The organism is Mesorhizobium kowhaii (assembly GCF_003253745.1).
In the GTDB taxonomy this organism is placed as follows: Bacteria; Pseudomonadota; Alphaproteobacteria; order Rhizobiales; family Rhizobiaceae; genus Mesorhizobium; species Mesorhizobium kowhaii.
On the sequence record NZ_MZXV01000038.1, the window covers coordinates 1 to 55,808 of the forward strand.

Here is a 55,808-nt window from a genome sequence, read left to right on the forward strand (position 1 = left end):
AATTGAGCCTGGAAGCCAGCGCTTCGGCGAGGTCGAGCTCGCGGTCGGTTTGGCGCTCGTTGCAAATCAGGCCGCCGAGCCGCACGCCGCCCGAATGGGCATATTTCAGGATGCCCTTGGCGATGTTATTGGCGGCATAGAGCGCCATCATCTCGCCAGACATGACAATGTAGATTTCCTGGGCCTTGCCCTCGCGGATCGGCATCGCGAAGCCGCCGCACACCACGTCCCCGAGCACGTCGTAGGAGACATAGTCGACATCGTCATAGGCGCCGTTCTCCTCAAGGAAATTGATTGAGGTGATGACGCCGCGGCCGGCACAGCCGACACCCGGCTCGGGGCCGCCGGACTCCACGCACTTGATGCCTTTATAGCCGACCTTGAGCACATCCTGGAGCTCAAGGTCTTCGACCGAACCTTCCTGTGCGGCGAGGTGCAGGACCGTATCCTGCGCTTTCGAGTTCAGGATCAGGCGGGTGGAGTCGGCTTTCGGATCGCAGCCGACGATGAGGATCCTCTGCCCGAGGTCGACAAGGGCGGCGAGCGTATTTTGGGAGGTGGTGGACTTGCCGATGCCGCCCTTGCCGTAAAAGGCAATCTGACGCAAACCTGACATTATAGATTTCCTTCCTTCGTTCCATCCATCGCGGCTGCCCGCGACATAAATGCCGATGGGCAGCTCTTGCCGCCTCGCAACGAAGGGTCTCAAGATTCGTGCCAACTGGCTGATCGGACCAGAGAAAAACTTAGTGTTTGCTTTTCAACGGCTTAGGCCGAGGCCAGACATGCGATTGCCTGAACAAGCCTGTGTAGCGGACCCGACAAAGGCGACAGAAAGTGTCGGTTGGCGATCCTTGAGACCCTACGGCTGGGTCGGAGAGCTGGGGGCCTGTTGGAGCAGAGGCGATTTGACGACCCTTCGCGACAAGACTTCGCGGTTATTCTTGGACGCGCCGGCTCATCCGATAATGCTCAGCCATCAGGAATGTCACGTAGCTGCGGATCAGGTTACAATAGAGGCGCCCTTCATCGACATTGATCGTGATGCCGCTCTTAAGGTCAACGCCATGCCTGACCCCACCGCCTGTCGGTGACGAAAGATAGCCGTGTAGTGTAGTGAGCCAGGCAAGAACCTGCTCGATCGTTTGTCCCTTCTTCTTGGTCCGGAGTTCCTGCGCGATCTTGTTGAAGTACTTTTCTTCGATCGTGGTACTGCCGGTGCTAAGGCCTTTGAAAGCCGTTACAACCGATTCCATCAGCCACAGAATTTCCTGGACGGCCTGCCGGGGATGCCCTTCGGCGAGCAGCCTCTCGGATTGCTGGAGCGATTGTTGCACAATGTCCTGCGCCTGTTCATCGAGCGACTGATAGCGCTCGGGTACAGCGATTGGTTGATGAAGGCCGACGGCGATCAGTTCTGGCGGTCTGATCTCGTATCCGATGCCGTGCTCACTTAGAATGCGGTTCATGCGGCCGACATCAGGGACCGCAATGTCGTCGCTGCGCAGCGCCTCACACCCCTCGTAAAAGGCTTCGATGAATAGCGGCGCATTCTCTGCTGTCTGCCACATGAAAGTGTTCAGGTCGGATTCTGCCCAGCTCTCAGAAGAGCTGCTGCCCGATGCCCCGAAATATCCCCTTGAAATGTTCGAGCATATGCCAGCGGTTTCCTTGGACCACGACTTTGCCGATGAGAGTGTCGAACTCACGCACCGCTTCCGGCGGCATAGGACCGGGTGTGTCGAAGCGCCAGGAAGCCTTCATTTTCATTTGTTCGTTTCTCCTTCAGCTGAATAGCTTTTCGAGCTCTTCCCTGTGAGCCTTATGCTTCTCAGGATTCTCAGCGCTGAGTTTGTTCAGGTTCAGCAGCTTCCAGCGTACCGCCGGGAGGGATGCTGCCTGCGGTAGACCGATCGCCTCGAAATCCGGCTCCCCCTCATGCAGGCTGGTCAGAAACCTGCGCGTATCGGCATCCATCCGCTTCCGTAAGTCTGCGAACAGCCGGTCTCTTGTCTCAGCGAGCTCTTCGAGAGTGACCGGTACCGTCGTCATGCCGACGAACTCACGAGCAAACGGTTCATCCAGTTTGCTCAGGCCCGGTGAAAGCAGCTCGTGCGCTGGTCGTGGGGAGCTGGCTACATAGACCAGAAACGTCCGGAACAGCGCGTCGGTGAAACCCTCGTTCTCGTAAAGTAGTTTTACGTCAAACAGATCGCGCGGATGCTGGCGATCGACGGCAGCATGAAGCTTGCCGCCGAACAGGTCCTCAAACGATACGACCTGGATGGATGCATATCCGAATTCATCTTCTACGGCCGCTGACACTTCGCGGCGTTCTGGATCATGCACAACCCCGCGCGTGACAGGCGAGGTCTCGATCTTGACTTCGGCGCCGTCGAGCCGTGCCTTGATACGGGTGGCGCCGCCGCCGCCGCCCTCTATCCGGCGGGCATCGAGTCGCGGGATGCCGCGGCTGGCGGCGGCGACAATCCGGTCGAGGGTTTCGTCAATGTCCGCCAGACTTTCCGCGCGATCCCGCACCGGCAGGTATGTCAGATCGATATCGACCGAGAGGCGCGGCATGTCGCGGTAGAAGAGATTGATAGCGGTCCCGCCCTTCAGCGCAAAGACTTCCTCATCTGCGATGAAGGGAAGCAGGCGCACCAGCAGAGCAACTTGCGCGGCATAGGCGTCACGGGCCATCGGCAGCTCCTTTTGGCGTTTCGGCAAACTCCGGTGGGACCATGATGCGATAGCGGGGATGTATCCTTCCCCCTTTCACAAGGGCGCGGTCCCCTGTTCCCAAATTGAAATCGTCAGTATTGAGACGCTCGCGCCAGGCATGTTTGTGGCGGTCGGCGAACACGAAGAACAGGCGTTTCACCTTGATGCTGCTGCAGCTCTGCAGCAAGGCGGCGAGGCGGCGGGGACTCAGCGTGGAAAGTCCCTCAAACACGATATCGAGATTGTGGAAGCTTTCGTTGGCAGGTAGTTCTTCGAGCGCTTCCAGGATCGCGCGTTCGGGCGAGGACAGGCGGAGCGCCCAGCCCCAGGGCAGCGTTACGGTGCTGGCGGATTTGTTGTCGGCAAGGCCGAGGGCCGATTCGCTGAACAGTGAGAGATTGCGTGTTGTGAGCGGCGCGTCCAGTTGAAGGCGCTGCAGCCAGGTGGGTATGTCGTTGCCGTAGAGCCAGACCGGGGCGGGGCTGCCGAGCGGAAGATAATGGCGGTAGCCCTGTAGGCCGAGGGCCGTGGTGCCGCCAGCGTGCACCTTGTAGTTCATGATGTGCTGGAGTGAGAGCAGACAGGTCGGCCAGTCGAGCGGAACCGGCTGCGGTGCCGGGCGGCGGAAAACACCGCGCGCGAGGCGCTGCAGCCAACCGCTTTCTATATATTTGCGCGTCAGGAAACGGCTGACGCCTTGGGCCTCCAGCCAGTGCGCATCCACGATAAAGCCAGCCGGGACGGCCTTCAGAACATTCTTTAGCTTATCTTCACGCGGTGCACTCATGGTACACATTATAGCCAATAGTTAAAGCGCCTGCCAAGCCCCCTTTAGAGGAACCTGATTATGGGTACCGATAGGACACCAAATTGATGGATATCAAAGAGACGCCCTCGCTATTCCAAACCGAAAGATGCCTAGTAATGCCTGTCGTTAGATCGCAGCAGAACGATGGCGCCCTCGTGTGAGAAGTATATGATTTAGATTTCCCATAGTAATTTGCGGACGCCTTTCATTGATTTTGAAATCGACGTCGCTCATCGAAATCCACTATGCTGAACCATGATTCTGAATTTCAGCGAATAGAGGTCCAAAGTCGCCGGGAGGCAATCTTTGTCAGGGGTGGTTCATGCGCGTAATGGAGCATTGAAAATACATGCCGCAACAGCCTTTGGCGCTGGGGCACGCAGTCACACATCACCGCCATGGGATGCTGCACCGCAGCTTGGCCATGGCGGTCCTGGAAAAGGTCGGCATCTGTCGCCAACGGAAACGCCATCTCACCAGGCGACCGGAGACCGTTCTTGCCAGTCTCCTTGACCGACTGTCAATCGGCCCGGAATGGGGACCCCGGATCGGCGCGCAAAGGGGCCCCCTTCATTGATCCGGGACGGTGAGCGCTCGCCGGGCGAAGCTGGTCAGGGTTGCGCAGCCCGAGCGAGCGCGGTTGGGCTTGGTGACGGCCCGATCATCAGCGCAGTTCTTGAAGCGCCAGCGCAAGTGAAGAAGATCAGGAGTGGAAAATGAGCAAGGCAGGATCGAGGATTTTGCAGGGCGCTCGGAAGCTCTTGCATACGCCAACGCTGACGCCGCCAAACTAAAGAACGCAACGGTCGATGTGCGTGCCATCCGCCGGAAATTGGGATGACGCAGAAGGAATTCGCAGCCCGCTACGGTTTTTCCTTCGGTCGTGTTCGTGATTGCGAACAGGGCCGCTCGAACCGACGCGCCGTCTCGCATCCTTCTCACTGTCCGAAGGCGTGGAACGCGCATTGTCGGCGGCCTAAAAAGAGCCATTCGAGAAACGCTGCTTGGCTGCGCGGCTTGGAGGGCTGTCCTCGACGATTCCTTTTCGGAGCATCATTCCTGGCTAAGTCCTTTTACCCGGCGATGCGCGCAGATGAGCCACTTACGGCCCGGACGAAATGCGCCAAGCTGGCCGCCGCTCGTCACAATGCGCACCGCCTTATATGGACGATGCTGATATTTTTTCTTCAACGATTGGTCTCAATGCGAAAGGGCCAGGCCGATCATTGCCTGGCCGAGCGCCAGGCCACCGTCGTTTGCGGGAACGCTTGCGTGCGCCAGCCCCTCCAATCCTGCAACTGTGAGCTCGGCGAGTACGCCTTTGAGCAGCAGCTGATTCTGGAAAGCGCCACCGGACAGTGCGACCGTGCCGACGCCGTTTTCCTTAGTGAGTCCGATGGCCTTCCGCGAGATGATCTCTATCAGCGTCCTGTGGAAGCGCGCGGCAATCAGCCCGGTTTTGACGCCCGAAGCCTGATCGCGAAGAAGCCCTTCCCAAAGACCTTTCCAAGAGATAGCCGGCCCCTTCGGCGAGGTTTCTGGCCAAGCCTCGGCCGCATCCATGAACGGGCTGGCGAGTGCCTCCATCTCCATGCCGGCTTGCCCCTCGTAGCTCTGGCGTTCGAAACAGATGCCGAGGAATGCCGCGCAGGCATCGAAAAGGCGCCCCGCCGAGGAGGCAAGCGGAGCATTGACGCCCCTCTCGATCATCCGGTCCAGTACGCCAAGCGGCTTTTCGGCCAGGGCGCGGACGAAGGGCCGATCGGCAGGAAGCTTGGCCAGGAAATCCGGACCGAAAGCCGCCCGCAGATGCGCATAGGCATTGCGCCACGGCTCGACGCTGGCCTTGTCGCCGCCGGGCATGGCGACCGGCTCGAAATATGCCAGCCTCCGGAACCCTCGATAGCCGCCGAGCAGGAACTCGCCGCCCCAGATCGTGCCGTCATCGCCGTATCCGAGACCGTCGAGGATAATGCCGAGCACCGGCGGTGCGTCGATTGCGCGGCCGTGCTGGGCAAGGCACGAGGCGAGATGCGCGTGATGGTGCTGGACCTGCACAAACCTCGCCGCGGTCTCACGGGCAAGCTCCATGGCAAGCTGGGTCGAACGGTAGCCCGGATGCCGGTCGGCCACAATGAGGTCCGGCTTCGTGTCGAACAGGCTTCGATACAGCCCCAACGCCTGCCCCCACGCGTCCTGGTTCTTCAGCTCCTCGAGGTCGCCGAGATGCTGCGACAGCAGCGCCTTGCCATCGCCCGCCAGGCAGAACGCGGCCTTTAGGTCGCCGCCCGCAGCCAGCGCCCTGATTGGGCCATCGAAGCCCGCCGGCAGCGCCAGCGGCTCCGGCGCGAAACCGCGCGCGCGCCGCAACACCGAAATGCCGTGGCCGTCGCTGCGCACAACGCTGTCGTCGAGCCGGTTGATGATCTCGCGGTCGTGCATCAGCCAGAAGTCGGCGATCCCGGCAAGCTCCTGCCGCGCCTCGTGGTTGTCCGTGCATTGCGGCTCGCCCGAGCGATTGCCGGAGGTCATCACCACCGGACCGTCCAGCGCCCGCAGCAAGAGATGATGCAGCGGCGTGTAGGGCAGCATGAAACCGAGCCGCTCGTTCTCCGGCGCCACGCCCCCCGCAACGCCGCAGCTGTGACAGCGCTTCACCAGCACGATCGGCGCCGCTCGCGCGGCAAGTGCGGCGCGCTCCTCGCCCGACAGCTCCGCGAATTCGGCAAGCTGCTCCAAGTCGCGCGCCATCAGCGCGAACGGCTTGCCGTCGCGTTTCTTGCGGGCGCGCAGCTGCGCCACCGCCGCTTCGTCCGTCGCGTCGCAGGCGAGATGGAACCCGCCGATGCCCTTGATCGCGACGATCCGCCCTTCCCCGATCAGCGCCGCCGTTTTCCGGATCACCGCCTGCGGGCCGGCGCCGACCACGACGCGGTCCGGACCTTCCAACCAGACGCGCGGGCCGCAGGCCGGGCAGGCGATCGGCTGGGCGTGAAAGCGGCGGTCGGCCGGATTTTCGTACTCGGCCCGGCATTCCTCGCATATCGAAAATCGTGCCATAGCGGTCGAGCGGCGGTCATAGGGGATAGCCTTGACGATCGACAGCCGCGGACCGCAATGCGTGCAATTGGCGAACGGGTAGAAATAGCGCCGGTCCTTGGGGTCGAGCACTTCCGCAAGACATTGCGGGCAGCAGGCGGCGTCGGGCACGATGCCGGTCTTCACCGGCCCGCCCGCACTCGCCGCAATAGCGAAGCCGCCCGCCGGCCGCGGCCCCTCAAGCGTCGCCGCCTCGATCCCGTCGATCCACGCCAGCGGCGGGCATTGCGCCTTTAGTCTGTCCGCGAAGGTCTCGAACTCGGCATCACTGCACCACAGCGCGATCTCCACGCCTGCAGCATCGTTGCGGACATGGCCCGACAGCCCCATAGCGGTCGCGATGCGCCACACTGTCGGCCGGAAGCCGACGCCTTGCACCAGCCCCGTCACCCGGACCAGGCGTCCCTCCACTGCGGGCTCGGCGAGCAGCGCGCCCATCAGTGCACCGTGCACACCATGCACGGCACGTCGAAATCCTCGCTGAGGATGCGCCACAGCGCCTCCAGCAAGCGGATTTCGTCGTCGACGATCAAGATGCCCGGCCGGTCGCTCACGATGCCTTCCTCCTCCCGTCCCGGCCGGCCTGCCAGGCGACGTCGCGGTGGCGGGCGATCGTCATTGGGGTGCGCGACTTCGGCACTTTGTGCACGAAATTATGCCGCGCGACGTGGTAGCTCGTGTCGAAGCCGTAGAAATTGCGGCGCATCCGCGAAAGCTCCTCCTTGCGATAGGCTGAAAGCGGCTTGGCCGCCTCGTCGGCTGCGCGCTGGGCTTGTTTTTCGGCGAGCAACCGCGGAAACTCTGCGCTCCCGGCCAGCGCGGCAGCCGACGCCCTCGCTTGCGCCATAAACAGCTCGCTTGCCCCCGCGAACACCCGGTTGGCCAGATTGAGATTCAGCGCCTCCTTCGCGCCCATCGGCAGACGCGCCGCCGCGATCCGGCGGGCATTCTCAGTCCCGCAGCAGCTCGGCAGGACGTAGGTCCAGAACTCCGAGCCGTAGAGATTGCCCATGTCCTTGTAATGCGGGTTGAGGATGACGCTCGAGCGCATCCAGACCTGGTCGGTGCCGCGGGCGAGAAACACGCCACCCGCTCCCGCATTTCCGGCAAGCGCTGCTACGGTGATGTGGCTTGTCGTGCGGATGATCGCCTCGGCGAGGTCGTCGATGGCATTGATGTTGACCCAGGACTCGTCGGCCGCGCTGTCGGCCGCCTCGATCCGGTTGAGGTCGAGCCCGTTGGACCAGAACTGCGGTCCTCCGCACAGCACGATCACCCTGGTCGGACGCTCCGTCGCTTTTGTATAAACGTCCAAAAGTCTTCGACAGGCGTCCTTTCCCATTGCACCGTTATAGAAGGGGAAGTGCAGATAGCCGACGGCACCGTTTTCTTCGTAGATGATGTCCTGATACCCCCCCGGTGAATTGAGCGGGATCTCCGGCAGGCCTGCAACTTCCTTCGCGAAGGCCATGGTCGCCGGCAGCTTGAACGGGTGTGGCGAATTGGGGTGCCGGACGTGGCCGATCCACAACACGCCGTCGACGGTGGCGAGGGCGATCGCCGGCCCGCTTCTGGCAACGACCGCTCCCGGCTCCAGGAGCGATATCTTGCCCCGCTCACCCCGCGCGAGAGGCACGTCGCCGCCTGGTTCACGTGCCTCTCGCGCGTCGAAAAGGAAGACCGTTTCGCCGAAAAGATTGTCCCGCACGCCCGGCGCGCCGTCCGCTGCTGCGATATTCTTCAGCACCGTTTCGGTCGTGTCGGCAGCCCAATCGATCCGCCGGTCCGCCTGTTTGATCGCGTCCCGCCACCGGCCCAGGGGCGCAACAGATTGTTCCTCCGGGGCAACTGGCTTTTCGCCTTGCTCGAACCGCGCGATCGCTTCGAGCACCGCCGTCACCGCCGCGTCGGTCACCTCGTTACGATAGAGGCTCGATTTCGTCGCCTTTCGCACCGCGAAGGAGGCACTGGCCCAGACCGGCCCGGCATCCATTTCGGCCGCCGCTTCCAGCACCGTGACACCCCACTGCGTCGCCCCGTCCATCATCGCCCAGTCCAGCGCGGAGGGGCCGCGGTCGCCGACAATGCCTGGGTGAACGATCATGCAGCATTGGTTTTCATAGACTTTTTTCGGGATTGCGCGCTTCAGGAAGGGGGCGATGACGAGGTCCGGCCGAAACAGATCTACAGCCTCGATGGTCCGCTCGTCGTTGACGTCCATCTCGACCGAGACCTCGTGTGCGTGCTCGCCAAGCTCCACGAAAATCCTCTGACTCAAGGCGTTGAAGGCGGTGACGAGAAGCAGAATGCGCATCTTCAGCAGATCCTCGGAAGCTGTTCCCCGGCGATCCAGTCGACCACGCGCATACCGCCAAGTCTCGTTTTCATCCGCACCAGCGCATGCTGGTCTGCGACGACTTCGCCAATGATTGCGGCATCCTGGCCCTTGGGATGAGCGCGTATCGCGGTGAGCAAAGTCTCCGCATCTTGCGCCGCGCAGATGACGATCAGCTTGCCTTCGTTGGCAACGTTCAGCGGGTCGAGGCCGAGCAGTTCGCACGCCGCCGCGACCTCCGGCTTCACCGGAACCGCCGCTTCCCGGATTACTATTCCGACCTTGGACTGCTGCGCGATTTCGTTCAGCGTCGCCGACAATCCGCCGCGCGTGGGGTCACGCAGCACCCGGATACCGGGAATGGCAGCAAGCATCGCCTCCACCAGATCGTGCAGCGGTTGGCTGTCGGAGATGATTTCCGTTTCAAAATCAAGGTGTACTCGCTTCGACAGGATAGCCACTCCGTGGTCGCCCATGGTGCCGGAGACAAGGATTGCATCGCCCGGCCGGGCATTGCTTCCGGAGACGTCAGTGCCGTCCGCCAGCACGCCAACACCGGTCGTGGAGATGAAAACGCCGTCGCCTTTGCCCTTCTCCACCACCTTGGTGTCGCCCGCAACCACGGGCACGCCCGCTTCCCGTGCGGCAAAAGCCATTGAAACAACTATTCTTTCCAGTTCGGCCAACGGAAAACCTTCCTCCAGGATGAAGGACGCGGACAGCCAGAGCGGCCGCGCGCCCATCATGGCGACGTCGTTGATCGTGCCGTGGATCGCCAGCGCGCCGATATCCCCACCCGGAAAGAACACGGGCGAGATGACATGCGCGTCCGTTGCCATCACCAGGCGTCCGCAGACGGTGCCGAGCAGGGCCGCGTCGTTGCCCTGGGCCAGGAACTCGTTGGCCAGATGTCTTTGAAAAATATCCCGAATCAGCTCGGCCATCGCGCGGCCGCCCGCGCCATGCGTCATGTCCACCACGCCGCGGACCGACGAGGTGGTTACGGCTAGCCTGGGATCGTTCGCGCTCACTATTTCGCCGCCTCCAACGGCTTAGGCTCGCGGAAACGGCCATAGGTCCAGTAGGCCGCGCAGGCGCCCTCGGAGGAGACCATGCATGAGCCAATCGGGTTCTGCGGCGTGCACACGGTGCCGAACAGCTTGCAGTCGGTCGGCTTCTTCACCCCGCGCAGGATCGACGGGCATTCGCAGGACGTCACCTCGCGCGAAGCCTTGACCGACAGCTCGAAGCGCTTCTCGGCGTCGAAATCGGCATAAGCGTCGCGGATGCGCAGGGCGCTGTAGGGCACGGTGCCGAGGCCGCGCCAGTCAAAGGTCTTGCGCAGTTCGAAGACCGCGCTCACCAGTGCCTGCGCCTTGAGGTTGCCCTCCTCGGTCACGACGCGGGTATATTCGTTCTCGACCTCGTGCCGGTCTTCATTGACCTGCCGGATCAGCATCAGAACGGACTGCATGACGTCAAGCGGCTCGAAGCCGGCGATGACAACTGGCTTCTGGAATTCCTCAGCAAAGAATTCAAATGGCTGCGAGCCGATCACGGAGGAGACGTGCGAAGGTCCCAGGAACCCGTCGATCTTGACGATGCCCAGCTCCCGCACTTCCGGCGATTCAAGAATGTGAGAGATCGCGGCCGGCGTGAGCACATGGTTGCAGAACACGCTGAAATTCTTGAACCCCTCGGCTTCCGCCCTCTTGATCGCGACGGCCGTCGGCGGCGTCGTGGTTTCGAAGCCGATGGCGAAGAAGACGACTTGCCGCTCGGGGTTTTCACGCGCGATCTTCAAGGCATCGAGCGTTGAATAGACCATGCGGACATCCGCTCCGTCAGCCTTGGCGCGCATCAGGCTGCGATGCTTGGTGCCCGGCACGCGCATCATGTCGCCATAGGTGCAAAGGATGACCCCGTGCCGCTCGGCGAGTTCCACCGCATCGTCAAGGCGACAGATGGGAAGCACGCAAACGGGGCATCCGGGTCCGTGTACGAAATGCACGTTCTGCGGCATCAGGTCCTGCACGCCGTAGCGAAACATCGCATGCGTGTGCCCACCGCAGAACTCCATGAAATGATAGCTCTTTTCCGAATCAGCCTCGGTCGCGATGGCGCCGGCGATGGTCTTCGCAAGCTCCTGGTCGCGATATTCGTCGACATATTTCACGCCGAAATCTCCTCCAGCTCCTCCAGCACGCCCGCTTCGGCCATCATCTGCAGCGTGCGCTCGGCCTCCTCGGAGCTCACCTTGTGGAGCGCATAACCGACATGGACGAGCACGAAATCGTCAAGCGAGACGTCTGCCACCAAGGCCAATGAGATGCGCTTCCTGACCGTGCCGAACGCAACCACGGCCATGTCGTCGTCGAGCAATTCAACGACGCGGGCGGGAATGGCCAGGCACATCAGGCTGCTCCCTTGAGCTCGGCCGCCAGCGGATGGCCAGCTAGCGCCATGGCGCGGGCCGCCCCGATCCAGGCCGTCCAGTCCGACATCCCCTCGCCCGTGCGCGCGGAAACCCTCAGCACCTTGATCCGCGGGTTCACCTTTCGGGCGTTGGCGATGCAGGCCTCCACGTCGAAGTCGAGATGGGGCAACAGGTCGGTCTTGTTGAGGATCATGAGATCGGCGGCGGCGAACATGTCGGGATATTTCAATGGCTTGTCCTCGCCCTCGGTGACTGAGAGCACCACCACCTTGTGCGCCTCGCCGAGATCGAAGCCCGCCGGACAGACGAGGTTTCCCACGTTTTCGACGAGGAGCAGGCCTCCTTCGGCAAGGTCGAGGTGATCTGCGGCATGGCCGACCATATGCGCGTCGAGGTGGCAGCCCTTGCCGGTGTTGACCTGGATCGCCGGCGCGCCGGTGGCGCGGATGCGGTCGGCATCGTTGGAAGTCTGCTGGTCGCCCTCAATCACGGCGATCGGCAACTTGCCCCTCAGTGCGTCGATCGTGCGGCAAAGCAGCGTCGTTTTGCCAGAGCCGGGGCTGGAGACGAGATTGAGCGCAAGCACGCCGCGCTCGGCGAACATTTTTCTGTTCGCATCGGCATACTCGTTGTTCTTGGAAAGGATATCCTTTTCCAGCTTGACCATCCGCGCCTGGCTCATGCCCGGCGCATGGGTGCCAGCGGGGCCACAATCGTGTATATGATCGTGATGATGATGATGGGGGCCGTGATCGTGGCCTTCGTGGCCGTGATGATGGTGATGGCCATGCGCCTTGCCCTCGATCCGGACCTCGCCCTCGCCACATCCGCAAACAGTGCACATCAGCTCACCTCCAATTCCCTGATCTTCATTTCCTCGCCGACGGTCACCTGCAGCTGATGGCTTCCGCAGTCGGGGCATGGATCGAAGCGTGCCGCGATCGGCACGCTCTGGCCGCAAGGCATGCACCAGGCCCTGCCTTCCGTCTCGACGATTTCCAGTCTTGCGTCTTGTGCCAGAGAGCCACGCATGACGACATCGAAGCCGAACTTCAGCGCCTCGACCTGGACATCGGATAACCGCCCGATTTCCAGGCAGACGCGGCCCACCTTCCGAAAATCCTGTCTGGCGGCCTCTTCCTCGAGGATGCCACGGATGCTCTCGCATATGGCCATCTCGTGCATCAGCGGAACCTCACATCGTAGCCGACGCAGGGGTCGATGGCCCGGACCAGGAGATCGGCCTGGACCGCGAGATCTTCACGCCTGGATGCAGCGAGCGCCGAAAGCGAGCGGGCGGCAATGCCGCTCTTCGCGAAATGAATGCTGGTCGGAGCCGTGATGTCGTAGTCGGCGATACGGCCGTCGTTCAAGACAATCCGATGTTCCAGCCGGCCGCGTGCTGCCTCGGCGAAGGCAGTGGCAAAGCGGCCCCCGTTCTCTTCGCGAAAGACTTCGCACATAGGCACTTCGGACCCGTCCGCGACATCCCGCAGGGCCGCGAGCCCTCCGGCGATCTCCCCCGGCAGCTTCGATGCCTCGACCAAGCGGGCAGCCAGCCGTGCGGCCAGACCGGCTCCACCGTTTTCGGAAAGGAAAGCGCGAACGAGCGGCGCACCAGCCTGCCTGGCGAGGCAACTCGTGTCGGCGGACGCTTCCTTCGGCAAATGCCCGTTTCCCCCATCTGTCGTTTCGGGGTGGCCTACCATGGCCCAGCCCCTTGCCAAGACCGGCGCGATGAGGCGGGCCGCAACCGTGCTGCGCTCCAAAGCCCACTGCGCGAAGGCATCGCGATCCATCTCGCCAAGCGGCTTTTCGCCTTCGTAGACCACGGACTGCGTTAGATAGCTCGCCTCGGCTGCCGTTTCGGCGGCTTCCGCGCCCGGCATCCCCACGCACACGCCCGGAACGAATGCATCCCCGCCTGGAAAAAGTGCCTGCTTGAGGCGCTGCGGCAGGCCCATAGCCCGGCGCAGGATTTTACCGTCCGCAGGCTCGCCCGCGAGACTGGCAGTATCCAAGCCAATGCGCAGCAGGTGCTCGCGCAGCGTCTCGGCAAGCACAAGAAGCCGCCGCGCTTGTTTCGTGCGCCGGTCGGTCCCGATCTCCAGGGCCGCTTCGGCTGCCTCGACGCTCGCCGCCGACTGCGCAATACCACAAACACTGAACAGTGAGCCGATCACCGAGACGACCTCCCTCGCCGGCCGGCCTCGCACGACCGGACCAAGCGCAATCGGGCGCGGCGGCATAACGATGGCTTCCACAACGCGACCGCCATCGCAGACGAGATCGATGGAGACGCGGCCATCAACGCTCATGCGACGGTCTCCTCCTTGTCGCCCAAACCGAACAGCCAGCGGCGGGTCAGTCCCGGCGGCTGAGAGCTCGCAGGTATTCCCACTGGCTCAAACTTGTCCAAGGTGCTTGCCTCTTCCTCATGTAGCCGGCCTTCCCAGACACGGACCATGTCGCCGTCTTCGTCTTCTTCCGCCTCAGGATTGAACAGTTCCGCAAGCACCTGCCGCCCAGCCTCTTGCGCACTCTCCTGGTCGGCGAATTCGAACATCGGCGAGAACAGCGAGCACATGCGGTAGCAGCCGAGCTCCTCTTCATAGGCCTGGATGAACTCGAACCGTGCCCGTAGGCACGCGCGGGTCCGCTTGCCCGTCGCCAGAAGGCAGAAGCACGAGGTTCATAAACCAGGGCGTGACGAGAACCGCGAGCCATTCGCCCTGCCACTGCCGCACGCCCACCGCGCTGACGCAAAGCGCTGGGTTGAGGATCGGAATTCCTCCCATGGCCGTCCGTTCGATCCGCTGAAACACGAATTCTAGACGGGCAGCGACGGCTTGCGAATGATCCATGTCAGTCGTTCACGACCATGAAGCCCTGCTTGGAGCCGTCGCAGGTAGGGCAGCTCCAGTGCGCCGGCAGTTCGGCGAAGGGCGTGCCGGGCAAGATCTGCCAGTAGTCGTCGCCCTCGGCCGGGTCGTAGACATGCCAGCAAATCCTGCATTCGAGCCGCGACATCGGGTCGATCTTGGCATTGTCGCCGCCATAGGAACCGGCAAAGAATGAGTCGTTCATCGGTAGACCTCCAGGATTTCGAGGAGTCGCTGGCGGCTGTCGGCAATATCCTCGGGCGCGGCGCGGACCACCTCCGGCAAGGCCGTGACTTCGATCGTGTTGAGGATGAGATCGTCGCTCGAATTGAAAAAGCGCACCCACCAGACGCCGCGCGTCGCCGTCGTGGTCACGCGGCAATTGCCGTAGCCACGCGACAGCACGACCACCGGCCCGTGGCCAAGCAGGCCGTCGAGGAAGGTCAGGTCCTGTTCAGTGTGCGGCAGCAGCGACAGGTTTATGACGTGTGGCCCGATGCCGGGCCCGACGAGCGGGATGCGGTCATTGAGCTCTGAAATCAGCGGCGGCGCGTTCAAGACGCCCATCGGATAGGTCGCCGGCCCAACGAGCGTATTGCGGCAGCCGGCGAAGGCCCTCTCCAGCACGGCCGCGGGAAAGGCGCCGACATCGACGAAATCGCGCACAAGCCTGCCATCCGGTCCGGTCTGGCGCACGCGCCAGACACCGGCGAGCACCGACTCCTGAGCCTGCAGGTCTTCGCCGCAGATGATCGAGACCTCGCCTTCGCCCAGCGCCTGATCGATCAGCGCGCGATTGGCGCGGTCGAGGGGAGAAAGATCATGCACCGCGTTTTCGCAATCCAGCGAGCACCGGCCGAGGCTTTCGGCCAGCGCGGACAGCACCGCCAAAGCAGCTTCGAGCCCGGCGACATTTTCCTTCTCCGGCAACACGGGTGCCGCAGAGGTCGCCATGACCTTCGGCATTTCCATATACTGCAAGTCGCCGCCGTCCTCTTCGCCCGGCTGTGAACCCGGCCCGATGCCGCGGAATAGTGATGCTGCCATGGCGCGCCCTCCCCGGCGCTTTCGCTCAGTGGAAATGATCGTGGTCGCGACGGTCATGCGTCGCGCAGGCTTCGGGAAACTCGAAAGGCGGCGGCGCGCTCGGCTCGCGCGTCAGTATGCCGGCGATCTCGGTGAGGTAGTCTTCCCAGTCGAGCACGCGCTTTATAGTGCCGAGATATTCGCCGTTCCTCAGGAAGACGAGCGCCGGGAAGGCGTTGAAGCGATAGCGGCTTTGCAGCTTGCGCTCGCTCTCGCGCGATACCACGATCGGCTTGAATACGCCCTGGAAGGCCTGCACCAGCTCCGGCAGGATCACCGCCACATCGTTGCTCTCGGCGAGCCGCAGCCAGTCACCGGGGAAAAACAGCGCGGTGAAGTCGAATGCGTCGATGTTCGCCTCGTCAACCACCGGGATGCGGTGGCGCTCCATCATCATGGTGAGAACGGGTGAAAACATGGACTCAGGCATCCTCCGTGCCTTGCGGTGCAAGGGCTTGCGTCGGCCGCAGATGCTCCGGCAGTTGCGGCTGGCGGCCGACCAGGTCGGCGAAGAGGTGGTCGAGGTCGGCGTCGCCAGCGAGCGCACGCTCCGTCGCTTCGATGGCGTCGGCGATCAGGCGCGCCATCTCGGCTGTGACAGTCTCGCGCGCGGTGTCGAGGAAGGCGAGTATCCACGTACCCGCCGGCTGGTCGCCCACCAGCGTCATGTCGACGCGCCGCGTGCCGCTGCGACCGGTGCACAGGGCAATGCCGCCGCTGCATTCAACCACCTGGAAGGGAACGCCGACACACATCAGCCCTGCCCTCCGGACGATTGCAAAAGCGCGTCGACCTCGCGCTCGAAATTCGCCGGGCCAGCGAAGGCACTATTCGCGAGAAGCCGCGCGTCGCCATGACGACAGGCCTCTTCCGGCCGGGGTCGACCGCTCTCGTAGATGCCGATGCGCATTTCGCGCGAGGCGAGCGTCTCTTCTTCGGCCAGCGGTTCGGGGCGCTTGGCGATTGTCGCGCCGTGCCGGGCGAGCCACTCAATGGCGATCTTGATTGCAGGCTCGATCTGAGCCTTCACCGCGGGCCGGAGACTGCCGCCGTAGTCGTCCAGCTCGACCGGTTGCACGCCGACGAGAAGGAGATGGGCGGGATAGTCACCCATCATCTCGGCCATGGCGAGAACTTCCTGAAAGCCAGTCTGGTGGAGCGAAATCTTCTTCACTCCGAGGAAGGCCGGCACCTCGCCGCCTTCGACGAGCTTCAGCGTGCCGGGCGCCAGGCCGTAGTCGACCGCATCGAACACGACGAGGATGTCGGCCTCGCGGATATGTTGGACGAGGTAGATGCCCTGCGTGCCGCCATCCATGGCCCGGACGTTGTCCGCCGTTTCGCAGAGCCGGTGGAACTCCTCCACCACGCGGACGCCGAAGCCCTCATCGGCCCATAGCAGATTTCCTATGCCGAGCACGAGCACCCGTGGCGCGCCGTTCATTGGGAAAGCCTCCTGCCACCCTTTTCTTTCCAGCAGCAAGAGGCGGGCCAATTGGCCGGGGGCCGGCAATGGTCGCGAAATAAGGATTGATCTCTGGATAGCGAACGACGCGTATGGAAAGCGCGATTGCGATTTTATCGCACAGACGGAAAGTATCCTTCCATTGACGGGTGCGGCATCGGCCGGACTGAGAACCGACATCCAGGCCGATGAAAAGTTTGCGTTCACTCGCCCACCCCACTGCGCCTCGCTCCGCACCTTTGCCCCTGAAAGGGATAGAGGAAGGGCGTTGGGCGTTGCGGTTGGCACTTCCACTCCCCCGTCGAACGGTGTCGAGGCGAAGCCGAGACGAAGTGTGGGTCGACTTGAAGGCAACCTCTCTTGAAGAAAAAAGCCGGCGCGGGCAAACGCCCGCGCCGGCAGGTGAGGTCACGAAAATCCTAGTGAGAATCACGCGGGGCACTGTTGCCCCGAAAAGTCCGCCAGCCCGAGAACATCGAGGAAATGATCGTCTGTCTCGACATGATGTCCTCGCGCACCGCGACATAGATGTGGATGATGACGAAGCAGATGATCACCCACATGCCGAGATGGTGCCAGGTGTGGACGTCCTGGCTCTGGCCGAACAGCGGGATCACCCGGCTCGAGAACAGCGTGTGCTGCCAGGAACCCATCCCGGTCCCTTCGCCGTAGAGTGTGAGACCGGTCACGATCATGAAGATGGTGAACCAGACGAACAGGATGTGCATGCCGATCGTGGCGAGCGGGTTGTGCCCCGAATACTTAATCGGCTCCCTGACCAGCAGGGCATACCAGAGCGCCTCATGCCAGACTTCCCGCCAGAAGCCGCCGCGCCAGACAGGCGGCAGGAATATCTGCCGGGCAAGCTCGTTGCCGGCGAAGGCCCAATAGATGCGGAAGGCGAAGCCAGCAATCAGGACATAGCCGGCGGCGAAATGCAGGTATCGTATCCAGCCGAAGACGAAGCTGGCGCTGGCTTCGCCGCCGACCGATGGCGGCGGCGAACCGATGAGGTAGCCGGTTCCGGCCAGCGCAAGGATCGCGAAGGCGTTGACCCAGTGGCAGAGGCGCAGCGGCGCCTCGTAGACATAGACCGCCACTTCGCTGTGAGATGTATGGCTCACGGTCATGCCCGCCTCCTATCCGCCGAAGACGAGCGCGGCACCCGAGCCGGCGACCAGCATGCCGAGGCTGGTTCGCAGCCAGGGCGATGACGCGATTTTGAGGCCGACGCTGACGCCGAAGAGGTGGAGTGCTGCGGTCGACAGCGTGAAACCGCCAACATAGGCAAATGTTGCTCCTGCGGCCTCGCTGGCGTGCGCATGGCCGTGGAACAGCGCGAACAACCCGGCAAGGCCTATGCCGGCGATGCCCGGCAAACCTGCACCGAAAACGATCATCAGCCCGAGCGCCAGTACCGACAGCGCGATCATGCCTTCGATCTCTGGCAGGGCGACGCCGACAAAGGCGAGCGCGGCGCCGCCGCTCATGGCCATAAGGAAGGCGGCCGGTGCGGTCCAGACCCGCAACGGCATGGCGACCGACGACCAGACCCCGACCGCCGCCATAGCGAGCAGGTGGTCGAGACCGAGCAGCGGATGCGCGAGGCCCGCGGCAACGCCGCCCGCATAGCCTGCGCCGACATGGGCACAGGCCGGGCCGACAAGGGCGGCGAGCGATGCTGCTACGCCGAGTTTCACGACAGTGCGTCTCATCGAAAATCCCTCCCTACCGCACTTTGACATTGGCCAGCTCGCGGCCGTCCGGCCCTATCACGTGGGTCGAGCAGGCAAGGCACGGATCGAAGCTGTGTATGGTCCGCAGGATTTCGACCGGCTCCTCGGCGCGCTCGACCTTGGTGTCCATCAACGAGGCCTCGAAGGCGCCGATATTGCCGGCATTGTCGCGGGGAGAGCCGTTCCAGGTGGTCGGCACGACGCACTGGTAGTTCTCGATGCGGCCGTTCTTGATCCGGATCCAGTGACCCAGTGCGCCACGCGGCGCCTCGGTGAAGCCGACGCCCTTGATCTCGGCCGGCCAAGTCTTCGGGTCCCACTTCTCGGTGTTGGCCGTGGAGGAGTCGCCGGCCTTGATGTTGGCGATCAGCTTGTCCAGGAAGTAGGCCTGCTTGCGGGCCGCCCACTGCGCTTCTAGAGCGCGCGCAGCGGTGCGGCCGAGCGTGGAAAAGAGCGCGTTGAGCGGCGCGCCGAGCACGCGTAGCGTGGAATCGACTTGTTCCTTGATTTCCTCGTGGCCCTGGGCATAGCCGACGACATAGCGGGCGAGCGGGCCGACCTCCATGGCGTGGCCGCGCCATCGAGGTGCCTTGATCCAGGAATATTTTGCCGACTCGTCCAGCTCGATGATGTTGGTGCGTGTGCCCTTGGCATTGGGCCCCAGTTCGTAATGCGGCTCGGTGATGCCGTCCCAGGGGTGCAGGCCCTTGGCCTCGTCCGGATACTTGTACCAGGAGTGCGGCACGAATTCCTGGATCTGCTCGGGATCGCGCACGTCGACCGGCAGCACCTCTTTTAGATTGCCGTTGACGATGGCACCCTGCGGCATCATCAGGTTAGCGGCGGAATAGTCGTTGGCCTTGTCGGGGATATCGCCATAGGCGAGCACGCTCTTGCCCGACAGCCCGCCACCGTAGAGCCAGGCCTTGTAGAGATTGCCGATCGCGATAATGTCGGGGATGTAGACGTTGTCGACGAAGGCGATGGTACGCTCGATGACGCTGCGGACGTAGTTCAGCCGCTCCATGTTGATCGGCGCGCCGGCCGCCATCTCACCGTCGATGTTGATGGCACAGGGCACGCCCCCCACCAGCCAGTTGGGATGGACGTCCTTGCCGCCGAAGATCGTGCGCGTGGTCATGATCTCCTTCTGGAAGTCAAGCGCTTCCAGATAGTGCGTCACCGCCATCAGGTCGGCTTCCGGCGGCAGCAGATAGGCCGGGTTGGTCCAGTAGCCGTTCTTGAACGGCCCGAGTTGGCCGCTCTCCACGAACTTCTTCAGCCGGTTCTGGATGTCACGGAAATAGCCCGGCGAGGACATCGGGTGGCTCGGCGAAACCGCTTGCTGCAGCTCCGACGTCGCCTTCGGGTCGGCTCTCAATGCGTTGACCGGGTTGACCCAGTCGAGCGCGTGCAGGTGGTAGAAGTGGACCAGATGGTCGTGCACCTGCAGCGAGAGCTGCATGATGTTGCGGATCGAATTGGCGTTCTCCGGGATTGTGATGCCCAGCGCGTCCTCGACCGCACGCACCGAGGTGAGCGCGTGCGTGCCGGTGCACACCCCGCAGATGCGCTGGGTGAAGGCCCAGGCGTCGCGCGGGTCGCGGCCTTTGAGGATGACCTCGAGCCCGCGCCACATGGTGCCGGTCGAGACCGCGTTGCGGATGATGTTGTTCTCGTCGATGTTCACCTCGCAGCGCATGTGGCCTTCGATCCGCGTGACCGGATCGACGACGACGCGCTGGCCGGAGGTATCGAGATTGAAGCCGTTCGGCGTCCGGATGCCCATCAGTTGTTCCCGCCCTTTTCGCGCATCCGCTTGACCACACTCGCCGCCGCATGCGCGGCCGCGGCGGCGCCGACCACGGTCGCGGCTGTCGTGCCGATCCTGTCGGCATCGGCCTCAATGCCGAAGCCGTGGACGCGGGTCAGGCGGCTGTAGAAATCGCCCTTGTCCCAGAAGCCGTCCTCGGAGCAGCCGATGCAGGGATGGCCGGCCTGGATCGGGAAGGAGAGGCCGCCGTTCCAGCCCACCGTCGAGCAGGCGTTGTAGGTGGTCGGTCCCTTGCAGCCGACCTTGTAGAGGCAATAGCCCTTGCGCGCGCCCTCGTCATCGAAGGACTCGACGAACTGGCCGGCGTCGAAATGCGGGCGCCGATAGCATTTGTCGTGGATGCGCTGGCTGTAGAACATCTTCGGCCGGCCTTGCCGGTCGAGTTCGGGGAATTTCTCGAAGGTCAGGATATAAGTGATGACGGCCGTCATCACTTCCGCGATCGGCGGGCAACCGGGCACCTTGATGATCGGCTTGTCCGGCAGGCCGGGAACCTTATGGACGGGCGTAGCCCGCGTCGGGTTCGGCCGCGCGGCCTGTACGCAGCCCCAGGAGGCGCAGGAGCCCCAGGAGATGATCGCCTTGGCGTTGGAGGCGGCATGCTTGAGATGGTCGACGAAGGGCTTGCCGCCGATGATGCAGAACATGCCGTCCTCGTTGAGCGGCGGATTGCCTTCGACCGCGAGAATGTAGTTGCCCTTGTACTGTTCGACGACCTCGTCGACGATCGCCTCGGCCTGATGGCCGGCGGCCGCCATGAGCGTGTCGTCATAATCGAGTGAAAGCATCGACAGCACGACGTCCTTGGCGAGCGGGTGCGCCGAGCGGATGAAGCTTTCGGAGCAGCAGGTGCATTCGAGCCCATGCAGCCACAGCACCGGAATGCGCGGCTTGGATTCCATCGCGTAAGCTATTTTCGGCGCGAAGGCCGGTCCAAGGCCGAGGGAAGCCGCTGTCAGGCTACAGAATTTCAGGAAACTTCGGCGAGTGATCCCCTGCCGGCGCATGACCTCGTAGAATGTTTCTTGCATCAGGCCTTCCTCCACAGGCGGCGGCATCTCCTGGTGCCGCGGATATGCGAAGGCGAAGCAAGTCGGGTGCCAGAGTTAAAAAGCCGAATAAATTCAATACCCAGATGCTTTTCGAGGCATTGCCTTGTTTCGGTCGCCGGCAATGGACTGGAAACCGGGCTGGCAGATTGCGAAGAAAGCTTCCGCGATGCGGCCACACGCGCGAGGAGCCCTGGCGACGGGTGCCGACGAGATTCGGCGGGCCTCGACCGACCGCGCCCAGGCCACGCGGCTTGTCAGGACGGCCGAACAGATCGCGCTCGCCCTTCGCGGCTTGTGGGGCAGGCAGCGTCGCGCGTTCGTGCACGGGCGGCAAGTACATTCAGCCGCATTAACGTGACATCGACGGATCGCAACCTCTTCATTGTGCTGGACTTGCACAATCTGCTCGTTGCCGCTCTCCGACATACGCCTGCGTTGCCCCCGTTGTCGGGTTTGTCGCGTTCGCGACGGACTGGCGCCTTTTAGGAAAGAGAGGCGGGGGTAGCTGCCGTTCGTCGTAGTCGATATGGCTCTCGCCGACGATACCGAACTCCGAGAGATGCGCCCGGGCGACTTTCAGCGCCCAAGCACCAGTTGCGGACATTCGGATTAGTCTGCTCAGCATGTCGTGCTTACTGAGGCGGCTTGGCTGCTCCGGCGGGTAGAATCTGGGCGGTTACTGCTCCATACGAACCCACGCAAATGAATTTAAAAGCGTTCTTCGCAATGTCCATCTCGCTTCCAGATGACGACAATACGAAAACTGCATTTGACGGAACGCCGCCGGGCCGCCAATCAGTCTGACTGACAGGTTCACTCTCGACTGAGGACTTACAATCCTCAGTCGGGAACAATGATGTCCGTGACCGACCTTTTGCGCTAATTATCCCGATTCCGCGAGGGCGATAATAGTTCTATAGGCGCGGGCTGGGGAGGCGACACGTATGCGCGTGCTGTTGGCGTTATCCGGGCCAGTTGGCGTCGGGAAGTCAAGATTTTGCGACATTCTCACAGAGCGTTTCGGGGCCGATTGTCTCTCGACACGCAATCTTCTCATCGCCTCAGGAGCTAAGAGCGAGCGGGAAGACCTCCAGGCGGCCGGCGAGCGCCTGGATCTAGAAACCGACGGCAAATGGGTGGCCGACGCGCTCGCGGCTTATCTTCCGGACGAGGGCCCCAGCGTCGTCATCATCGACGCGATTCGCGTCAAGAAACAGATCGACCACATCAGGCGGACCTTCGGTGATCGGTTCCGTGTCTGGCACGTCTTTCTCGACGCAACTGACGAGATTCTTGAGGAACGCTATGCCAAGCGCGAAAAAAAGATTGCGGAATTTGCCACATACGCAGAACTCAAAGCGAGTCCGACAGAGGCGCGCATTCGCCTCCTCAAAGGCGTCGTGGATCGCGCAATCGACTCATCGCGCTGTGAGCCAGCTTCGGCCGTGGCGCAGGCCGTGGCGGGACTAGGCCTCTACCCCCTCCAGCCGGAGCGGCACGTCGACGTGGTTGTCGGCGGCCAGTACGGCAGCGAAGGCAAGGGGCATGTGTGTGCATATCTCGCTCGCGATTACGACTTGCTCATTCGCGTCGGTGGCCCGAACGCGGGACACAAGGTTAGGCACCCTGAGTACACGTACGTTCAGCTACCTTCTGGCACCCAATCCAACCCGAACGCCGGCATCCTGATCGGCGCGGGTGCCACAATATCCCTTCCGGTGATCCTCAAGGAAATCAAAGATCTCAAGCTTGACCCAGATCGGCTCTCTATCGATCGGCGGGCGGTGATCATCGAGCCGAGCGACATCGAGTACGAAGAGCGCTCGATGGACGCGATCGGCTCCACCAAAAAGGGTGTCGGTGTTGCGACGGCGCGCAAGATTCTGGGTCGCGATAAGGAAGAGCATCTCGGCGCAAAGGTACGCCTGGCGAGAGACATTCCCGATCTCGAGCGGTTTATCGTCGATGGCGGTGAGGTGCTGGAGCGCGCCTACGCAAAGGGGAAACGCATCTGCCTCGAGGGGACGCAAGGCACCGATCTTAGCCTGCATCACGCGGATTACCCTTACGTCACGTCGCGAGAGACGACGGCGTCAGGATGTTTGGCCGACGCCGGCATCGCGCCCGGCCGCGTCCGAAGGGTTATCATGGTGACCAGAACTTACCCGATACGGGTGGGCGGCACCTCGGGCGATATGGCTCGCCCAATCGAAGCGCAGATGATCGCGCATCGCTCAGGCCTACCGGTCGAAAAAATTCAAAAAACTGAGGTTGGGACGGTATCGGGCAAGAAACGCCGGATCGCCGAGTTCGACTGGGAGCAGGTCCGTCGCACCGCAGTTTTAAACGGGGCAACCGATATCGCGCTGTCTTTTTCGGACTACATCAGCGACGTGAACCAGCGGGCCAGGAGTTACGAGCAGCTCACGACCGAGACCCGCGACTTCATCGAGGGCGTTGAACGGGTTGCGAACGCGCCCGTCTCCCTGGTCTCGACCCGCTTCGAGGCGCGGGGAATCATTGATCGGAGGAATTGGAAGTGACGGTTGACGAGCTCACCGCTCTCCACCCTCGTCTTTGGCACATGGCAGCAGACGCAAGTTGGCCATCAATCCAGCAATATGGGCTTCTTAGCACATCCTCGCTGCTTGATCTCTACGGGTACAAGGGGGAGGAGCGCGTAGCGCTTGAGAGCATCAAGCGTCCGAAATCGGTGCAGATCGACGCCTCTGGACTGCCAGGGGCAATCGTTCGTGACCAGAAGCCAATGTCGGATAAGGCCCTCAACAAGTGCCTTCAGGACGGACTGACGCCAATCGATTGGTATCAATTGCTGAATGAGAAGGTGTTTTTCTGGCTGACCCGCGCTCGACTTCAGACATTGCTCGCAGCTTACGCACATGCGCCGCAGATTGTCCTGACGCTCGATACCGCCACACTAGTTGAAGCGCACGCCGAGAACATTCTGCTCTGTCCGATTAACAGCGGATCCACGATCATGAATCCGGCTCCGCGAGGCGCGGAGTCGTTTCTGGCAATCGAGGATTTCCCTTACGAAACTTGGAGGCTGAAACGCGGCAACAAACGCAAAGCCGTCGTCGAGCTCGTCGTGACGGGAGGCGTTTCGGATGTCGCAAACCATGTACTTGCTGTCCACCGGATCGTGAACGGAGCCGTCGCTGAGATATGGCGTAGGCCGGGCGACTTTGGAGACGTAGGACCCTAGGTACTCAGCTCACGATAATACGCGCGGGGCGTCCGGCCTTGCGGACGACATCCGCGATGTGGCTAGTGAGGCCAACATTTCCGATCAGTTTCAGCCCGGTCGCGTCAGGGAGAGCGCGAATCTTGGCCCGCAGCTTTTCGAGCCCTTCGGCAACTTCAAAGCGTACCCAGTCGTCTGCGTCGCCCGGCACCAAGATTTTCGAGGTGCTGTGGGTCGCCCCGAGATGAAGCTGGACGATCCAGACCCTGTCGCCGTCATGGACCCACTCGAAGCGCACTGGCCCAAGAGCGGAATCAAGCCGATGATGCGCGGCATGAACGTCCGCGATAATTGTGGCGGGCAGCAGTTCGGGAGGGTTGACACCGAGCATAAGTAGATCGCCCTCGCCTTGCCGCCCCTCGACAATAAGCGCGCCGTCTATAGTCACGATCACCGCACCCGAAAATTTCGCCGGCACAGCAGCCTGACAAAGCACCGAGGAAATCGCGCCCCCGCCGGAGTCCTCACGCGCAAGGAGTGAGAACGGATCAATCCATCCCTTGACCGTCGTATAGAGTCCTGGCTCTGGTTCGCGCGGGCAGGTCCGAGTCCAGACTTCTTTGCTGCCAGTCGGTGAGCCAAACGTGAAAGGCGCAACCCGTCTTGGGATAACAGTGGTTTTGGGCGTCGGCAGGCCAATAGCGTGCGACATCAGCAAGCCAAATGCCTTGTCGCCGATATGCCGGCTGAAATTATTAGGCCAAGTCCACCCAGGGCGGTGGTTTTCGGGTCCGATCGCTTCGTGCTCCCAAAGCAGTGTATGTGTCTGACGCCACCCGCAGGGCTTGGGGTGAACGCTGAACTCGAGTCGGACTCCTTCAGTAGGGCCAAGGTCGGGTCTGAAGCCATATACAGTCTCAAGGATCGACAAGCCCCAAGCGATCGGCAGCGAAGCGACACCGTCTTTTTCGACGCAACGCGGCGTGTCGTCGGGCGCGAACTCGAGGACCCCTCCCTGGGAGACGCCAGAGACGCCGCCGTCGCGCACATCCACCGTCTCGTTGGCGATCACGAACAGTCCGCTTTCCAGCAACCGCTTGAGCGCACAGACCGCGTCTTCGAGGTTCTTGATGCCGTAGATGAACTCGCGGCTACGCGGATCGTCGGGGCTGAAGCTGCGAAGGTTAATCGACTCGTCAGGGCTGAGGCGAAGCAAGGTCTCTAGCGCCATCCTCTCAGAGAGAAAAGGGTCGTTAGGGGTATGTCCTGCAACGCGGCTGAAGTCCTGACGTGCTCGTCCGCCTTCGAGCGAGAAGCTTACAAACTGCGCTACATTCCCGGTCTGCGCTAACCGGTCTAACGAGCGATCCTTGCGGACCGGGCTATTGCCGCCGCCCACGTCTAGTGACGCAGCCGGCCTGCCAGCGACTGGAAGGCCAGATTGCATGTCAGAAGCCTTACGCTCAGCCACGGTACAGTCAAGTTCCGCCGTGTTAATCGGTCGGAGAGCCGGCACCCTAAGCAACCCGCGCTGACCGGGTGCCAGCACTATGTCTGGATTGGGGGCGCAGCTCTTCAAAGCGCTTCAGAAACGCTGTGCGCGCCGCTCTAGGTGACAAATATCGCACCGTAACAGGGGCAGGAACGATCCCTTCTTCGCGGGCCCATAGCGATGTCTCAGGCGGCATTATCTGCGCTTGCTCGGCCGCCAGTACGCACAGGTCGGCTCGCTTGATCTCCTTTGGCATAGGCGTCGGCACGTCGAAGCGCTCAAATATCGCGGCCTCTACCACCGCCTCAATCCGCTTGAAATCCGGCAGGAGCTGTTTGAGAGGCCTGGTCACATCCCCAATAAAAGCTTCTGCAGCGTCGTGCATAAGAGCGCTGTACTCGTGGCCGTGAGCTACTTCGCTAACCAACAAACTGTGCTCAGCAACCGAATAAAATGCAGAGCATTGACCTGCGTAGCGGCAAATGTGCGACAGGCCATAAGCGATATCCTCAATGACAAATGCGCTGCTCGCCGGATCCAGAAAATCAAACCATACACCACTGTGAAGCATCATCCTCGGGCCAACGGCGAAATTAACAGCGATCATCGTACTACCTCCGGGCTGCAGATATCCAAACATCGAACTGCGGCCTTTGCGCAAGCCTTGAAATAGGTTCTCCACCCCTCATGCACAAATTGCTACTGCCCGATGGAGTCTTCAAGCGTCGGCTTGCTTGGTTTCGGCGTCCTGCAGCACCCTGCGCTGGTCTCTGGCGCGAGTGAAGACCCGGGTACCCCAGGCCATTGCGCGTATTGCAGGGGGAATAAAAGATCAGCGGCCCGGCATGGATGCAAGCGATCGCTGCGTGCAGATCCCCATTGAGCGTCGGCAGCATGCCAGGCGACGTGAACAGACTGAAATCCCCACCATTTCGGGTGGTACATGAGCTGGAACCGGGCAGGTCGCCATCTTGGCTTCTCCTGAAACGTCAGGCGTTCATCCGCTCGGTTCAGCATGTGACCGTTCCGGCCTCAGCGCCTCAAGATTCTGTTTCGCGATGCAGCGCGCGCTTGCACGCAAGCGAACCGCTGGAAAGACGGCCGCGTAGACCAAATCAGCCAGCGCGTCGAACGCAGCGCCCGCCTGTGCCGTCAAAGCGGACCGTTTCCGGGAACTCTTCGCAACCATGCCATCCGCGTCATCCGTCAAAAGAGCAAAAACAGATGCCAACCTCGAAAAGTCCGAACATAGCAAAGTGAATCGCCTTACTGGCGAAGGTCAGCCCAAGAGCGGTGATGCGGTTTGCAGCATCGAAGAGATAGCGGGCACGAATCCTTATGCACGTTTTGCAACGCCACCATCCGCGATCATGCACCGGAATCCTTGGATTAGAGGCGCACTTTCCCCGCCAGACCCGCTTTCCGGTCAGATCGACACGCCGTCTGTTTCATCGAGACGTCGAGACCGAGAAATTCTTCCATGGCTGTTCTCCCTTCGATGCTTGGGCCCGGCGTCCCGTCGTGAGGCCGTATTGCCGTCCTATCGGGGAACGGCCGCCCTCCAAGACTATGATTGATTTCAGGGGTGACGCGCTCCCGCGATTTCATGTGGACGCAAGGGCACGGAGCGACGATTTTCGATCTCGAGTCTTGAAGGCTTCGACTGATGGCATGTCCGCACGGCAGGCGGCGGCGCGGTTCGGGATCGGGACATCGAGTGCGATCCGGTGGATCCTGCGGGCGCGGATCGGGGAGCGAACGCACGTGCTGGTCCCGACCTGAAAAACCAGGCGACGGCGTCGTGATGGACAATCTGCCGGCGCACAAGGCGGCCGGTGTGCGCGAAGCGATCGAACAAACCGGGGCGGCTCTCCTGCTCCCGCCCTACAGTCGCGACTTCAACTCGATTGAGAACGCCTTCTCCAGCTCAAGGCGCTGCTGCGCGCCAAGGCCGTTACGGACCATCAAGAGCCTGTGGGACGCCGTCGGCTCGCTGCTCGACCAAATTCACTCAAGTGCGCAAACTAATTCAAGGCTGCAAGATATGAACCGGATTAAACAGGACGCGCTCTAGCGTGGCACCAAGGACATCACGATTAGTGGGCGACCTGCCAACCTCGCACCGTTATATAGCTTTTCCACTGTCGCGATCCCGACAGAATTGTATCGTCACAAACAAACGGAACCAGCCGCGCAAAGCCAACCTGTTGCAATAACAACGGCTTTTTAGCTGGCATGGCTCTTGCTGCCTGAACTGTAACGTGCGCTCCGGCACAGAGCCGCTTCCAGCGGATCTCACGAGCATTGCGCTATGTAGGCCAAAGGACTTTTCTACAGCGAGGTCAGGGCGACGATGAGTAATCGTCGCGTTTTACCGAGTTCATTGGACCTGAGTTTATGGAGGAGGTCATTACAATGAACAAGGCGATTTCGTTCGGGGCGGGAGTCTTGCCGGTGACGGAGTCATCGACGACCCTTCGCGAGCTCATTCTTTCTGACGACCTGACATTTTTGATGGAAGCGCATGATGGGCTTTCGGCAGCGATTGCCGAGCGTGCCGGTTTTCGCGGGCTCTGGGCTTCTGGTCTTTCCATCGCCTCGGCACTTGGCTATCGGGACGCCAACGAAGCGAGTTGGACGCAAGTCGTCGACGTCGTCGAGCACATAGTCGATGCGACGAACATCCCCGTTCTTGTCGACGGAGACAGTGGCTTCGGAAATTTCAACAATGCTCGCTTGGTCGCGCGGAAGCTTGAGCAACGCGGCGCCAGCGGCGTCTGCCTTGAAGACAAGGGGTTCCCGAAAATGAACTCCTTTGTCGGCGATCGGCATCTGCTCGCTGACGTTGACGAATTCTGCGGCCGGCTCAAGGCCGTGAAAGACACGACGGGACCGGATTTCGTCGTCGTCGCCCGGATCGAGGCGCTGATCGCCGGTCACGGTCTCGATGAGGCGCTGTGCCGGGCCGACGCTTATGCAGAAGCCGGCGCCGACGCAATTCTCATCCACTCCCGCGAGGCCGTCGCAGACGAGATCCTGACCTTCGCCAAAGAATGGAACAACAAGCTGCCGGTCGTCATCATCCCCACCAAATACTACAAAACCCCGGCTTCAGTCTATCGTGATGCCGGCATTTCGGCCGTCATCTGGGCCAACCATTCGATGCGGGCGGCGATCGCCGGCATGCGAGACATCTGCGTCCGCATCTGGTCGGAAGAAAGCATCGCCGGGATCGAGGACCAGGTTGCCGGCCTCGACGAGCTGTTCGGCCTGATCGGCTACGACGAACTGGCTCAGGCGGAAGGGCGGTATCTGCCGAAGCACATCACACAGCCCCAGGCATTGAAAGAACCAACCAAACTTGGTTGCGGAGGGTGCACATGCTTGCGCGACGGATGAGCTTGTTCGGCTCAAGCGGCACGGCAGCAGCGCGCGCTGCAGCAAACGCGGCTGCTGATGCCGGGATGGAGATTGTTGATCTCACGGCCGGCGAGATCTGGAGCGATCTGGCACCGACGATCCGGGACGGAGCGATCGAGGCGATTCAACAAGGCCTGAACCGCTACACTGACACCATCGGCTTGATGGAGTTGCGCGAGGCGCTGGCACGGAAGGTATCGGTCGAGACGGGGCAGCTCTGGCGGGCCGACGAGCTCGCTGTGACGAACGGCGCCAAGCAGGCTCTTTTCAACGTGGCGATGACGCTGATCAATCCCGGCGACCAGGTCATCATTCCCGCACCCTACTGGACGACATTCCCAGCGCAGGTCCAGATCGCCGGCGGCAGCCCAGTCCATATCGACACGCGAAGAAACGGCTACGTTCCACGGATCGACGACATCCAACGCGTCATCACGCCGATGACCCGGGCCATCGTCGTCAACACGCCCGCCAACCCCAGCGGCGCCGTCTACGACGCGGAGACTCTTTCGGGCATCGCCCAACTGGCGATGGATCGGGATCTCTGGATCATCTTCGATGAATGTTACGGCCCCTTCACCTATGATGGCCATCGGCATCATCGGGTGGTGTCACTGGCCCCGGAGGTCCGAGCTCGGACGGTGATCGTCAATGCCTTCTCCAAAAGCCTGGCCCTCACCGGCTGGCGCATCGGGTACCTCGCTGCGCCGAAGGAACTGATCACGGCTGTCAAGGCGATTCAGTCGCACACGACATCGAACCCGAATGTCGTTGCCCAGCATGCCGTGCTGCACCACCTGCGTGAGGGAGATGGCGCCTTTGAAGCCCGGCTCAAGGGCCAATTGACGGCGGCGCGGCAGGCTGGGCTTACCGCCCTCTCCGAGCTGCGGCGCGTGCCGATGCCTGTAGCACAGGGCGGGTTCTATTTCTATCTCGATCTGTCCGGCCTGTTGCGGCCGACGCTCGCCAATGGCCACGCCAGGACGGCTGACGACATCGTGGCCGCACTGCTCGCGCAGGCCGGCGTGGCCGGCGTGTCAGGCACTGCCTTCGGCGATCCCATGGGGCTCAGGCTCTCCTATGGCATTCCGCCGGAGCAACTCGAGCCGGGCCTTGAGCGTGTGGTCAGCGTCCTTAACGCCTGGAACCGAAGGAATCGTCGCAGCAACCAAAAAAGAGGGGCTATAGACCCATGACTGCAATTGCTCCGAGAAAGGCGGTGATTCTTGCCGCCGGGTTTGGCTCGCGCCTGCGTCCGCTCACCGATCTGCGGCCGAAGCCGCTGGTCGAAGTCAATGGCACCCCGATCCTTCACAACGCCTTGCAGAACCTCGAGGCAGTCGGCGTTCGGGAGGTGACGATCGTCGTCGGCTATCGCAAAGACGCGATTCAATATTCCTGCGGCCGACGCTTCGGTGGGCTCGATATCAATTATGTGGAGTCGACGGTCTTCGACCGCACGGGCAGCGCCTATTCGCTCTGGCTGGCACGCGACGATTTACTATCGGGAGACTGCTATCTTCTTGAGGGCGACGTCTTCTTTGAGGAGGACGCGCTTCGGCGCTTGACGATAGATGACGCAGCGAATTCAGCCGCAGTAGCGCCTTTTCATCCGTCGATGGAGGGCTCTGCAGTAATCTTGTCCGAAGGCGGATTTATTTCCGAGGTCCGGCTTAAACAAACAGCTGCGGACCTAGTTTCCGGCGGCCCGGCTCTCTTCAAGACAATGAATCTCATTCGCTTCTCCGGCGCCACGCTCCGCACGATAATCGTGCCGGCCCTTGATAATCTCATCGGTTCCGGTGCGATCAAAGCTTACATGGAGGAGCTTCTTGCTCATCTCATCGAAAGCCGCGGCCTCCGGCTTGCGGCTGCCCGCTGCGATGAGCTGCGATGGTACGAGATAGACAGCGAGGCCGATCTACGAACTGCAGAGAACATGTTTTCACCTAACGCGGATCTTCTTTTCCGGCATCAAAATCGTGTCGATTTAGGATCGGAGGGCTTCCAATGATCATCTATCTCTCGGACCGCGCGAACCAGATCACGATGCTTGGCCTCCTGGCATCAGCAACCGCGCTCTATTTTGCGCAATCGGGCAGGCCGGAGCTTGCCATTGCGGCAGCGCTCTGGGCGGTCTTGGCAGACCATTTCGACGGAGTGGTCGCGAAGCGAACGAAAAACCGGTCTGCAGAGACGGCCAATATGGGGAAGAGTCTGGATGGATTTGCTGACCTCCTGTACGGCGCCGTCATTCCGGCCGCGGTACTAATGCAAATCGGAACAGGCGGTGTCTTCCCGTTTGTAACGGGGCTCGCTCTGATACTCGCTGGTGCTTTGCGATTGAGTTATTTCAGCAATTTCGGGATGTCCGCAAAAGGGTATTTCACCGGCGTTCCGCTTTCCTACGACGTTCCGCTCATGGCAGTTCTTATGCTTATCGCAGCGTGGATTCCTTTGCCACTGTGGAACACTGCTACATGCGGACTCTTCTTGTTGCTTGCGGTTCTGCACGTGCTGCCCATCCCCGTGCCAAGTATGAATCGCACAATGTATGCAGCGGTCACCGTATTCGCGGTCGTGGCATCAATATTCCTAGCTTATCGCGGCTTTTCGGCGAGGTAGCCGGCCGAAGCCAGTCCGTCTCTCACCTCACGGTAAAGCAGCTCGCAAATGAATAGTCCGATCAAACGGCACGATCTAGGCGCTGTCGCCGAACACCGCCCTCTTTATGCGGCGGTAGCGCTCGATGTGCTCTTCTCTTTCATCCTGGCAAGATGACCGCGCGCTGTCGTTGCAGATGTCGGGCCCAATGGCGTTTGCATGGTTACGCAATCGAACCGAGCAAGGGAATGTCGGATCAGCGACCCGCGTTCGGACCGGCCGTCGATTTCGAATGGACGGTGGGTTCAGCGGAGGAACCGGACCCCGGACGCATCTGTGACTGGGTCTGCATGGGAACCGCATCCCATTGGACAGACGGGGTCGAAACAACGTCTACGAGTTATTTGGCCAAATCGAGACGGTGCTCACTAAACCGGGCGGATTCGGCAAGTGCTTTCGATTGCCATGCGCATCATGAGGTGATGACCGCAGCCACCTACTTGGACATGTGGAGATCCTACCACGATGTCCCGAGGCAAATCGGCTCAGAACGCTGGCGCGAGATCTTAAAACCTGTGCTGGATCGCGTAGCGGGAAGACCAAGGTCATCACACTCCATCACACTCATGCATGGACGAGCCGGTCAATCTGAACCGAACCAAAATTGGATAGATATGGGAGCCTAGATTATGCAACCTATACCTTTGCCTGGCGAGCCCCTTAGTCGTTCACTCGTTGATGATTTTCCCGGCGGGTATTGGCGCTATGGTATCACCGATCATGTTCTGCTGGTAAATCTATACTTTCCGCCCCATGGCTTCTATACCGCGCTTGGCGAGCGGCTTCCCGAGCTCATCAGTTGCTATCCGTCACCGCAACCACATCTTGCTGAGCAGTTGGGCAGCTTGATTTCCCAAGATCCGCGGAACCTCGCTGTTGGCAATGGCGTTGCGGAACTAATTCATGCGAGCATCCAAGCGCTAAACTGGCGCTTAGCCGTTCCGACACCGTCCTTCAATCCATACGAGCAGGTGGTGTCGCCCGAACGGCTGGCGCGGTTTCCTTTACCTGCTCCGGACTTCGAGCTCGATGTCGAGAAGTTCGCCTGGCATGCGATAGCGCATAACGCCGACGCGGTCGTTGTCATTTCGCCGAACAATCCAACCTCTAGGGGAGTGTTACGGCAGGAGCTTCTCCACCTCACAAAAATACTTCTAGCGAGAAATATTCGGATCATTGTCGATGAATCGTTCGTCGAATTCACCCCAGAGGGGGCTTGCGGAAGTGTCGAGGACAGAATCCAAGAATATCCAAACCTTGTGATATTCAAAAGCCTCGGGAAAATATTCGGTGTTTGCGGACTACGTCTCGGTTACATGCTCGCAAGCGATCAAAAGCTGATATCATCCGTACGAAGCAATTTTCCGGCATGGAATGTAAGTACTTTGGGAGAATTTTTCCTCCACGCTCTGCCGAGCTACCAGCGCGAAGCGGAGGAAAGCTGGACTCAGGTGCGCCGGGATCGCGACCAGCTCTATTCAGAACTCGCGAAGATCCCTGATATGCATGTACTTCGGCCCGATGCAAACTTCGTCTTTTGCCGCCTTCCAGATGATTGGCCAGATGGAGTCGCGCTCGCGGAAAAGCTCCTTGCGCACCATCGAGTCCTGATTCGCCACAGCGGGGCTAAAACGCTCAGCAAGGGAACTCGGTACCTGCGTATTGCTGCGCGGACGTTCGACGAAAACAGGCTTCTTGTAGAGCGCCTGCAGGAGGTCGCCGAAACGTAGAGACGGTACGAAACGGAGAAAGAAAAATGGCGAACCGATGGAAAATCCAGCGTGTCCCAAGTGAGGTGTGGCCCCGGGGAGAAGCTCGGGATCGGCTTTTGGCCCGCTGACATGGTTGGTCGCGATCGCCGGCGTCTACAACGGCGACATCGCCGAGCAAACAGAGCTGGATCGATTGTTGCAGGAACAAGGGACTGGCAAGCAGAATCTCCTTTCCATCTCAATCTATCTCAGCGACCTCAAAGAGAAGCTTTCGACGATATCTGGGTGGAGTGGATTGGTCCGGACCATGCCCATTGGCCTCAGCGCGCATGCGTCCAAGCCGAGCTGGAACATGGCATACGAGTGGAGGTCGCGTTGGAAAGGCGCATCAAGCATCGGCGCATCACGTTCATGGTCGCCTTTTCTTTCGTCGAATGCCGCTGCGCAAACATGCGGTCCTATCATTCCGCCGTTCCGCTCTCGATGTAGGTCGAGGCTCCGACCCGGACACGCCGAAGAACCTGCCTGAAACGGCCAAGCCCCACATCAAAAGCTTCACTGCGACTTTCTGGGGCAGCCTTCTGGCCTGGCTCCACAACTTCGGTCAGAACCCGGCCGGTCATGCTTTCCGGCTGCTTTATCTCCAAGAGGTGCAGAATGGTCGGTGCGAAATCGCAGATCCCAGATGGGACCACGGAAACAGACCCCTGCCCGGGGAAAGCCGAACCAGCAACAACACCGAGGGCGACCAGTTCCCTAGGATGAAGACCACCATGAACGCCGAGGCCTGCACGGCGGTTGTTTTCGTAGAACGTGCCGCCGACAAGGCCGAATGGATCGACACTGTCATTCGCGCGGAAGCAAAAGGACACGTCCGGCGCGCGGACATGATCGATGAAAACAAGGTGGCTCCCGAGACTGCCGAGGGCGATGCCCTCGATATCATTCTTGGCGCGGGTAAAGACCGGCCCGCACCACGGCTCGCCGGTGATCGTGGCCACGATTCGAGCGATCCGTTCGTCGCTTGGGTCAGCGAGATAGAGCGCGCCGACCTGCCCGGGCACCACCACGACATCGACATCCGGTGCGGGTGCCGTACCGGGTCGGCAGCCCGCATCGCGCAGGCGCTCGACGACCGAAACCTGGGTATGACCCGTGATGTGTCCGTGGTCGGAGATCGCGATAATCTGTACGCCTTCAGCACGTCCCTCCGCTTCCCACCAGTCGAGCACTCGGCCAAACTGGCGGTCGCAATGTGCGATGATGGTCCGAGTCGCCTCAGCGCCGGTGCCGTGGAAGTGCGAGCTGACGTCTGGCTCGCCGTAGGAGAGGACCGTGACGTCCGGCCGGCATTTCGGCCAAATGACATCGAGAAATGCTGATGTGATCCAGTCTTGGCCGGCCTTGTCAGGCTTAGTGCTGAGCGGTTTCGGCGGCAACGGCCCGACAAGCTCTTCGGCTTCAGCCAGCAGATCGTCCGGCGTGCAGACCTCGCGGAAATGCCCCGAGAGCCGAACATGCCCGAAATCCTCGGCCTTGTGGTGGAAAAAGCGCGTCGTGCCGGGCGAGTTGGTGGCCAAGACGGCAAGACTCCGACCGGCCGAAGCGAGGATTTCCCCCAGTGTCTGTGTGGACATCAGCCGCCCACCGCTTTCCAGGTCAAGCTTGCGCAAGAGAACCGCGTCTTCTGTGTCGATGTAGCGGGACGGAGTGACTGAACGGTCGACATATATGTTCCCAACCATGCCGTGCCGGCTCGTGGTCGAACCGGTCACCAAGCTGGGAAAGGCCGAGCGGGTTTCGCTTGGATAGACCGTGCGATGGTTCGACAGAGTGATGCCCTGGGCCTGTAGACGGCAGAGGTTCGGCGTCAGGTCGGGTGCGACTAGGTCAGGGCGCAGGCCGTCGAAACTGACGATGAGGAAGCGCATACCGTGTATCTCGCAGTTCACGTTGACAAAGACGCCATTTCGCTAGCAGTCGCATATCGCGAGGACGCGCGACAAAGACCAGAATGGTTCGGAAGAGTCGGCGCCGATAATGAATTGATTTTCCAGCATGAACGCTCCGAGACCGCGGACATACCAGGGCCACTCGAGAGCACCATGCCGGGCTCAATTTCCGTCGTTTCGTTCGAGCAACCGATTGCCCCACGCTCCAATAGCAAGCGTTTCATTTGTGAAACCTTGCATCTGTTTGATCCTCTTGTCCCTGATGAGGCGGCAGCCTTCGCTGCGTTCCCGTTACTGCAGTCCCTTGTCCAACCGGTCGCGCAGCCAGTCGCCCAACAGGCTGATGGAGAGCGTAGTCGTAACGATCAGCGCAGCTGGCGCAAACATGATCCATGGCGCACGTGTCATATACTCCCGGCCATAGCCGAGCATGTTTCCGAGGCTCGTCATCGGGGGCTGAACGCCAAGGCCCAGAAAGGACAGGCTGCTTTCCATGAGGATGATCTCCGGGAAAGTCAGCGTCATGGAAACAATGAGCGTCGATGAGATATTCGGGAGGATGTGCCGCAGATATACCTGCATTGGGCTCGCACCCAATTGACGGGCGGCGCTGGCGTAGCCTTGCGCGCTGGCGGCGATCGCAAGCCCGCGTGCGATACGGGCATAGCGCTCCCAGCCGTAAAGCCCCATCAGTCCAATGAACAACGGCAAAGCGTTCCCGAAAAACGCAAGGACCGACAGTGAAAGGATGAGGAATGGCATGGCTGCCTGGAAGTCAGCGAGCATCAGGATGAACTGTTCGACCCGACCTCGAAAGTGGGCCGCCGCAAAGCCCATGGTCGTGCCGAACCACGCCGAAATCAGCGTTGCCGCCAGAGCGACCAGAACTGAGATACGAACGGACACGATCAATCGTGATAGAATATCGCGTCCCAGTTCGTCCGTTCCAAGCAGATGCCGCGGATGGAATGGCGAAGCCAACCGGTTTGGCAGATCAAGAGCGGTGTATCGGTACGGAGCGATTTGATCGGCGAGCAGCGCTATACCAACGACAAAAACAATCCAGAGCAGGCTGGCGATGACGGTGAATGGGATTGGGTGGTGTTTGGTGTTCTTCCGCGTGCCAGCTGCCGTTTCGCTCACTTCTTCCATCATGTTCATTCTCAGTGTCCTCCGGAGGAGTTGGCTTCGGCCAGGCGCGGGTCGAGGAAGCCGTAGAGGAAGTCCACGATGAGATTGGAAAGCACCATTGCGACGGCCACCAGCAGGAGAATGCATTGCACGACCGCCAGATCGCGGGCTGCCACCGACACGACCAGCAGATTGCCGACACCCGGCCAGGAGAACACGCTCTCGACCACAACCGAACCCGCTATCAGATTGCCAACCATGAAGCCGACAATCGTAACGGTTGGAATCGCGGCGTTCGGCAGCGCGTGACCACGCACAACCGCGGCCCAGGGGATTCCCTTTGCGCTGGCGGTACGGATGTAGGGCTGCCCCAGCACCTCCAGCATTGCACTTCGAACGAATCGGGCAAGCACCGCGGCGCCGCCAACGCCGAGAGTGATGATCGGCAGGATGAGATGCTGCAAACTGCCGGTGCCGCCGGTCGGCAGCCAGGCAAACCAGATTGCAAGGACTTGAACCAATACGAGGCCGAGGACAAAGCTTGGTACAGTATAACCTGCGACCGCCGTGACCATGACGGCGCGGTCAATAGCGGTGTTCCTATGCAAAGCGGCATAGATACCGGCTGGAATGCCGATCGCCAACTTCATCAGGAGCGCAGGCAGGGTCAGCATGAGGGTCGCCGGGATACGTCCCAGGACAAGATCAAGCGCGGGCCCGCCTCCACGCATCGAACGGCCGAACTCGCCTTGAAAGATTGCTGCGAAGTAATGGAGATATTGCATCCAAAGTGGCTGATCCAGACCCCACTCCCGGCGAAAGGCGGCCATGGCCTCGGGCGAAGCGTCGTCCCCCATGATGCTGCGGGCCGGATCTCCCGAGAGCCTCAGGACGATGAAGGCGAACGTGACCACCAGCGCGACTGTCAGAACGGCACGTAAGACACGGATGGCAAAGAAACGAAACATCAGGAGCCAACCTCCTTGGTCGGCGGGTTGGTATGCACGGCATGACAGGCAACGGAGCGTCCGTCCGGCAGAGTTGAGAATGTGGGGCAGACACTCACGCACTCCGGCCGCGCGATGGCACAGCGAGGGTGGAACGCGCAGCCGGTCGGACGGGCTGCAGGGTTGGGTGGTTCACCTTTGAGTATGATGCGCTCGCGCGTGCGGCGACCTGCAACAGGTACCGCTGAGACAAGCGCCTTAGTATAGGGGTGGGTGGGGTTCGAGAGCAGAAGATGTGTCTCGCCAAATTCGACGATGCGGCCGAGATACATCACAGCCATACTCTGACTGACCTGGCGAACCACTTTCAGATCATGACTGATGAAGAGGAGACTGAGACGCAATTCCTTCTGAAGGTCCATGAGGACGTTCACGACCTGGGCCTGGATCGAAACGTCGAGAGCCGAGACCGGCTCGTCGCAGACCAGCAACGCCGGTTGCATGATCAGCGCCCGAGCAAGAACAGCACGCTGACGCTGCCCACCGGACAGTTGATAAGGCAGGCTCGTGGCATGACTCGCATTCAGGCCAACCGCGTCGAGCATAGCCAGCGCTTTGTTGTTACGCTTCGATGCAGACCCGATGTCATGGATGTCCAGTGGTTCCCGGACCTGATCGATGATTGACAGTCGGCGGTCCAGCGCAGCGAGCGGATCCTGGTAGATCATTTGCATCTGCGCTCGCATACGGCGCCACGCTGGTGTATCGGTGGCCGGCAGTTCAGTACCGCGGAAGAGCACATATCCGCTGTTCGGCCGTTCAAGGCCGAGCGCGATCCGTCCTGTGGTTGATTTTCCCGAACCGGATTCGCCGACGAGAGCCAGCGTCTGCCCCTCTTTCAGAGACAGTGAGACTTCATCGACAGCATGGACAGGCACTTTTTTTCCGAAGAGACCCTGCCGCGTCGAATAGCTGCGCGAAATGCCTTGCAGGTCAAGAATACCTGCAGTCATGCCAGCACGCTTGTCTTGAGACTTAAGGGCTTCTGGGCCTCCGTGGCGGGCCCTGCTATGCAGGCGGAGAAGCCGCCGGCTTCGGTTTGCGCGAGTCGCGGAATGGTTACTTCACAAACCGCCATGCGTTGCGGACAACGGGGCGCAAACGGGCACCCCGGAGGCATGTTTTCAGGCTCCGGCACCTGCCCCTCGATGGGAACGAGCTGTCGCAACGCGCCTTCGAAAGGCGGCAAGGCCGCAAGAAGCCCTTGTGTATAAGGATGCCGCGGACTTGCAAAAATCGATTCTGAAGGCGCCGTCTCGACGACGAGGCCGCCATACATGACCATAATGCGTTCGCAGGTTTCGGAAACGACGCCGAGATCGTGGCTGATGAGAACAAGAGCCATGCCCGTCTCGCGCCGAATGGTGGTCAAGAGGTCCAGTATCTGGGCCTGGATTGTCGCGTCGAGCGCGGTGGTCGGCTCGTCGGCAACCAGGACGTCCGGCTTTCCGGCGAGCGCCGTGGCGATCATGACCCGCTGGTTCTGACCGCCGGACAGTTCATGGGGATAGGCGTCGAAGCGACGTTCCGCGTCCGGCAGGCCAACGAGCTCGAAAAGACGTTTTGCCTCGGCCCGGATGCTCGATCCCGACAGCCCCTGATGTCGAGCGAGAACTTCGCCAACCTGCCGACCAATTCGGATGACAGGATTGAGCGCGCTCGACGGATCCTGGAAGATCATCGCCACGCGTCTGCCCCTGATCCGGTCAAGCCGCATCGCTGCTGCGCCACGGAGTTCTTCCCCGTCCAGCCGAATGCTTCCCGACACGGTAGCCGTGCGAGGCAGAAGCCCGAGCGCGGCAAGCCAGGTAACGGACTTGCCGCTACCTGACTCGCCTACAATACCGATTGACTCGCCCCGTGCGACCGTGAGGTCGATCCCCCGAATTACCTGGACGCCGCTGAAGTCGACGGTGAGGCCTTCGATCGTGAGCAACGGTTGCGACGACCGAGCCGCCGTCAAAGCGGATGCTGGTGTTGTGCCGGCGAGATTTGCCATCGCCGTCCCTCCTCTGCCGGTCATCAGTTTTGCGTATGGGCGGCGTTGAAAGGACCGAAGTTCAGGTCGAGTGTCTGCCCCGGGACCCAGGCGATATCCTTGCGCTTGCCATAGAACTGACCGGAACCGTGGAGGATCACGCAAGGCGGATCTTCCCGGTCAACGATCTGGAGCATTTGGCGGATAATTGGCCGGCGCGCTTGCGGGTCGGCCATCTTTTTCAACTGCTCACCAAGGCCGAAGTACTCGTCATTGCTCCAGATACCCTCTTTGACGTTCTCCCCAAATGGTCCGAAGACACGCCAGGCGTGGCCGAGCGGGTCCGGGAAGATGGCGGTGTTTGAACTGTCGTAAATTGCGTTGATCGGCTTGCTTTCGATCTGGGCGAAGTTCTCCATCATCTGAATTTCGACATTGATGCCGACCGCCCGCCACATTTCGACCATTATCTGCGCGCCGGCGACCTGGTTGGGATAGTAGTTGTTGAGCAATCGGTAGGTGATCATTTCACCATTGTAGCCGCTCTCGCGTAGGAGTTGACGCGCCAAGTCGGGGTCGTATGCGAGACCGGGGAAATCCTCGATATACGCATCGCCGAAGCTGGGGAGTTGGTAGCCGTTGGGAATGAGCAGCCTGTCCTGCCAAAGCGCCTGGACGATAGCCTCTCGGTCGATCGCGAGGCTAAGGGCACGCCGCACGCCAACTTTGCCGAGGATCGGACCGGTCGTGTCGATATTCAGTGCGCGGATATTCTGAACGGGGCCGCCGGAGACTTCGAGTTCGGGGTGCTTCTTGATTTCCGAGAACATGTCGGGAGAGAGATCAGTGATAAAGTCCACTTCGCCCGAGATGAGCGCGTTGACCCGTGAAGCCAGTTCGGGGATGATCCGGAAATGAATCCCTTCTAAGGGCGGCAGCCCACCCCAGTAGGCATCGTGCGCGGCCAGAACGACTTCGACATCGAGTGATTGGCTGACAATCCGATACGGGCCTGTTCCGACCGGCGCAGCCGTCCAGGCATCCCAGGAACCTGACGCTCCGAAAGCACGCTTGCTGACGATTTCCGCCCCCCAGGACGCCAATCGTTTCTCGATCAGCGCATCTTCGTCTTTGGTGTGGACAACGACAGTGTGGCTGTCGACGATGTCGACCTTGTCGATGGTGTCCAGAGTCTCCATGGCAGTGACCTTTCCTGCCATGTCTGGGCCAAGCAGGTGCTCAGGACTCAAAGTGAAGGCGACATCCTCAGCGGTGAAATCACCGTCGTCATGGAACTTCACACCCTTGCGCAGGAAAAGACGAACTGACTTGGCGTTTATCCGTTCCCAACGCTCCGCAAGGGCCGGACGTAACGTCATAGCGGACGTCTGGTCGAAGGCGAGCAATGTGTCGAACATCTGCGGCGCTATGCGCCGTGTCGCGGTGTGAGCGTACAAAACAGGCTCGACGGCGGGCGGGAAGCTGGACATGCCGATTCTAAGTGTCCGGCGAGCGGCGCCCTGGGCCTTCGCTGAAGATACTCCAGTCATTGCCATAAGACTGCTTGCCCCCCCGGCTACCAATAGATTACGTCGCGTTATCGAAAACATGTGCGTACCTGCCTCCAGTGTAGTCTCGCGAAGCAGATGTTTGCTTCGGGATGTGAAAACTCTTTATTACGGCCATCGGCACTTCTCGGTGCCCGGCGAGAACGAGCGGGAGTACTCACTCTGATTTGCTACAACCGCATGACAATCATCGAATAATCCGATAGCAAACACGCTCTTTTGGATGATCTAGGAAGGCGACTAAAACCGGCCATGTCAGACGGCAAAGATCTTTCGCTCAACGCTGTTCGGGCTTTCGTGCAGGTCGCACGCGACAACAGCGTCACCCGGGCTTCGAAAACCCTTGGCATCACCCAGAGCTCGGTGAGCCGCCACATCGCGGTGCTCGAGGAGTATTTCGGCGCAAAGCTGCTCGAACGGCATGGACGCCTGAGTCGGTTGACGGATTTCGGGCGGCTATTCGCCGATGCCGTTGCCGAGCCGCTCGACACGATTTTCTTTACGGCAAAGCGGATGCGCCGCGGTGACGGCAAAGGTGCCAACCGGCTCGTCGTCAGGACCTCGCTCTCGACCTTTGCCTATACGCTGCTGATTCCCAATTTGAGCGACTTCTCGAAGGAAATGGGCGGCGTTACGGTCGACGTCATCAGCACCCTGTCGGCCCCCGCCTCAACCGACAGCTTCGATGTGCTTCTGACCCGAGACCTGACGCTGACCGAACCGGGAGATCGATGGGATTTCTACGACGAACAACTCGTCTGCGTCGGGGCGCCCGACTGTGTCGCCGGCCGCGGGCTCGAAGCGCTGCGCACCACACCGGTGATTGCCGTCACATCGCGGCCGGACATCTTGCCGACCTGGCTTCGCGGCATGGACCTGAAAACGTCGGACATCATCTCCGGGGCACGCTACGACCATTACTACCTAGCCCTGCCGGCGGTAACGACCGGTCAGACTTTGCTGGTGACACCCAATATCATCGTCGCGGATCTGATCAGACAGGGCCTCCTGGACGCGCTGCCCGGCTCGCGCGCGCCGAGCGGCATGCAGTACCGGGCCTATGCGGTCGATCGCAGCGACAATCCGGATCTCGCCCGCGCCTTCTGCCGTTGGCTCACAAGGCTCTGCCGGAAAAAAACCGAGGATGAGAGCGCCGGAAATAATTGCTGACCGCAATGATGCATCGCAAAACGCGATCCCTTTGGCCGCTTTCCGCGATGCCAAAGCTGGCGAGCTAAGAGCGCCTCGTTTAGCTCTGGGCATAACTCCCCTGCTCTGAGGAAAGTCCATTGCCGCTACTCGCCAAAAGACTGCAGGCCGTCCGCCCCTCCCAGACAAAAGCCATGACCGACAAGGCGAGCGCCTTGCGCGAACAAGGCATCGATATCATCACACTGAGCCAGGGCGAACCGAACTTCGACACGCCAGAATCCGTCCAGCAGGCCGGCATCGCCGCCATCCTTGATGGCAAGACGCGCTATACGCCGGTCGCCGGGGTCAAGCCGCTGCGCGAGGCGATCCGGGAGAAGCTCTCGCGCGACAACGGGCTCGATTATGACATCGACCGCATCACCGTTGGCTGTGGCGCCAAGCAGATCGTCTTCAACGGCCTCTTCGCCTCTCTCGATGCCGGGGACGAGGTCATCGTCCCCACGCCCTGCTGGGTGTCTTATCCGGACATGGTGCGGCTGGCCGGCGGCCAACCGGTGCTCGTCGCCTGCCACGAGCGGTCGGGTTTCAAGCTGAAGCCGGAACACTTGGAAGCGGCTATCACGCCGCGCACCAAATGGCTGATGCTGAATTCGCCGAACAATCCCACCGGCGCGGTCTATTCCAAAACCGATCTGGCCGCTCTGGCCGAAGTCCTGCGCCGACACAGCCACGTCCACGTCCTTTCCGACGATATCTATGAAAAACTCGTCTATGACGTGCCTTTCGCGACGATGGCCGAGGCCGCGCCGGATCTCATCGACAGGGTGCTGACGGTCAACGGCGTTTCCAAGTCCAGCGCCATGACGGGCTGGCGCCTTGGCTATGGGGCCGGTCCGAAAGACCTCATTAAGGCGATGAACACGATCGAGGGCCAGACGTCGTCGCACACCAGTTCGATCTCGCAATATGCAGCGATCGAGGCCATTGCCGGCAACCAGGACCACATCGTCGATTTCGTATCCGCCTTCCGCAAGCGCCGCGATCTCGTCGTCGAGCAGATTAATCAAGCCGAGGGCCTGAAGTGTCGCGTGCCGGACGGCGCCTTCTATGTCTTCGTCTCCTGCGCCAGTGTGATCGGCAAAGTGACCGGCAAGGGCAAGGTGATCGAGAACGACATGGATTTCGCCATGCATCTGCTGGAAGAGTTCGGCGTCGCGGTCGTGCCCGGCAGCGGCTTCATGGCCTCACCCTATATCCGCATTTCCTATGCCGCATCAGAGGACGAGTTGAAGCGCGCCTGCGGCCGCATTCTCACCGCCTGCACCGCCCTGTCCGAAAGCGAGAAGACGTATGAGCAAAGCGAAGCAACTGCGTGACCGCATGGCCGAACGCGGCCTCGTCCACATCATGGCGGCCCATAGCCCGCTTTCGGCCGTCTTGGCCGAGGAAGCCGGTTTCGACGGGATCTGGGCCTCAGGCTTCGAGCTCTCCGCCCTCTACGGTCTGCCGGACATGAGCCTCATCTCGATGACGCAGCACCTCGACATGCTGCGGGCGATCGCCGGCCGGTCGTCGCTGCCGATCGTCGCCGATATCGACACCGGCTACGGCAATGCGATCAATGTCATCCATGCCATCTCCGAATATGAACGCGCCGGCGCCTCGGCGGTTGTCATCGAGGACAAGACCTTCCCGAAGGTCACCAGCCTCGCCGCCGGCGGCCGCCAGGAACTACTTCGGGTCGAGGAGTTTCAGGGCAAGATCGAGGCGGCCATCAGCACCCGCACCGACCCTAACTTCCTCGTCATTGCCCGGACAGAAGCGCTGATCGCCGGTCTCGGCGAAGAGGAGGCGCTGAAGCGTGCAGCAGCCTATGAAGCGGCCGGGGCCGATATGATCCTCATCCACTCGAAACAGAAGACGCCGGAGGAAGTTGAAAGCTTCGTGCGCGCCTGGAGCGGCAAGGCGCCGATTGTGATCGTGCCGACGGCGTATCCGGAGATGAACGAGGAACGTATCAAGGCGCTCGGCAGAATCGCGATCGTCATCTATGGCAACCACGCGATCCGCGCTTCGGTCACGGCGATGAAGGATGTCTTCGCGCGCATTCTCAAGGATCGCGGCATCCACAACGTCAACCGAGACATCGTTTCCGTCGAGGAGGTGTTCCGTTTGCAAAGAATGGATCAGGTCAAAGCCAACGAGGAACACTTTCTGGAGTAACGTTCGACCGAACATTGTGTCTGACCAGTGGATGAGCTGTCGCCATGACGAAGTGCCGTTGAAGACGGTCCTTAGGCCGTAACCTTTCTTCGAACTGTCGGGCGCCACAAGTGAAATGGCATGGCGCTTGCTGGTGAGAGCCCATCAAAGCGCGGAAGAGGGCTACGAACGGAGCCATGGCTGAGACGCGAAGCTCCATACAAGCGGCCAAGGAGACCGAATAGCCTTTGCTCATCTCATTGTTTTACAAGCGGTTTATGGCATATTGCGATACGGTGTGCAAGAATTTGTGTAACGAACAAAAGTCCTTCAGCGCGTTTTGACTACCAAGGGCGCATGTTTTCGAGAATGACCAGGACGCAACATCTGAAGAGCGAGACAAGCTTCAGGCACGCCAGGATTCGTATTTGCCCTGGACGTTTTGGTACCTGGCTAGCGATGGCTTCGACGGCAACTTGCCAATTCGGACGGTCAGCCTGGCCAGCTCATCCGCTGCTCCGAGCTGCCAACCGTTTTTGATTGCCCAGGACTTTATTTTCTCGGGCTCGAAAAGATGCCCCTTGGCACGCAGAATGCGCAAAGTCTCATCGGCATGCTCTTTATCGCGCGGGTTCAGGACGCCGTTGGCGCGGTTTATCCAGCTAGACAGTGCCGTCAGTGCCTTCTCAACCACGGGATCGGCAATCAGCTGAGCCGGCGCGGCCGGGGCTTGCCCATGCACCGTAGGGGTCCATCGCGCGATCCAGTTATCAATCTCGCCCTCCAGTTCGGGGACGGCTACAACGCCGAGAATACCGATAAGGCTGTCGATTTTTTCGACCAACTCCTCGTTGGCATAGTAGGCGATGACCACCGTGCCGCGCGCTGAGTTACGAACCGTCTGCAGGGTTGCATGGCGAAGATTCCCGCCTGTCGATAGCGGGACTCCGTTGCCAGCGCGCAACGACCTTGCGGCTGAGCCGAGAAAGTTCTCCAGTGAGGTGCGATTGATCTGATATTTAGTGTGCGTGAGGAGCACGATTTCAAGCGGAACCGCCCCTGCCTTCTCGCCGATGACCTTGGCGTGGGCTAACGCCGCCCTCCAGGCGTCGGGGCTGTGGCAGTCCAACGGAATTACGACGCGGACAGGTGACGGCATGCACTGGCTCCAAAAATAGGCGCTTTCATAAAGGTTCGCCCAATATTGGGTTCGAAGCGCTCCAACCCACCGAGCTATGTATGATTGCGTCAACTTACCAGCGCCGACGCTCGGTCGCACGAAGCCGGACCCGACTACCGGCGATGCCATACTTCTCCTCAAGCGCCACTTCAATCCGTGCAACTGATGAGTGGAGCGCCTCGTTTGAGATCCGCACCTAAATGCTATTTGGCGAGCCACTCCGCATAGGCCTGGACATCGATCATGGGAACAGTTCCGCTGAATTGCAGCTGGGATATCAGATCGAGCAGGAAAGCCGTAGCCGGACGATTTTCTGGTAACAGCGCATAATCGTTATCCTTGGGATTGTACCGGAAATTTCCGTGGGCAGCGATGCAGCCCATATTGAGGCGCTGGTTTCCATCGCCCTTTTCAAGCGCCTTCTGAAGCGGAGTACCCAAAGGCGGGGTCCAGTCGCTCTCGAAAGTCAGAATGCCGCCGAGGATTGGAATCGGCGGCTTCGCGGGATAGGTGCCGCCGGCGTGGGGAATCGGCAAACTTGTCCGATGCAAGGCACGAACTGACGCAACCTTCCCTTGTGCGTAATCAACCTGCTCCGCATTGATCGACTGCTTCGCCTCAAAGACCGCGTATACGCTCTCGGCAGGGACGATGATCTGGCCCTCGTATTTGAAGATGAAGGGCGAATATTGCCGGTCGAAAATGACGATGTCGATTTGGTCACTGAATTTATCGGTGCTGTCGACCACATGCGCGGTCTCGGCCTGGTAGCGCTGCGGCAAATAGGTTTGCAGCAATTTCAGCCAGACCGTCTCGCTGGCATTGCCCTTGGCTACCGGATGGCCAAAGACGCCACGCGACGTCTCCAGGCGTTGCTGCATATCGTTGTGCAGACCTTCAAGAAGGCGCGGGAGAGACCAAGTAGTCATGATGCTGCCCCGTCCTGGAATGGCGGAGTAGCGAGCGTCTTCGATGCAATCTCCACCGCCCGCGCCGGCCTGACTGCCGACGCCGGATAGGCATCGAGAACAATCGATGGCAGAAGGCGCTGCATGATATCTGAAAACGTAAACCCGAAGGGCTGGTCCCGGCGCGGGCCAGTGGCAGCAACGAGTTTCTCGATATCAGTCGCCGAGAACGCCAGCTCCGATAGCGCTCCGGACAACAGGGCACGCCGCTGTTCATCGTTCGGGCGCCCGAAAGACAGAATATCAGCCGCACGACGCTTTACGGCAGGATCGAGGGCGCTCAAACGGTTCGTACACATGATTACCGCGGCTGGAAGTGCTGCATTGGCGATTCGATCGATGCCGCGGATGAAGGCATTGACCCCTGCCCTATCTTCATGGTGCATCTGCGCATTCTCGCGCGACTGAGCGAGCGCATCGGCCTCATCGACTAGCAAAATGACGCCACCGCGAGCCCTACCCGCCCCCTTGAGCTTCGAGGCTTCCGAAATCGTGAAATCGAACGCCGAGGTAAGAAGCTGGGTCATCTCGCCGACTCGGCCCTGCCCGCGAGCCGACAAGCTGAGCGGAAACAGCGTGATTTCAATGTCTTCCTGGCGCGCCACGGCATCGCCGATCGTTTCTGCCAATTCCGTTTTCCCTGAGCCGACGTCCCCGGCAAGAACAACAAGTGGAGGGCGACGAAGAACCGTGGTGAGCAAGCCTTTCATCTGCGGATGGTGCTTGCGTGCCCATGCCTCAAGCCCAGACGGATTGACCAGCAGCGAAAGAATCTTGGTGAGCCGCGAGATTTGGTCGTCCAGGCCAACCAACCGACCCAACCGATCACGCGCTGCAAAATCCGGATAAGAAATCCGACGTTCGAAGATCCCGTCGGCCATTGTCGCTGCGTTCATGCCCATGTCCTTACTGTTGCCCGGTTAAGTGCCCGGCCACCCGCCGAGTAAACATGGTCATTGCTAAAATAGCCGGCGACCCCCGGTTCTGGCGCACCGCCCCGGATAAAGGGCAGTTCGCGTTCGACTGCCTCGCGCTCCGAGGCAGTCAGAGAATACCAGGCCGCAGTGAATGTCAGATAGGAAGCGAACGATGCACCGCTGATGTTCGCTCCCGGCCGGACGCGCCCCGGATCATCGTCGGAGGCATTGGCGCCTGAGAGTTCCTGGGCCGTATAACGCAATGTCGGCTCGATCCAGTCGTCATTACGCTTGTAGCCATACGTGACCGTTTCGATGTACTTGCCCTTAAGCAGCGGAACCAGTTCGCGTTCATATTTCGCGATGGAATCATCACTCGGCAGCCCGTAAAAGCGCTGCACACGCTTGAGGTCCGTCGCGACCTTTGCCGCAATGTGCTGGGCATGGGTTACGGTGAACGTTACGCTATCTGTGAATGTGAAGCTTTGCGTCATGGGGGGTCACACCTGAAAAGCTGAGCCAAAAACTTTTTGCCAGTAATAAACGGTCTCTTGTTTCGTCGGCGCCGCGCGCGCCGCATCGATGGCGTCACCAGCGTCAAGAGCCGCTTCCACAATCGCGTCCACGTTTTGGACCGTGTAGAGACGGCTAACGTTGTTCTTGGCATTCACCGGATCGATGATTTGCATCGGCTCCGAAAAACCGCCGACCGTGGACGGCTTGTAATAATCAGAAAAAATGATTCGCTCACGAAGATTGCTCGTCGCGATGTACGTGAAGAAGTGCTGCAAGGCCTCAGGATAGTTCGAAAAATCGGCGCCCTGGTCCTGAAGGTGAGCCAGAATCATTTCCACCATGAAGGATTTGAACCGAAAGCCGTCCCGCTCCCGCTTCATGACCCGTGTCCAGAATTTCGCCAACCGCACCACTTGCGCGAAATGCGTCTGCTGCGCAGCCTTGCGCTTGCGCGCAAACTCCAAGTGCAGAGGTATGCTGGTTTTCAGGAAAGAGCCGTCGTCCTGGCTGACCAGGTTGCCGTACCATTGCGGATCTTCGTCATAGAGGATCGGCACCACATCGACATCGAGACCCGAGCCGCGGAATGAAACTGTAACGCTGTAGGTCTGCGGCTGAACCTGGTCCGGGCTGAAGTTCGGAAACGCCTTCCGCAGCCGCTCTGCCAGATATTGAAGAAGGGCGTCGACATCATGGGGAGCGTTCGCACCACTGATATAGCAGGCCACGTCGATATCGTTCAGGGACCGAAGTGCCGTTCCCTTGGCAAGGCTGCCGGACAGCAGCATCTTCCGCAGCGTGAAATCCGGATGTTCGTGAAGGTAACCCTCGAGTTTCTCCCGTAGCCGTCGAGCTTGGGCCCGATATTCGTCGGCCTGGTCCTTCGGCAGGTTCACCTTCTCATCCGCGAAGCGGGCGATGTCGGCATGGGCAACGTGAAGCAGGCTCATCGATTATGTTTTCCTTGCCCTTGTCGGGTTAGACATGAGATACATGTCCATATATAGGCGCTTCGTTACAAGTCGTCAAGTTCAACATGCCGGAGTCGACAATGCCCGACGAACCTCTTCCCTCCGTAATTTTTCAACAGCGGTTGCGTAAAGCGCGTGAAATCCGAGGCTGGAGCCAAAGCGATCTCGCCACCAATGCAGGAATGCCATCCAGTTCGATCGCTCATTTCGAGACGGGAACCAGAAAGCCATCTTTCGACACGCTCAGGCGTCTGGCCAATGCGCTGGACATGACCACCGACTTCCTGTTGGGTCGTGTCGAGAATCCGGGCCTAGCGGAGGCCGGGGACCCGCTTTACCGCGACGTAGGCAAGTTAACAGGCAGTGACCGCGAGATCGCCCGGGATTTTTTAAAGCTGCTTGCCGAGCGAAATGCCGCCAAGAAAGGCGAATGACCGATGGGCAAAGGCTTCCGCTTGCTCCTGGCGAGACAGGAGGCCGAAAATTTCCTGAAACAGGAAGGGATCACGACGCTACCGGTGGATCCGTTTGCCATCGCCAAGAGCCGTGACATTACGGTGGAAGGAAAGCCTGAAAGTACCGAAGGTGTGTCAGGGATGCTGCTGCGTTATGGCGACACCTTTGGCATTATCTACGGCACCCACATACCCTCCCCTGGCTTTCAACGATTTAGTGTCAGCCACGAGCTTGGACATTACTTCTTGCCGGGCCACCTGGACCACATTTTGCCAAAGGACGGGGCACACGTCTCCAGGGCCGGATTTGTCACCGCCGACTCTTATGAACTTGAGGCTGACCATTTTGCGGCCGGCCTGCTGATGCCCGCGACCCCTTTCAAGCGGGCCATCGGCCGTGACGAACCCGGTTTGGACGCGATCACTGCAGCAGCCGAATTGTGCCAAACCTCGCTTACGTCGACAGCCATTCGCTTCGGAGAACTGACGGATGCTGCTGTCGCCGTTATCCTCAGCACCGGAAACACCATCGATTACTGTTTCCTATCGGATGCGATGAAATCTTTGCCGAAGTTGGACTGGCTGCGAAAAGGAACACCCCTGCCATCTGGAACCGCTACAGCCGTTCTTGCCGGCGATCCTCGACGCGTTTTAAGCGGAGACCGCGTGAGCGAGGAAATCGACGTCAGGGACTGGCTAGGAGGCACACGGAAGGCTGTGGTCACAGAGGAATCTGTCGGGCTCGGCGGCTACGGCAAGGTGCTCACGGTTCTCGTCTCCACCGAAATAGGCCAGGAGGAAGAGGAGATGGAAATCTCCGAGGAAGATGATCTTATCGAGAGCTGGACTCCACGCTTCCGCCGATGATTAGGCCGCTTCCGCTGCTGCAGATTTACGCGGCTTGCGCCGAACGGCCATGTCAACCTTGTAGTCGAGCCGGTCTAGGGCACCGGACAAGCCGATCGATTGAAAACTTGCCCGTGCGCCCGGTCACGGTCGCGGAGATGTCGGGCTGCTTCATCCAGAGCAGCTCTGCCGACTTCGCCCGGGTCAAGCGCCGGCGCTTGATAATGGCGCGGATCTCGCGGGCCAACTTGGCCTTGAGCAATTCCTCTTCGGGATTGTCAAAGCCGAGGTCAGCAAACACGTCGCCGCTGCTCATTTCGGCGGTGATGTCTTCAGTCATGACTTTGGTCCTTTCCCATAATTGTCGCGGTAGTGCGTCTCGGCCGCCCTCAATCGTGCCGTCACGAGCTCGATCTCGTGCTTGGGTGTCTCCCTTCCTTCTTCGACTTCTTCTGGAAGCAATGAAGAACGTAGATCACCCCGGTAGGTGTCCCCAGCGAAGTCGCCGTCCACCTCAAGGATGCTGCGGCCCCCAAAAGAAGGCGTTTACGACCGCGTCCGCCGCCTGGCGGTCAAAGGTTGGGTGTCCCAAGTTGGACACGGCAGGCTATCAGCCGACCCGAACAAACATATCTCCGATCTTGCCTTCCAAAGCAGGCAATGGTTCAAATTTGCGTCTGCGTAGCAAGCGCAAGCCATCGGCGGTGGCCGCAGACTTGACGAACCAGCTTGGTTCACCAATAATCATAGTGAACCAACGAAAGTTATAGCTCCATGACCGCCTTCACCGTCCGTGTGCCGGACGAAACCGCAGACAGGCTGGACCAACTCGCCGAAAAGCTTGACCGGTCACGCTCCTATGTGGCCGCACAGGCCATTGAGGATTTCGTGGCCAGGGAAGAGTGGCAGCTGGCTGAAATCGAGGCCGGATTGGCCGAGGCCCAGCGCGGCGAATTCGCAAGTGACCATGATGTAGCTGCCGTGGTCGGAAAATACGTCAAGTCCGCCCGCCAATCATGAGCCGTAAAAGAATCCGCTGGACCCAGCGGGCGTTGCGGCGGCTTGACGAAATCGGCGCCCACATCGAGAAAGACAGCGCCGACGCCGCCGGCCGTGTCGTTGCGCGCATTGTGTCGGCGGCCGAGCACCTGGCCGAGCAACCGGCCATGGGTCGCATCGGACGCATCAAGACGACGCGGGAGCTCGTTTTGGCTGATATACCCTATATCATCCCCTATCACGTCAACGGCGATACTGTCGAAATCCTGACTGTCATGCACGCCGCCCAACAGTGGCCGCAGGCCCTGTAAAGTCGCTGCACCGCCCTCCCGCTGCCTCACCAAAGCCACACCGCCGGCATCGAAACGCCCCGTGGAACAGGCGGCGCCCTTTAGCCTGGTGTCTCGTTGGGGTCAGCACTTCTGGGGAACGTTCGTTCCTCTTGAATTGTGCCGTCAAGCTTCTTGATACGGACGGAGCCGCCGCCCTTCCCAACCGCCGACTCGAGCACACCACCCTTGGTGGCCTCTTCCTTGGTGTCAAATCTGCGGGTTGCTCTATCCGCGCCTTCCTGGCGCAAGACCCAATCGTCTTTCTTCTTGTCGTGGACGAGCTCAAACTTCGGAAGTTTTGCCATACCCAACTCCTGTTGCCATTCAGCTATTCGAAATTACATCCGCAATCAACTAGCCAGGCTAAGTATCTTTGGAATCATGTTTGAATTCTTAGACATCAGCATATCATCACGCTGGTAAGGATTTCGACGGCAAAAACGTCGTTGTCGTCTTTACGGACTTGCCGACCAGTCCCGATCACGCTGACTTCAATACAGGCGCGTATGGTCCGTGATCCACGATGTGCATTGCTGCCGCTCGCGACTCCGAAAAATAAGTCCCTCCGATGGTCTTGTTCAGGCGACAGTTACCGCAATGTCAGACTGCTGTGTCGTTGCTGGTTGTGCACAAACAAGCAGTTGACGACCCGAAAGACCTTGAAGACCGTCGGGCGCTTTGAGCAAACGGTCGGGGGCGAGGTCTATTGAGGACTGACCTGCAAAAGATGTAGGCTCACTCGTATCTCGCGAAGGAGAGCCTTAATAATCTTCCTTTAGGCTATAGTTCTGACGCTGGGGGGCCGCATGAGCAGGCTTACGATCGACAATATTGTCGGGCATCTGAAAGCAGTGCCGTGACACGCCCGTTAGTGACTGAGCACGTACGTGGTTTGCTCCGCTACCTCTCCCATCCATTTGAGCGCGCCAATGAGGATCTGGCCGTAACCTATTTCCGAAGCACCTTTGGCGAAGCCTTTCAGCGCCAGGCCGACGCAGTTTCGTGCCTTCGGCGGTGAGAGCCGCCGGCACGTAACCCATGGCGAGGCTCTTCCCGACGGTGTGGCCGAAGCCCCCGGAAGTGACATAGCCGACACATATGCCGTCGTGAAAAATTGGTTCGTCAGCGACGCAGTCCAGATCCTCGGTGTCGACCATCAGCGTAACCAGCTTCTTGTCCGGCCCTTGTTCACGCTCAGCCTGAGCCGCAGCCTTTCCAATGAAATTGGCCTGCTTATCGAAAGCGACATAGACGTCAAGGCCCGATTCCGCAGCGGTAAAATCGGGACGGAAGTCCGTCGTCCAGACGCCCCAGTTTTTCTCCAGCCGCATCGACATTAATGCCCGACCGCCATAGGCGCGCAACCCGAGATCCGCGCCCTCTCGCTCCAGCGCCTCGTACAAAGCGAGCTGGTAATGGGGGGCGCAGTAGATCTCATATCCGAGTTCGCCCGAAAAGGAAAATGCCTCGTCTACGTATTCCAAGCCCGGCCGGGCCGAAGAACTTCGCGTCAGCCAGGCCGCTGTGAGCTCGGCCATTAAAAGCCTCGAGGGGGACTTAGGCGTCGAGCTGTTCGTGCGGCAGCACAAGCGGATCATTTTGACTGAAGCCGGCCAGCGCTTCTACAGCGATGTCGCGATGGGTCTCGGCCATATCGCCCGATCGGCCGAGGCTGTTCGACGTACCACTGAGGACAAGCATGTCGTCTTGTCTTCATCGACGGCGTTTGCCAGCCACTGGCTAATCCCACGGCTGCCAAAGTTTCGTGCACAGCATCCGGAAATCGAAATCCGCATTCAGACGGCGGACCGCGACACCGATCTGGGCCCTGACCCCCATCTAATCGGCGTACGGCGTGGACTTGGCGATTGGCCTAACTACCGTGCGTTGCGGTTCGGCGGTGAGAAACTCATTCCGGTCTGCAGCCCCAGCTATCTTACGCAGTCCGGCGCGCCGCGTGATTTGCCGGATCTCGCCGGGCGGACTCTCATCCACCTTGACGAGCCCCACCGGCCGCGCCCGACTTGGAAGGACTGGTTCGCCCACTTTGGGGTTGAATTCACCGACGTCGGTGAAGGCCTGCGACTCAACGATTACAGTCTGGTCGTGCAAGCGGCGATCGGCGGGCAAGGCGTCGCGCTGGGCTGGACGCACCTAATCAATCACCCGTTGAGCGAAGGATTGCTTGTCCCCGCCCTGGCCGCAAACTGGGCAACCGGGTATGCATTCTTCATCGTCAGCAACCGTTCGGTCGAGTTGGCCCCGGAAGCAAAACTTGTGAAGGACTGGATCATCGACGGCGCCCCGGATGAACAGCATTGATGTGCGCTACGGTCGTCGCTGATAGCTGCCTTCAATGCTTCAATGCTCAATCTTCAGACGCGCGTCGATTTGGCAGAGCGACGTTACGCTTGAGGAGAGGGGTCGCAAGCAATCTGGTCTTGGAACAGAAATGTCGTGGGATCCAGACACAGCGATTTAGCGATGCCAGCAATTGTATCGACACTGATATTTCCAGCGCCGCGTTCCAACTTCGCTAACGTCATCTCCGAGACGCCGATCAACTCTGCCATCTGATAGCGCAGGAGGTTTCGGCGCTCGCGCTCACCATTGATAAAGGCGCCAAGACGCCTCCGGATTGCTTGGTCTCCAAGCTCATGAACCCAGGGCTCGATATCGGTTTTGGCTGTCAACAACGTCGCAATGGAGATCCGAAGAGAACGGGCCATCATGTCAAGGGTACGCAAGGTGATATTGTTTTTACGCCGAGCAGTTTTGATATAGGTCCGGTAGGCGAGACCCTTACCAGGCGAAGTATGAAACAACTGCGCCATGTCTTGGTGACGAAGCCGCCTTTGTCGGCGTTCGGTGCCTCATAAATCGATGCGTGCGCACAATTTGCCTTCGCTCGGCCCTTTTGCCCTGACGATAGCCCATAGTAAAATGACAGACAACATAGCCAGAACGCCTGTCATTTCCGACCGCGGCGTGCATACGGCAGCCTTAGAGCGGCGCCCCTGCTCCGTGCCAGTGTGTGAGCGCGGTCACCCATCACCGTCGAGAAGCCCTTGGCTGTGACGCGAGAATGACCAGACATCTGCGCCATCGTTCTGCAACACCCAGATGCTGTCGAAATCCTCGTCCGGCCAAGATTCCGGGGCGATACCCGCGCCACCGACGAGCGCAGCCGCCAGGCTCGGAATCGATTCGTGCTGCCAGCTTACCAACACAGGTGTTGGGGCTGTGCGGATGGCTTCTGCAGCCAGCGCCTCTTGCCCCTTCGAATACGTGACATCAGGTTGAAGACCGAGGCGTCTCGCCAGGGGCGTGATTGTTTGGCTGGGCCGTTTGCTCCGGGTTCCGGAGCCATCCTTTTTGATCGTCCCCGACGCAACAATCGATGCCGGTTTTTCCATCGGCGCTGGCGGCGCAGAAAAGAGTGAGCAAAGCCCACCCGCCCGTTGCCAGCCACGCACGGTCAACGATGCCGGATCACTTTCGCCCTGTTCTGTGACTCCAAAGTCCGCGCCCTCTGGAACCGGCTTCTCCGCATGCCTAATGATCATGACAAGCTTATTTGGCATCGTTCCGCCTCCATGTTCCCGTACCACACTCGTGGCCGCCAATCGGCGCCCAAATCAGGGCTGTAAGCATCCGCACGGCAAGTCCTTTACATCAACCGT

General features: G+C 60.5%; 55 protein-coding genes and 3 pseudogenes. 16 read left to right on the forward strand and 42 right to left on the reverse strand.

What is annotated here, in order from left to right; translation table 11 throughout:
* The 23 genes and pseudogenes from B5V02_RS18525 to B5V02_RS18635 all read right to left on the reverse strand — a co-directional run.
* On the reverse strand, nt 1-616 hold a 616-nt coding region (locus tag B5V02_RS18525; RefSeq protein WP_111545593.1), incomplete at its 3' end, for an AAA family ATPase.
* A gap of 322 nt (nt 617-938) precedes the next feature.
* On the reverse strand, nt 939-1,571 hold the full coding sequence (locus tag B5V02_RS18530) for a hypothetical protein (RefSeq protein ID WP_245445997.1): 633 nt from the start codon (nt 1,569-1,571) through the stop codon (nt 939-941).
* A 31-nt stretch (nt 1,572-1,602) separates the two neighbouring features.
* Nucleotides 1,603-1,770 (reverse strand): hypothetical protein, encoded by a 168-nt coding sequence (locus B5V02_RS41660; RefSeq protein ID WP_245445999.1) that lies wholly within the window; start codon nt 1,768-1,770, stop codon nt 1,603-1,605.
* 15 nt (nt 1,771-1,785) lie between these two features.
* The gene (locus B5V02_RS18535) at nt 1,786-2,703 is read right to left on the reverse strand and encodes a nucleotidyl transferase AbiEii/AbiGii toxin family protein (RefSeq protein ID WP_111545594.1); all 918 of its coding nucleotides are present in this window, start codon (nt 2,701-2,703) and stop codon (nt 1,786-1,788) included.
* Entirely contained in the window at nt 2,693-3,511 is an 819-nt protein-coding gene (locus B5V02_RS18540; RefSeq protein ID WP_167458554.1) for a type IV toxin-antitoxin system AbiEi family antitoxin domain-containing protein, read from the reverse strand. Before B5V02_RS18540 ends, B5V02_RS18535 begins: the two co-directional genes overlap by 11 nt.
* A 1,221-nt stretch (nt 3,512-4,732) precedes the next feature.
* The gene (gene hypF, locus B5V02_RS18550) at nt 4,733-7,069 is read right to left on the reverse strand and encodes a carbamoyltransferase HypF (RefSeq protein ID WP_111545596.1); all 2,337 of its coding nucleotides are present in this window, start codon (nt 7,067-7,069) and stop codon (nt 4,733-4,735) included.
* Nucleotides 7,070-7,181: 112 nt separating this feature from the next.
* Nucleotides 7,182-8,945, reverse strand: coding sequence for a hydrogenase maturation protein (locus tag B5V02_RS18555; RefSeq protein ID WP_111545597.1), 1,764 nt, complete (start codon nt 8,943-8,945; stop codon nt 7,182-7,184).
* A gap of 2 nt (nt 8,946-8,947) precedes the next feature.
* Nucleotides 8,948-9,997, reverse strand: a complete 1,050-nt coding sequence (gene hypE, locus B5V02_RS18560; RefSeq protein ID WP_111545598.1) for a hydrogenase expression/formation protein HypE — start codon at nt 9,995-9,997, stop codon at nt 8,948-8,950.
* Nucleotides 9,997-11,142: a hydrogenase formation protein HypD gene (gene hypD, locus B5V02_RS18565; protein ID WP_111545599.1), complete on the reverse strand. Its 1,146-nt coding sequence runs from the start codon at nt 11,140-11,142 to the stop codon at nt 9,997-9,999. Before hypD ends, hypE begins: the two co-directional genes overlap by 1 nt.
* Nucleotides 11,139-11,381, reverse strand: a complete 243-nt coding sequence (locus tag B5V02_RS18570; RefSeq protein WP_111545600.1) for a HypC/HybG/HupF family hydrogenase formation chaperone — start codon at nt 11,379-11,381, stop codon at nt 11,139-11,141. The genes hypD and B5V02_RS18570 overlap by 4 nt, the downstream gene beginning before the upstream one ends.
* On the reverse strand, nt 11,381-12,247 hold the full coding sequence (gene hypB / locus B5V02_RS18575) for a hydrogenase nickel incorporation protein HypB (protein ID WP_111545601.1): 867 nt from the start codon (nt 12,245-12,247) through the stop codon (nt 11,381-11,383). Before hypB ends, B5V02_RS18570 begins: the two co-directional genes overlap by 1 nt.
* On the reverse strand, nt 12,247-12,588 hold the full coding sequence (gene hypA, locus B5V02_RS18580; RefSeq protein ID WP_111545602.1) for a hydrogenase maturation nickel metallochaperone HypA: 342 nt from the start codon (nt 12,586-12,588) through the stop codon (nt 12,247-12,249). The genes hypB and hypA overlap by 1 nt, the downstream gene beginning before the upstream one ends.
* Nucleotides 12,588-13,721: a hypothetical protein gene (locus B5V02_RS18585; RefSeq protein ID WP_111545603.1), complete on the reverse strand. Its 1,134-nt coding sequence runs from the start codon at nt 13,719-13,721 to the stop codon at nt 12,588-12,590. Before B5V02_RS18585 ends, hypA begins: the two co-directional genes overlap by 1 nt.
* Nucleotides 13,718-14,267: pseudogene (gene hybE / locus B5V02_RS18590) on the reverse strand ([NiFe]-hydrogenase assembly chaperone HybE). The gene B5V02_RS18585 and the pseudogene hybE overlap by 4 nt, the downstream one beginning before the upstream one ends.
* A gap of 1 nt (nt 14,268) precedes the next feature.
* Complete coding sequence (locus tag B5V02_RS18595; protein ID WP_111545604.1) at nt 14,269-14,490, reverse strand: rubredoxin; 222 nt, start codon at nt 14,488-14,490, stop codon at nt 14,269-14,271.
* Entirely contained in the window at nt 14,487-15,332 is an 846-nt protein-coding gene (locus B5V02_RS18600; RefSeq protein ID WP_111545605.1) for a hydrogenase expression/formation protein, read from the reverse strand. Before B5V02_RS18600 ends, B5V02_RS18595 begins: the two co-directional genes overlap by 4 nt.
* Before the next feature lie 25 nt (nt 15,333-15,357).
* A complete protein-coding gene (locus B5V02_RS18605; protein ID WP_111545606.1) occupies nt 15,358-15,789 on the reverse strand; it encodes a thioredoxin domain-containing protein in 432 nt (143 codons plus the stop codon).
* Between the two features lie 4 nt (nt 15,790-15,793).
* Entirely contained in the window at nt 15,794-16,126 is a 333-nt protein-coding gene (locus B5V02_RS18610; RefSeq protein ID WP_111545607.1) for a HypC/HybG/HupF family hydrogenase formation chaperone, read from the reverse strand.
* Nucleotides 16,126-16,815 carry a HyaD/HybD family hydrogenase maturation endopeptidase gene (locus B5V02_RS18615; protein WP_111545608.1) on the reverse strand — a complete coding sequence of 230 codons (690 nt, stop codon included), beginning with the start codon at nt 16,813-16,815 and terminating at the stop codon, nt 16,126-16,128. The genes B5V02_RS18610 and B5V02_RS18615 overlap by 1 nt, the downstream gene beginning before the upstream one ends.
* A gap of 440 nt (nt 16,816-17,255) precedes the next feature.
* A complete protein-coding gene (gene cybH, locus B5V02_RS18620; protein WP_111545609.1) occupies nt 17,256-17,966 on the reverse strand; it encodes a Ni/Fe-hydrogenase, b-type cytochrome subunit in 711 nt (236 codons plus the stop codon).
* Nucleotides 17,967-17,975: 9 nt separating this feature from the next.
* Nucleotides 17,976-18,551: a HupE/UreJ family protein gene (locus B5V02_RS18625; RefSeq protein ID WP_167458555.1), complete on the reverse strand. Its 576-nt coding sequence runs from the start codon at nt 18,549-18,551 to the stop codon at nt 17,976-17,978.
* Between the two features lie 13 nt (nt 18,552-18,564).
* Complete coding sequence (locus B5V02_RS18630) at nt 18,565-20,361, reverse strand: nickel-dependent hydrogenase large subunit (protein ID WP_111545611.1); 1,797 nt, start codon at nt 20,359-20,361, stop codon at nt 18,565-18,567.
* A complete protein-coding gene (locus B5V02_RS18635; RefSeq protein WP_111545650.1) occupies nt 20,361-21,437 on the reverse strand; it encodes a hydrogenase small subunit in 1,077 nt (358 codons plus the stop codon). Before B5V02_RS18635 ends, B5V02_RS18630 begins: the two co-directional genes overlap by 1 nt.
* A 965-nt stretch (nt 21,438-22,402) precedes the next feature.
* Between B5V02_RS18635 and B5V02_RS18645 the strand changes: the two genes are divergently transcribed.
* Nucleotides 22,403-24,001 carry an adenylosuccinate synthetase gene (locus B5V02_RS18645; RefSeq protein ID WP_111545613.1) on the forward strand — a complete coding sequence of 533 codons (1,599 nt, stop codon included), beginning with the start codon at nt 22,403-22,405 and terminating at the stop codon, nt 23,999-24,001.
* On the forward strand, nt 23,998-24,684 hold the full coding sequence (locus B5V02_RS18650; RefSeq protein WP_245446003.1) for a DUF7002 family protein: 687 nt from the start codon (nt 23,998-24,000) through the stop codon (nt 24,682-24,684). The genes B5V02_RS18645 and B5V02_RS18650 overlap by 4 nt, the downstream gene beginning before the upstream one ends.
* A gap of 4 nt (nt 24,685-24,688) precedes the next feature.
* Here the strand turns inward: B5V02_RS18650 and B5V02_RS18655 are convergent, their stop codons facing one another.
* The 3 genes and pseudogenes from B5V02_RS18655 to B5V02_RS41665 all read right to left on the reverse strand — a co-directional run.
* Nucleotides 24,689-25,894, reverse strand: a complete 1,206-nt coding sequence (locus B5V02_RS18655; RefSeq protein WP_245446005.1) for a hypothetical protein — start codon at nt 25,892-25,894, stop codon at nt 24,689-24,691.
* A gap of 286 nt (nt 25,895-26,180) precedes the next feature.
* Complete coding sequence (locus B5V02_RS18660; protein ID WP_167458556.1) at nt 26,181-26,762, reverse strand: hypothetical protein; 582 nt, start codon at nt 26,760-26,762, stop codon at nt 26,181-26,183.
* A 129-nt stretch (nt 26,763-26,891) separates the two neighbouring features.
* Nucleotides 26,892-27,125 (reverse strand): annotated as a pseudogene (locus tag B5V02_RS41665) (cytochrome P450); the annotation flags it as partial.
* An 813-nt stretch (nt 27,126-27,938) separates the two neighbouring features.
* Between B5V02_RS41665 and B5V02_RS42700 the strand changes: the two are divergent.
* From B5V02_RS42700 to B5V02_RS18700, 6 genes and pseudogenes are all read left to right on the forward strand, one after another.
* Nucleotides 27,939-28,183 (forward strand): annotated as a pseudogene (locus B5V02_RS42700) (transposase); the annotation flags it as partial.
* Nucleotides 28,184-28,570: 387 nt separating this feature from the next.
* The gene (aepX, locus tag B5V02_RS18680; protein ID WP_245446007.1) at nt 28,571-29,554 is read left to right on the forward strand and encodes a phosphoenolpyruvate mutase; all 984 of its coding nucleotides are present in this window, start codon (nt 28,571-28,573) and stop codon (nt 29,552-29,554) included.
* On the forward strand, nt 29,536-30,771 hold the full coding sequence (locus tag B5V02_RS18685) for an aminotransferase class I/II-fold pyridoxal phosphate-dependent enzyme (RefSeq protein WP_111545615.1): 1,236 nt from the start codon (nt 29,536-29,538) through the stop codon (nt 30,769-30,771). The genes aepX and B5V02_RS18685 overlap by 19 nt, the downstream gene beginning before the upstream one ends.
* Nucleotides 30,768-31,589, forward strand: coding sequence for a phosphocholine cytidylyltransferase family protein (locus B5V02_RS18690; protein ID WP_111545616.1), 822 nt, complete (start codon nt 30,768-30,770; stop codon nt 31,587-31,589). The genes B5V02_RS18685 and B5V02_RS18690 overlap by 4 nt, the downstream gene beginning before the upstream one ends.
* Entirely contained in the window at nt 31,586-32,200 is a 615-nt protein-coding gene (locus tag B5V02_RS18695; protein WP_111545617.1) for a CDP-alcohol phosphatidyltransferase family protein, read from the forward strand. The genes B5V02_RS18690 and B5V02_RS18695 overlap by 4 nt, the downstream gene beginning before the upstream one ends.
* Before the next feature lie 668 nt (nt 32,201-32,868).
* Entirely contained in the window at nt 32,869-33,969 is a 1,101-nt protein-coding gene (locus tag B5V02_RS18700) for a pyridoxal phosphate-dependent aminotransferase (RefSeq protein WP_111545618.1), read from the forward strand.
* 443 nt (nt 33,970-34,412) lie between these two features.
* Here B5V02_RS18700 and B5V02_RS18710 read toward each other — a convergent pair whose 3' ends face one another.
* From B5V02_RS18710 to B5V02_RS18735, 6 genes are all read right to left on the reverse strand, one after another.
* Nucleotides 34,413-35,882, reverse strand: coding sequence for an alkaline phosphatase family protein (locus B5V02_RS18710; RefSeq protein ID WP_111545620.1), 1,470 nt, complete (start codon nt 35,880-35,882; stop codon nt 34,413-34,415).
* Nucleotides 35,883-36,194: 312 nt separating this feature from the next.
* Nucleotides 36,195-37,058 carry an ABC transporter permease gene (locus tag B5V02_RS18715; RefSeq protein WP_167458562.1) on the reverse strand — a complete coding sequence of 288 codons (864 nt, stop codon included), beginning with the start codon at nt 37,056-37,058 and terminating at the stop codon, nt 36,195-36,197.
* 8 nt (nt 37,059-37,066) lie between these two features.
* The gene (locus tag B5V02_RS18720) at nt 37,067-38,002 is read right to left on the reverse strand and encodes an ABC transporter permease (RefSeq protein WP_167458557.1); all 936 of its coding nucleotides are present in this window, start codon (nt 38,000-38,002) and stop codon (nt 37,067-37,069) included.
* Nucleotides 38,002-38,994, reverse strand: coding sequence for an ABC transporter ATP-binding protein (locus B5V02_RS18725; RefSeq protein WP_111545622.1), 993 nt, complete (start codon nt 38,992-38,994; stop codon nt 38,002-38,004). The genes B5V02_RS18720 and B5V02_RS18725 overlap by 1 nt, the downstream gene beginning before the upstream one ends.
* On the reverse strand, nt 38,991-40,040 hold the full coding sequence (locus tag B5V02_RS18730; RefSeq protein ID WP_111545654.1) for an ABC transporter ATP-binding protein: 1,050 nt from the start codon (nt 40,038-40,040) through the stop codon (nt 38,991-38,993). Before B5V02_RS18730 ends, B5V02_RS18725 begins: the two co-directional genes overlap by 4 nt.
* 23 nt (nt 40,041-40,063) lie before the next feature.
* Nucleotides 40,064-41,509, reverse strand: a complete 1,446-nt coding sequence (locus B5V02_RS18735) for an ABC transporter substrate-binding protein (RefSeq protein ID WP_245446009.1) — start codon at nt 41,507-41,509, stop codon at nt 40,064-40,066.
* A 330-nt stretch (nt 41,510-41,839) separates the two neighbouring features.
* Between B5V02_RS18735 and B5V02_RS18740 the strand changes: the two genes are divergently transcribed.
* The 3 genes from B5V02_RS18740 (at nt 41,840) to B5V02_RS18750 (ending at nt 44,962) form a co-directional block, all read left to right on the forward strand.
* On the forward strand, nt 41,840-42,757 hold the full coding sequence (locus B5V02_RS18740) for a LysR family transcriptional regulator (protein ID WP_111545624.1): 918 nt from the start codon (nt 41,840-41,842) through the stop codon (nt 42,755-42,757).
* Between the two features lie 173 nt (nt 42,758-42,930).
* Entirely contained in the window at nt 42,931-44,115 is a 1,185-nt protein-coding gene (locus tag B5V02_RS18745; protein WP_111545625.1) for a pyridoxal phosphate-dependent aminotransferase, read from the forward strand.
* Nucleotides 44,090-44,962, forward strand: coding sequence for a phosphonopyruvate hydrolase (locus B5V02_RS18750; protein ID WP_111545626.1), 873 nt, complete (start codon nt 44,090-44,092; stop codon nt 44,960-44,962). The genes B5V02_RS18745 and B5V02_RS18750 overlap by 26 nt, the downstream gene beginning before the upstream one ends.
* Nucleotides 44,963-45,347: 385 nt before the next feature.
* Here B5V02_RS18750 and B5V02_RS18755 read toward each other — a convergent pair whose 3' ends face one another.
* The 5 genes from B5V02_RS18755 to B5V02_RS18775 form a co-directional block, all read right to left on the reverse strand.
* Complete coding sequence (locus B5V02_RS18755) at nt 45,348-46,100, reverse strand: hypothetical protein (RefSeq protein ID WP_111545627.1); 753 nt, start codon at nt 46,098-46,100, stop codon at nt 45,348-45,350.
* 224 nt (nt 46,101-46,324) lie between these two features.
* Entirely contained in the window at nt 46,325-47,050 is a 726-nt protein-coding gene (locus B5V02_RS18760; protein WP_111545628.1) for a DUF6602 domain-containing protein, read from the reverse strand.
* Nucleotides 47,047-47,985, reverse strand: coding sequence for an AAA family ATPase (locus B5V02_RS18765; RefSeq protein ID WP_111545629.1), 939 nt, complete (start codon nt 47,983-47,985; stop codon nt 47,047-47,049). Before B5V02_RS18765 ends, B5V02_RS18760 begins: the two co-directional genes overlap by 4 nt.
* A complete protein-coding gene (locus B5V02_RS18770; RefSeq protein WP_111545630.1) occupies nt 47,982-48,500 on the reverse strand; it encodes an HORMA-1 domain-containing protein in 519 nt (172 codons plus the stop codon). The genes B5V02_RS18765 and B5V02_RS18770 overlap by 4 nt, the downstream gene beginning before the upstream one ends.
* 6 nt (nt 48,501-48,506) lie before the next feature.
* Nucleotides 48,507-49,472: a CBASS oligonucleotide cyclase gene (locus B5V02_RS18775; RefSeq protein WP_111545631.1), complete on the reverse strand. Its 966-nt coding sequence runs from the start codon at nt 49,470-49,472 to the stop codon at nt 48,507-48,509.
* A gap of 101 nt (nt 49,473-49,573) precedes the next feature.
* On the opposite strand from B5V02_RS18775, the gene B5V02_RS18780 reads away from it, so the two are divergent.
* Together B5V02_RS18780 and B5V02_RS18785 are read left to right on the forward strand one after the other, a co-directional pair.
* On the forward strand, nt 49,574-49,927 hold the full coding sequence (locus B5V02_RS18780; RefSeq protein WP_111545655.1) for a helix-turn-helix domain-containing protein: 354 nt from the start codon (nt 49,574-49,576) through the stop codon (nt 49,925-49,927).
* 3 nt (nt 49,928-49,930) lie between these two features.
* On the forward strand, nt 49,931-50,815 hold the full coding sequence (locus tag B5V02_RS18785; protein WP_111545632.1) for an ImmA/IrrE family metallo-endopeptidase: 885 nt from the start codon (nt 49,931-49,933) through the stop codon (nt 50,813-50,815).
* Nucleotides 50,816-50,867: 52 nt separating this feature from the next.
* Here B5V02_RS18785 and B5V02_RS18790 read toward each other — a convergent pair whose 3' ends face one another.
* Complete coding sequence (locus tag B5V02_RS18790; protein ID WP_245446011.1) at nt 50,868-51,134, reverse strand: helix-turn-helix domain-containing protein; 267 nt, start codon at nt 51,132-51,134, stop codon at nt 50,868-50,870.
* 434 nt (nt 51,135-51,568) lie between these two features.
* Between B5V02_RS18790 and B5V02_RS18800 the strand changes: the two genes are divergently transcribed.
* Nucleotides 51,569-51,814: a CopG family ribbon-helix-helix protein gene (locus B5V02_RS18800; RefSeq protein ID WP_111545633.1), complete on the forward strand. Its 246-nt coding sequence runs from the start codon at nt 51,569-51,571 to the stop codon at nt 51,812-51,814.
* On the forward strand, nt 51,811-52,104 hold the full coding sequence (locus B5V02_RS18805) for a type II toxin-antitoxin system RelE/ParE family toxin (RefSeq protein ID WP_111545634.1): 294 nt from the start codon (nt 51,811-51,813) through the stop codon (nt 52,102-52,104). Before B5V02_RS18800 ends, B5V02_RS18805 begins: the two co-directional genes overlap by 4 nt.
* An 80-nt stretch (nt 52,105-52,184) precedes the next feature.
* Here B5V02_RS18805 and B5V02_RS18810 read toward each other — a convergent pair whose 3' ends face one another.
* Both B5V02_RS18810 and B5V02_RS18815 read right to left on the reverse strand, forming a co-directional pair.
* Complete coding sequence (locus B5V02_RS18810; protein WP_111545635.1) at nt 52,185-52,430, reverse strand: DUF2188 domain-containing protein; 246 nt, start codon at nt 52,428-52,430, stop codon at nt 52,185-52,187.
* Between the two features lie 456 nt (nt 52,431-52,886).
* Nucleotides 52,887-53,663, reverse strand: coding sequence for a glycine cleavage T C-terminal barrel domain-containing protein (locus B5V02_RS18815; RefSeq protein WP_208647106.1), 777 nt, complete (start codon nt 53,661-53,663; stop codon nt 52,887-52,889).
* On the opposite strand from B5V02_RS18815, the gene B5V02_RS18820 reads away from it, so the two are divergent.
* Nucleotides 53,650-54,447 (forward strand): LysR substrate-binding domain-containing protein, encoded by a 798-nt coding sequence (locus tag B5V02_RS18820; RefSeq protein ID WP_111545636.1) that lies wholly within the window; start codon nt 53,650-53,652, stop codon nt 54,445-54,447. The two genes, B5V02_RS18815 and B5V02_RS18820, sit on opposite strands and share 14 nt — an antisense overlap.
* A gap of 83 nt (nt 54,448-54,530) precedes the next feature.
* Here B5V02_RS18820 and B5V02_RS18825 read toward each other — a convergent pair whose 3' ends face one another.
* Both B5V02_RS18825 and B5V02_RS18830 read right to left on the reverse strand, forming a co-directional pair.
* Entirely contained in the window at nt 54,531-54,959 is a 429-nt protein-coding gene (locus tag B5V02_RS18825; protein ID WP_245446012.1) for a helix-turn-helix domain-containing protein, read from the reverse strand.
* 210 nt (nt 54,960-55,169) lie between these two features.
* Entirely contained in the window at nt 55,170-55,709 is a 540-nt protein-coding gene (locus B5V02_RS18830; protein ID WP_146606088.1) for a hypothetical protein, read from the reverse strand.
* Between the last annotated feature and the right edge of the window lie 99 nt (nt 55,710-55,808).

Coding starts and splice junctions, on each gene's coding strand:
- B5V02_RS18530 (WP_245445997.1), bottom strand. CDS start 1,571: ATGTGGCAGACAGCAGAGAATGCGCCGCTATTCATCGAAGCCTTTTAC.
- B5V02_RS41660 (WP_245445999.1), bottom strand. CDS start 1,770: ATGAAAATGAAGGCTTCCTGGCGCTTCGACACACCCGGTCCTATGCCG.
- B5V02_RS18535 (WP_111545594.1), bottom strand. CDS start 2,703: ATGGCCCGTGACGCCTATGCCGCGCAAGTTGCTCTGCTGGTGCGCCTG.
- B5V02_RS18540 (WP_167458554.1), bottom strand. CDS start 3,511: ATGAGTGCACCGCGTGAAGATAAGCTAAAGAATGTTCTGAAGGCCGTC.
- hypF (WP_111545596.1), bottom strand. CDS start 7,069: ATGGGCGCGCTGCTCGCCGAGCCCGCAGTGGAGGGACGCCTGGTCCGG.
- B5V02_RS18555 (WP_111545597.1), bottom strand. CDS start 8,945: ATGCGCATTCTGCTTCTCGTCACCGCCTTCAACGCCTTGAGTCAGAGG.
- B5V02_RS18570 (WP_111545600.1), bottom strand. CDS start 11,381: ATGTGCCTGGCCATTCCCGCCCGCGTCGTTGAATTGCTCGACGACGAC.
- hypB (WP_111545601.1), bottom strand. CDS start 12,247: ATGTGCACTGTTTGCGGATGTGGCGAGGGCGAGGTCCGGATCGAGGGC.
- hypA (WP_111545602.1), bottom strand. CDS start 12,588: ATGCACGAGATGGCCATATGCGAGAGCATCCGTGGCATCCTCGAGGAA.
- B5V02_RS18585 (WP_111545603.1), bottom strand. CDS start 13,721: ATGAGCGTTGATGGCCGCGTCTCCATCGATCTCGTCTGCGATGGCGGT.
- B5V02_RS18595 (WP_111545604.1), bottom strand. CDS start 14,490: ATGAACGACTCATTCTTTGCCGGTTCCTATGGCGGCGACAATGCCAAG.
- B5V02_RS18600 (WP_111545605.1), bottom strand. CDS start 15,332: ATGGCAGCATCACTATTCCGCGGCATCGGGCCGGGTTCACAGCCGGGC.
- B5V02_RS18605 (WP_111545606.1), bottom strand. CDS start 15,789: ATGTTTTCACCCGTTCTCACCATGATGATGGAGCGCCACCGCATCCCG.
- B5V02_RS18610 (WP_111545607.1), bottom strand. CDS start 16,126: ATGTGTGTCGGCGTTCCCTTCCAGGTGGTTGAATGCAGCGGCGGCATT.
- B5V02_RS18615 (WP_111545608.1), bottom strand. CDS start 16,815: ATGAACGGCGCGCCACGGGTGCTCGTGCTCGGCATAGGAAATCTGCTA.
- cybH (WP_111545609.1), bottom strand. CDS start 17,966: ATGACCGTGAGCCATACATCTCACAGCGAAGTGGCGGTCTATGTCTAC.
- B5V02_RS18625 (WP_167458555.1), bottom strand. CDS start 18,551: ATGAGACGCACTGTCGTGAAACTCGGCGTAGCAGCATCGCTCGCCGCC.
- B5V02_RS18630 (WP_111545611.1), bottom strand. CDS start 20,361: ATGGGCATCCGGACGCCGAACGGCTTCAATCTCGATACCTCCGGCCAG.
- B5V02_RS18635 (WP_111545650.1), bottom strand. CDS start 21,437: ATGCAAGAAACATTCTACGAGGTCATGCGCCGGCAGGGGATCACTCGC.
- B5V02_RS18645 (WP_111545613.1), top strand. CDS start 22,403: ATGCGCGTGCTGTTGGCGTTATCCGGGCCAGTTGGCGTCGGGAAGTCA.
- B5V02_RS18655 (WP_245446005.1), bottom strand. CDS start 25,894: ATGGCGCTAGAGACCTTGCTTCGCCTCAGCCCTGACGAGTCGATTAAC.
- B5V02_RS18660 (WP_167458556.1), bottom strand. CDS start 26,762: ATGATCGCTGTTAATTTCGCCGTTGGCCCGAGGATGATGCTTCACAGT.
- aepX (WP_245446007.1), top strand. CDS start 28,571: ATGAACAAGGCGATTTCGTTCGGGGCGGGAGTCTTGCCGGTGACGGAG.
- B5V02_RS18685 (WP_111545615.1), top strand. CDS start 29,536: ATGCTTGCGCGACGGATGAGCTTGTTCGGCTCAAGCGGCACGGCAGCA.
- B5V02_RS18690 (WP_111545616.1), top strand. CDS start 30,768: ATGACTGCAATTGCTCCGAGAAAGGCGGTGATTCTTGCCGCCGGGTTT.
- B5V02_RS18695 (WP_111545617.1), top strand. CDS start 31,586: ATGATCATCTATCTCTCGGACCGCGCGAACCAGATCACGATGCTTGGC.
- B5V02_RS18700 (WP_111545618.1), top strand. CDS start 32,869: ATGCAACCTATACCTTTGCCTGGCGAGCCCCTTAGTCGTTCACTCGTT.
- B5V02_RS18710 (WP_111545620.1), bottom strand. CDS start 35,882: ATGCGCTTCCTCATCGTCAGTTTCGACGGCCTGCGCCCTGACCTAGTC.
- B5V02_RS18715 (WP_167458562.1), bottom strand. CDS start 37,058: ATGATGGAAGAAGTGAGCGAAACGGCAGCTGGCACGCGGAAGAACACC.
- B5V02_RS18720 (WP_167458557.1), bottom strand. CDS start 38,002: ATGTTTCGTTTCTTTGCCATCCGTGTCTTACGTGCCGTTCTGACAGTC.
- B5V02_RS18725 (WP_111545622.1), bottom strand. CDS start 38,994: ATGACTGCAGGTATTCTTGACCTGCAAGGCATTTCGCGCAGCTATTCG.
- B5V02_RS18730 (WP_111545654.1), bottom strand. CDS start 40,040: ATGGCAAATCTCGCCGGCACAACACCAGCATCCGCTTTGACGGCGGCT.
- B5V02_RS18735 (WP_245446009.1), bottom strand. CDS start 41,509: ATGTCCAGCTTCCCGCCCGCCGTCGAGCCTGTTTTGTACGCTCACACC.
- B5V02_RS18740 (WP_111545624.1), top strand. CDS start 41,840: ATGTCAGACGGCAAAGATCTTTCGCTCAACGCTGTTCGGGCTTTCGTG.
- B5V02_RS18745 (WP_111545625.1), top strand. CDS start 42,931: ATGACCGACAAGGCGAGCGCCTTGCGCGAACAAGGCATCGATATCATC.
- B5V02_RS18750 (WP_111545626.1), top strand. CDS start 44,090: ATGAGCAAAGCGAAGCAACTGCGTGACCGCATGGCCGAACGCGGCCTC.
- B5V02_RS18755 (WP_111545627.1), bottom strand. CDS start 46,100: ATGCCGTCACCTGTCCGCGTCGTAATTCCGTTGGACTGCCACAGCCCC.
- B5V02_RS18760 (WP_111545628.1), bottom strand. CDS start 47,050: ATGACTACTTGGTCTCTCCCGCGCCTTCTTGAAGGTCTGCACAACGAT.
- B5V02_RS18765 (WP_111545629.1), bottom strand. CDS start 47,985: ATGAACGCAGCGACAATGGCCGACGGGATCTTCGAACGTCGGATTTCT.
- B5V02_RS18770 (WP_111545630.1), bottom strand. CDS start 48,500: ATGACGCAAAGCTTCACATTCACAGATAGCGTAACGTTCACCGTAACC.
- B5V02_RS18775 (WP_111545631.1), bottom strand. CDS start 49,472: ATGAGCCTGCTTCACGTTGCCCATGCCGACATCGCCCGCTTCGCGGAT.
- B5V02_RS18780 (WP_111545655.1), top strand. CDS start 49,574: ATGCCCGACGAACCTCTTCCCTCCGTAATTTTTCAACAGCGGTTGCGT.
- B5V02_RS18785 (WP_111545632.1), top strand. CDS start 49,931: ATGGGCAAAGGCTTCCGCTTGCTCCTGGCGAGACAGGAGGCCGAAAAT.
- B5V02_RS18790 (WP_245446011.1), bottom strand. CDS start 51,134: ATGACTGAAGACATCACCGCCGAAATGAGCAGCGGCGACGTGTTTGCT.
- B5V02_RS18800 (WP_111545633.1), top strand. CDS start 51,569: ATGACCGCCTTCACCGTCCGTGTGCCGGACGAAACCGCAGACAGGCTG.
- B5V02_RS18805 (WP_111545634.1), top strand. CDS start 51,811: ATGAGCCGTAAAAGAATCCGCTGGACCCAGCGGGCGTTGCGGCGGCTT.
- B5V02_RS18810 (WP_111545635.1), bottom strand. CDS start 52,430: ATGGCAAAACTTCCGAAGTTTGAGCTCGTCCACGACAAGAAGAAAGAC.
- B5V02_RS18815 (WP_208647106.1), bottom strand. CDS start 53,663: ATGGCCGAGCTCACAGCGGCCTGGCTGACGCGAAGTTCTTCGGCCCGG.
- B5V02_RS18825 (WP_245446012.1), bottom strand. CDS start 54,959: ATGGCGCAGTTGTTTCATACTTCGCCTGGTAAGGGTCTCGCCTACCGG.
- B5V02_RS18830 (WP_146606088.1), bottom strand. CDS start 55,709: ATGCCAAATAAGCTTGTCATGATCATTAGGCATGCGGAGAAGCCGGTT.